The organism is Amycolatopsis umgeniensis, from assembly GCF_014205155.1.
Taxonomy (GTDB): domain Bacteria; phylum Actinomycetota; class Actinomycetes; order Mycobacteriales; family Pseudonocardiaceae; genus Amycolatopsis; species Amycolatopsis umgeniensis.
This window is the reverse complement of the sequence record NZ_JACHMX010000001.1, coordinates 7,787,084-7,844,754: the sequence shown is the minus strand read 5'-3', so window position 1 is coordinate 7,844,754 and position 57,671 is coordinate 7,787,084. Positions and strand designations below refer to the sequence as shown.

General features: G+C 68.4%; 40 protein-coding genes and 2 pseudogenes (2 of these 42 running past the window's edge). 14 read left to right on the top strand and 28 right to left on the bottom strand.

What is annotated here, in order from left to right; genetic code table 11:
* Window positions 1–2,400, top strand: the 3' portion of a protein-coding gene (locus HDA45_RS36525; protein WP_184903184.1) for a helix-turn-helix transcriptional regulator. 366 nt of this gene lie to the left of the window's left edge; only the last 2,400 of its 2,766 coding nucleotides appear in the window; its start codon lies beyond the left edge, outside the window; the stop codon is at window positions 2,398–2,400.
* A 6-nt stretch (window positions 2,401–2,406) separates the two neighbouring features.
* Here the strand turns inward: HDA45_RS36525 and HDA45_RS36520 are convergent, their stop codons facing one another.
* The 5 genes from HDA45_RS36520 to HDA45_RS36500 all read right to left on the bottom strand — a co-directional run bounded on the left by HDA45_RS36520 (window position 2,407) and on the right by HDA45_RS36500 (window position 12,585).
* Entirely contained in the window at window positions 2,407–5,133 is a 2,727-nt protein-coding gene (locus tag HDA45_RS36520; RefSeq protein WP_184903182.1) for an AAA family ATPase, read from the bottom strand.
* 9 nt (window positions 5,134–5,142) lie between these two features.
* Entirely contained in the window at window positions 5,143–7,893 is a 2,751-nt protein-coding gene (locus HDA45_RS36515; RefSeq protein WP_184903180.1) for an AAA family ATPase, read from the bottom strand.
* Window positions 7,890–10,595, bottom strand: a complete 2,706-nt coding sequence (locus HDA45_RS36510; RefSeq protein WP_184903178.1) for a helix-turn-helix transcriptional regulator — start codon at window positions 10,593–10,595, stop codon at window positions 7,890–7,892. Before HDA45_RS36510 ends, HDA45_RS36515 begins: the two co-directional genes overlap by 4 nt.
* A 491-nt stretch (window positions 10,596–11,086) precedes the next feature.
* On the bottom strand, window positions 11,087–11,752 hold the full coding sequence (locus HDA45_RS36505; RefSeq protein WP_184903176.1) for a helix-turn-helix transcriptional regulator: 666 nt from the start codon (window positions 11,750–11,752) through the stop codon (window positions 11,087–11,089).
* 497 nt (window positions 11,753–12,249) lie between these two features.
* Complete coding sequence (locus tag HDA45_RS36500; RefSeq protein ID WP_184903174.1) at window positions 12,250–12,585, bottom strand: hypothetical protein; 336 nt, start codon at window positions 12,583–12,585, stop codon at window positions 12,250–12,252.
* Between the two features lie 193 nt (window positions 12,586–12,778).
* On the opposite strand from HDA45_RS36500, the gene HDA45_RS36495 reads away from it, so the two are divergent.
* On the top strand, window positions 12,779–13,267 hold the full coding sequence (locus tag HDA45_RS36495) for a beta-class carbonic anhydrase (RefSeq protein WP_184903172.1): 489 nt from the start codon (window positions 12,779–12,781) through the stop codon (window positions 13,265–13,267).
* Between the two features lie 46 nt (window positions 13,268–13,313).
* Here the strand turns inward: HDA45_RS36495 and HDA45_RS36490 are convergent, their stop codons facing one another.
* A complete protein-coding gene (locus HDA45_RS36490; RefSeq protein WP_184903170.1) occupies window positions 13,314–14,099 on the bottom strand; it encodes an SDR family NAD(P)-dependent oxidoreductase in 786 nt (261 codons plus the stop codon).
* Complete coding sequence (locus HDA45_RS36485) at window positions 14,096–14,848, bottom strand: SDR family oxidoreductase (protein WP_101606854.1); 753 nt, start codon at window positions 14,846–14,848, stop codon at window positions 14,096–14,098. The genes HDA45_RS36490 and HDA45_RS36485 overlap by 4 nt, the downstream gene beginning before the upstream one ends.
* 124 nt (window positions 14,849–14,972) lie before the next feature.
* Here HDA45_RS36485 and HDA45_RS36480 point away from each other — a divergent pair, with 124 nt between their 5' ends.
* Complete coding sequence (locus HDA45_RS36480) at window positions 14,973–15,587, top strand: TetR/AcrR family transcriptional regulator (RefSeq protein ID WP_184903168.1); 615 nt, start codon at window positions 14,973–14,975, stop codon at window positions 15,585–15,587.
* A gap of 128 nt (window positions 15,588–15,715) precedes the next feature.
* A pseudogene (locus HDA45_RS43295) lies at window positions 15,716–16,051 on the top strand (hypothetical protein); the annotation flags it as partial.
* A gap of 60 nt (window positions 16,052–16,111) precedes the next feature.
* Here the strand turns inward: HDA45_RS43295 and HDA45_RS42610 are convergent.
* The 4 genes from HDA45_RS42610 to HDA45_RS36460 form a co-directional block, all read right to left on the bottom strand.
* Window positions 16,112–17,041 carry a hypothetical protein gene (locus tag HDA45_RS42610; RefSeq protein ID WP_246480907.1) on the bottom strand — a complete coding sequence of 310 codons (930 nt, stop codon included), beginning with the start codon at window positions 17,039–17,041 and terminating at the stop codon, window positions 16,112–16,114.
* Window positions 17,042–17,043: 2 nt separating this feature from the next.
* The gene (locus HDA45_RS36470; protein ID WP_184903164.1) at window positions 17,044–21,408 is read right to left on the bottom strand and encodes an AAA domain-containing protein; all 4,365 of its coding nucleotides are present in this window, start codon (window positions 21,406–21,408) and stop codon (window positions 17,044–17,046) included.
* 769 nt (window positions 21,409–22,177) lie between these two features.
* Window positions 22,178–22,678, bottom strand: coding sequence for a hypothetical protein (locus tag HDA45_RS36465; RefSeq protein WP_184903162.1), 501 nt, complete (start codon window positions 22,676–22,678; stop codon window positions 22,178–22,180).
* A 1-nt stretch (window position 22,679) separates the two neighbouring features.
* Complete coding sequence (locus tag HDA45_RS36460; protein WP_378317263.1) at window positions 22,680–28,871, bottom strand: PA14 domain-containing protein; 6,192 nt, start codon at window positions 28,869–28,871, stop codon at window positions 22,680–22,682.
* 551 nt (window positions 28,872–29,422) lie between these two features.
* Here HDA45_RS36460 and HDA45_RS36455 point away from each other — a divergent pair.
* Window positions 29,423–30,955 carry a DUF2079 domain-containing protein gene (locus HDA45_RS36455; protein ID WP_246480905.1) on the top strand — a complete coding sequence of 511 codons (1,533 nt, stop codon included), beginning with the start codon at window positions 29,423–29,425 and terminating at the stop codon, window positions 30,953–30,955.
* Between the two features lie 58 nt (window positions 30,956–31,013).
* Window positions 31,014–31,254 (top strand): annotated as a pseudogene (locus tag HDA45_RS43290) (IS256 family transposase); the annotation flags it as partial.
* A gap of 150 nt (window positions 31,255–31,404) precedes the next feature.
* Here the strand turns inward: HDA45_RS43290 and HDA45_RS36440 are convergent.
* Window positions 31,405–32,364, bottom strand: coding sequence for a helix-turn-helix transcriptional regulator (locus tag HDA45_RS36440; protein WP_184903157.1), 960 nt, complete (start codon window positions 32,362–32,364; stop codon window positions 31,405–31,407).
* Window positions 32,365–32,504: 140 nt separating this feature from the next.
* Between HDA45_RS36440 and HDA45_RS36435 the strand changes: the two genes are divergently transcribed.
* Window positions 32,505–32,969, top strand: a complete 465-nt coding sequence (locus tag HDA45_RS36435; protein WP_184903155.1) for a deaminase — start codon at window positions 32,505–32,507, stop codon at window positions 32,967–32,969.
* Here HDA45_RS36435 and HDA45_RS36430 read toward each other — a convergent pair.
* On the bottom strand, window positions 32,966–34,225 hold the full coding sequence (locus HDA45_RS36430) for a GGDEF domain-containing protein (RefSeq protein WP_246480903.1): 1,260 nt from the start codon (window positions 34,223–34,225) through the stop codon (window positions 32,966–32,968). The genes HDA45_RS36435 and HDA45_RS36430 overlap by 4 nt on opposite strands.
* Before the next feature lie 229 nt (window positions 34,226–34,454).
* On the opposite strand from HDA45_RS36430, the gene HDA45_RS36425 reads away from it, so the two are divergent.
* A complete protein-coding gene (locus HDA45_RS36425) occupies window positions 34,455–35,405 on the top strand; it encodes a chitinase (RefSeq protein WP_184903153.1) in 951 nt (316 codons plus the stop codon).
* 95 nt (window positions 35,406–35,500) lie between these two features.
* On the opposite strand, the gene HDA45_RS36420 is transcribed toward HDA45_RS36425, so the two are convergent.
* The 14 genes from HDA45_RS36420 to HDA45_RS36360 all read right to left on the bottom strand — a co-directional run bounded on the left by HDA45_RS36420 (window position 35,501) and on the right by HDA45_RS36360 (window position 51,953).
* A complete protein-coding gene (locus HDA45_RS36420; protein ID WP_343072224.1) occupies window positions 35,501–37,069 on the bottom strand; it encodes an ABC transporter substrate-binding protein in 1,569 nt (522 codons plus the stop codon).
* Window positions 37,070–37,089: 20 nt separating this feature from the next.
* Window positions 37,090–38,745 (bottom strand): hypothetical protein, encoded by a 1,656-nt coding sequence (locus HDA45_RS36415; protein ID WP_246480901.1) that lies wholly within the window; start codon window positions 38,743–38,745, stop codon window positions 37,090–37,092.
* 5 nt (window positions 38,746–38,750) lie between these two features.
* Entirely contained in the window at window positions 38,751–39,113 is a 363-nt protein-coding gene (locus HDA45_RS42600; RefSeq protein WP_246480900.1) for a hypothetical protein, read from the bottom strand.
* 178 nt (window positions 39,114–39,291) lie between these two features.
* Window positions 39,292–39,834: a hypothetical protein gene (locus HDA45_RS36410; protein ID WP_246480899.1), complete on the bottom strand. Its 543-nt coding sequence runs from the start codon at window positions 39,832–39,834 to the stop codon at window positions 39,292–39,294.
* 278 nt (window positions 39,835–40,112) lie between these two features.
* Window positions 40,113–40,382, bottom strand: a complete 270-nt coding sequence (locus HDA45_RS36405; RefSeq protein ID WP_101606846.1) for a hypothetical protein — start codon at window positions 40,380–40,382, stop codon at window positions 40,113–40,115.
* A gap of 85 nt (window positions 40,383–40,467) precedes the next feature.
* Window positions 40,468–41,109, bottom strand: a complete 642-nt coding sequence (locus HDA45_RS36400; protein WP_184903151.1) for a TetR/AcrR family transcriptional regulator — start codon at window positions 41,107–41,109, stop codon at window positions 40,468–40,470.
* Complete coding sequence (locus HDA45_RS36395; protein WP_184903149.1) at window positions 41,106–41,942, bottom strand: SDR family oxidoreductase; 837 nt, start codon at window positions 41,940–41,942, stop codon at window positions 41,106–41,108. The genes HDA45_RS36400 and HDA45_RS36395 overlap by 4 nt, the downstream gene beginning before the upstream one ends.
* 10 nt (window positions 41,943–41,952) lie before the next feature.
* Complete coding sequence (locus HDA45_RS36390; protein ID WP_184903147.1) at window positions 41,953–43,122, bottom strand: acyl-CoA dehydrogenase family protein; 1,170 nt, start codon at window positions 43,120–43,122, stop codon at window positions 41,953–41,955.
* Window positions 43,119–45,071: an ATP-binding protein gene (locus HDA45_RS36385; RefSeq protein WP_184903145.1), complete on the bottom strand. Its 1,953-nt coding sequence runs from the start codon at window positions 45,069–45,071 to the stop codon at window positions 43,119–43,121. The genes HDA45_RS36390 and HDA45_RS36385 overlap by 4 nt, the downstream gene beginning before the upstream one ends.
* A 9-nt stretch (window positions 45,072–45,080) precedes the next feature.
* The gene (locus HDA45_RS36380; protein ID WP_184903143.1) at window positions 45,081–46,679 is read right to left on the bottom strand and encodes an acyl-CoA carboxylase subunit beta; all 1,599 of its coding nucleotides are present in this window, start codon (window positions 46,677–46,679) and stop codon (window positions 45,081–45,083) included.
* Complete coding sequence (locus HDA45_RS36375; protein ID WP_184903141.1) at window positions 46,676–47,824, bottom strand: acyl-CoA dehydrogenase family protein; 1,149 nt, start codon at window positions 47,822–47,824, stop codon at window positions 46,676–46,678. The genes HDA45_RS36380 and HDA45_RS36375 overlap by 4 nt, the downstream gene beginning before the upstream one ends.
* On the bottom strand, window positions 47,821–49,515 hold the full coding sequence (locus HDA45_RS36370) for an acyclic terpene utilization AtuA family protein (protein ID WP_184903139.1): 1,695 nt from the start codon (window positions 49,513–49,515) through the stop codon (window positions 47,821–47,823). Before HDA45_RS36370 ends, HDA45_RS36375 begins: the two co-directional genes overlap by 4 nt.
* Window positions 49,512–50,306, bottom strand: coding sequence for a TIGR03084 family metal-binding protein (locus HDA45_RS36365; RefSeq protein ID WP_184903137.1), 795 nt, complete (start codon window positions 50,304–50,306; stop codon window positions 49,512–49,514). The genes HDA45_RS36370 and HDA45_RS36365 overlap by 4 nt, the downstream gene beginning before the upstream one ends.
* A 231-nt stretch (window positions 50,307–50,537) precedes the next feature.
* The gene (locus HDA45_RS36360; protein WP_184903135.1) at window positions 50,538–51,953 is read right to left on the bottom strand and encodes a hypothetical protein; all 1,416 of its coding nucleotides are present in this window, start codon (window positions 51,951–51,953) and stop codon (window positions 50,538–50,540) included.
* Window positions 51,954–52,022: 69 nt separating this feature from the next.
* On the opposite strand from HDA45_RS36360, the gene HDA45_RS42925 reads away from it, so the two are divergent.
* A complete protein-coding gene (locus tag HDA45_RS42925; protein WP_281400832.1) occupies window positions 52,023–52,148 on the top strand; it encodes a hypothetical protein in 126 nt (41 codons plus the stop codon).
* Window positions 52,149–52,160: 12 nt separating this feature from the next.
* Here the strand turns inward: HDA45_RS42925 and HDA45_RS36355 are convergent, their stop codons facing one another.
* Window positions 52,161–53,021, bottom strand: a complete 861-nt coding sequence (locus HDA45_RS36355; protein WP_184903133.1) for an NAD(P)-dependent oxidoreductase — start codon at window positions 53,019–53,021, stop codon at window positions 52,161–52,163.
* Window positions 53,022–53,070: 49 nt separating this feature from the next.
* On the opposite strand from HDA45_RS36355, the gene HDA45_RS36350 reads away from it, so the two are divergent.
* The 5 genes from HDA45_RS36350 to HDA45_RS36330 all read left to right on the top strand — a co-directional run.
* A complete protein-coding gene (locus HDA45_RS36350) occupies window positions 53,071–53,460 on the top strand; it encodes a MerR family transcriptional regulator (RefSeq protein ID WP_184903131.1) in 390 nt (129 codons plus the stop codon).
* Window positions 53,457–53,936: a tetratricopeptide repeat protein gene (locus HDA45_RS36345; RefSeq protein WP_343072223.1), complete on the top strand. Its 480-nt coding sequence runs from the start codon at window positions 53,457–53,459 to the stop codon at window positions 53,934–53,936. The genes HDA45_RS36350 and HDA45_RS36345 overlap by 4 nt, the downstream gene beginning before the upstream one ends.
* A gap of 43 nt (window positions 53,937–53,979) precedes the next feature.
* The gene (locus HDA45_RS36340; protein WP_184903129.1) at window positions 53,980–54,819 is read left to right on the top strand and encodes an enoyl-CoA hydratase-related protein; all 840 of its coding nucleotides are present in this window, start codon (window positions 53,980–53,982) and stop codon (window positions 54,817–54,819) included.
* Window positions 54,816–55,424, top strand: coding sequence for an acetoacetate decarboxylase family protein (locus HDA45_RS36335; protein ID WP_184903127.1), 609 nt, complete (start codon window positions 54,816–54,818; stop codon window positions 55,422–55,424). The genes HDA45_RS36340 and HDA45_RS36335 overlap by 4 nt, the downstream gene beginning before the upstream one ends.
* Window positions 55,425–55,645: 221 nt before the next feature.
* Window positions 55,646–57,671: the 5' portion of a ribonucleoside-diphosphate reductase subunit alpha gene (locus HDA45_RS36330; protein WP_184903125.1), read on the top strand. Its footprint extends 953 nt past the window's final position; 2,026 of the gene's 2,979 nt are visible here — the first part of the coding sequence; its start codon is at window positions 55,646–55,648; its stop codon lies beyond the right edge, outside the window.

The window sequence follows — 57,671 nt, the reverse complement described above, 5'->3', positions numbered from 1 at the left end:
TCCACCCTCGCCCCACGCAGCCGGATCGTGCTGCAGTTCGACGACTTCGACCTGCTGCCGCCGGAACTCGCCACCGTGCTCACCCTGGTCGCCGAGGGTGCCCGCGCCGTCGGGACGGTCACCGTCGCGACCACGACCGGACGAGGCCCCGCGGGCGGACCGGTCGGCAAACTGCTCGCGATCGCCGACGGCACGGTCGGCCTCCGTCCGCTGACCGCGGCGGAGACGACGGCGTTGCTGCCCGGCTGGACCACCCGGGCCGGCCGGATCGCGAGCGATCCCGCGCTCGTCAGCGCGGTGCGCACCGCGCTCGGTCCGCTGTTCGGCAATCCCGGCACGGTCGGCGCGACGATCGCGGGCCTGCGCGCCAGCGGAAGGCTGTCGGTCGTCGACGAGCACGTCTGCCTGACCGGCGCGGGAACCCCGATCGTGCTGCCCGCCGGACAGGCGGAGACGCTCAGGCGGCTCGAGCCTCGGGTCCGGCGGCTGGCCGCCATCATCGCGGTGCTGAGCGAACAAGGCGCCCTCACGCTGGAGAGGCTGCCCTGGTTGGCTTCCGCGGCGGCGCTGGCGCCGTCCACCACGGGGCAGGCCCTCGACGAGCTGGTCCGGGCCGGGATCCTTCGCGGCGGGACGGACGGCGCGGTGGAGTTCGCCGTCCCCGCACTGGCCGACAGGCTCCGGCTCGAACACGGCTCGCGCTGGCGCGCCGTGTTGCACCGGCGGATCGTCCGCGACCTCCTCGACAGGCAGCCGGTCGATCCCGCCGAGGTCGCCCCGCATCTCGCCGAACTCCCGCCGTCGCCGCCCGACCCCGGGACGGCGGGACTGCTGCTCGCCGCGGCCGCGGCCGGGAAGACCGACCTGCCGACCGCCCGCCGCTACCGGATGGTGGCGCTCCGGCTGCTCGCCTCATCCGACGGCCGGTTCTCCGAAGTGCTCCGCGCTGTGCTCAAGGACAGTCTCGCGGCCGGTGGCTACGGCGCGCTGGCCGACGACCTCGCCACCGTCATCGCGCCGCGGCTCGCCGACCCCGGGCCGTCCGCCCGGCTGTCCGCCACCGTCCTGATGTGCTGGCTGGGCGCCCTCGCCCACGAGCAACGGCTCGCCGAACTCGACGTCGTCCGACCGCTGGCCGCCGAAGTCGGCCGGGTCCTCGACAAGGCTCCCGAATGCGGTCGGCTGCTCGACGCGGTCAACCGGGCCGACCGGCCGGTGGCCGCCGAGGCGGTGCGGGCGCTCGCGCGTGCGTGCGGCGCGGAGGACGACCACCTGTTCGCCCTCGGCGCCGGGATCCTGCTGGGCGCGTTGCCCGGCGACGGCGGCAGACCCGCCGAGGAGTGGTTGGTACTGACGGAAATGCCACCGCACGAGGACGTCGCCGAAGCCGCCGAGGTCCTCGACACGGTCAGTGTCCTGAATGTCCTGCTGCGCGGCCGCTACCAGCCGCCGACGTCCGGGTTCTCGGTCGATTGGCATACGGTCCGGCAGGCTTACCGCGAGGGCGAGTGGGACGCGGCGCTGTCGCTCGCGCGCCAGCTCGAAGGCGATCGCCTGTGGTGGGATCCGCCCCGCCGCCACCGGTTCGCGAGTGTGTTCGCGGCGGAGATCCGCGCGCAGCGCGACCAGCCGGACCGAGCGGCGGATTGGTTGCGCCGCTTGCCTTTCCAGACTTCCGCCGACGCGTACGTCGCGTGGGTCCGCTGCGGGCTGCGCCAGTCGGCAGGACAGCACGACGAGGCCTTGGAACGGGGCTGGCGGGAGTACACCGACTGCCGCGAACGCGGGGTGCGCGCGGGGATGGAACGCCTGCTCACCCGGCTCCTGCACGGGGCAAGGCAGCAGGGGGACACCGAGACCCTGACCCGCCTGCTGGCCGAACTGGAGGGTCTCGCCACCCGCAGCCCGACGGCCTCGGTCCAGGAAGCGGCCCTGGTGTGCGGCGGCCTCGTGCGCGGGGACATGGAATCGGTGCGCGCGGGGGTCAAACTGGCCCGGCAGTCCGGCGACGTGTTCCGGATCGCGGAGGCGTGCACGGCGTTCGGCGAGGTGAGCCCGGTCCCCGGGCCGTCACTGCTGGAGGCGCATCGGACGTTGAAGCGGCTGGACGCCGTCGTGGCGCTCGCGTCCGTTTCGGCCCTGCTCGATCGGCACCGGATCGCCTACTCGCCGGACAGGACCGACAGGACCGACAAGGCGGGGCTGGATCCCTTGGAGCGCCACATCGTCGGCCTGATCGCGAGCGGCCGCACGAACCGGCAGATCGCGGCGGCGCTGCAGGTCAGCGAGAAGCGCATCGAAGCCAGGCTGACGTCGCTGTTCGAACGCACCGGCAGCCAGTCCCGGGTCGAGTTGGCGGCGGCGTGGCTGCAGGGACGTCTCGGTCCCGCCGGATCCTGACCGGGCTCAACCCGCCCGGTGGCCGCGCATCGCCGCGGCGAGCTGGGCACGTCCGCTGATGCCCAGCTTGCGGTACGAGCTGGTGAGGTGCTTCTCCACCGCGCGCACGGTGACCTCCAGCAGTTCCGCGATGTCGCGGTTGCGTCGGCCGGACACCGCCAGCTCCACCACGCGCTGTTCGGTCGCGGTCAGCAGTCCGCCGTCCGGCTGGTCCGAAGGCTCCGCGGACCCGGTCAGCCAGCTCGCCCCGCATCCGGCCGCCAGGCTGCGCCCCTCCAGCAGCCGTTCGCGGGCGTCGGGTCCGGTGTCGCGTTCCCCGAGCAGGACCAGCGTGCGGGCGAGTTCGAGCCGATCTCCGGAGCGCGCCAACGTTTCCGCGGCCTCGCGCAGCACCGGGACGGCGTCCTCGTCGCGGTCGAGCAGCGTCGCGCGGATCCGCAGGGCGCGGCCCACCGACGACGGCGCGCCCCACGACAACGCCCGCTCGACCTCGCCCTGCGCGACCGCTTCCGCCCGCTTCGGATCGTCGGTCGCCGCGAGCAACAGGGCGATCTGGCCGCGCAGCGGCAAAAGCACACGGTTCCCGAACCGCTCCAGCTGATGCACGCAGTCGAGGAAGTACTCGGCGGCCGCGGTGTGATTGGCCTCGGTGAGGGCCAAGGTGCCGTAGGCCAGCGACCGCAGCCACGGGTCGTGCTCGACCTCCAGATGGTCGACGATCAGCCGCGCGAGCGCCGGATCCCGTTGCTCCATCGCGATTTCGGCCAGCACCCGCATGGCCGTCATGGTGATCCCGACCCGGCTCGGGCCCGCCGAGGCCAGCACCGCCTGCGCCCGGTCGCGGGCCACGCCGAGCAGGCCGGTGGCCGAGGCCACGAGCGACTGCCCCGCCCAGGCGACCAGCGTCGGGAGGTCCGGATCGGCGGCGGGGCCGCAAGCCGCGGCGAGCCAGGAGTCGACGCCGTCGAGCGAATCCGCCGCGGCCAGCACCAGCACCGTGAGCGGCAGCGTGGTGTACATCTGGTCCGGAGAACCGGGTTCCCGCTCCAGCACCTGCCTTGCGAGGTCCACAATGGACTCCCGGGGCGCGACGCCCGCGACGGTCATCAGGTACAGCAGGACGGCGACCAGCTCCCGCTGCGCCGAAGAATCCTGTGCGGGCGCGGGACCGAGTTCGGCCAGCCGGTCCGCCGCCGCGTTGCCGGCGCCGGGTACACCGCGTTCGAGATAGCGCAGGCGGGCCTCCATGCGCAACGCCGCGTCGGCCGCGTCCGGGCCGGGGACCTCCCGCAGTTCCGCGAGCACCTGCCGTAGCCGGCGGACGTCCGCGGCGAACCGGAGCCCGGTCACCACCGGGAGCAGGCCGAGCGCGAAGGCGCGGTCCACCGGATCCCGCATCAGGCCCAGCGCCTGGTGCAGATGCCGGTGGGCGGCGGGCAGATCGTACCCGCGTTCGACGGCGGCGAGATCGACGAGCAGTTCCGCGCGATCGGCCCCCGGATGCGCCAGCGCGTGCTGCAGATACTGGGCGGCCGTCTGCGGCGACGAGTTCGCCAGCGCGGCACTGGCCGCGGTCCGCAGCACCTCCGCGGCCCACGGTTCGGGTTCGGCGACCGTGGCCAGCAACTGCCGTCCGATCTGCTCGACCGGCCTTCCGTTGCGGTAGAGGACATTCGCGGCGCGCAGATGCAGGCGGTCCTGTTCCTCCGCGCTCAGCTGGTCGGCGACGAGATCGCCCGCCATCTCCCCCGCGAACCGCAGCAGCCCGTCGGCGGGGGCCGCGACGAGCCCCAGCCTCCGCAACGCGCGCAGCGCCGCGTCGAAATCCGGTGAGTCGAGATCCGCGAGGTCGGCGAGGACGCCGGGCTCGGTCGGCTCGCCGAGCGCGGCCATCGCCTTCGCCACCGCGCCGACGTCGTCCGGCTGGGCGCGCAGGCACCGGGTCAGCCGGGCCGCCGCGGGCGAGGGCCGCAGCGCGGCGAGATCGGCCGCCGCCGGGGCGATCGGCCGCAGGCCGTGCCCGAGCATCGCGTTGACCAGCGCGTCCAGCAGCATCGGCGAACCGCCGGTGCGGGCGTAGCAGGCGTCCGCGAACTCGTCCGCGGGTTCGGCTCCGCACCGGGCGGTGAGATAGGCGCGGACACCCGCGGCCGAGAGCGGGGCGGCGTGCACCGTACGCGCCGCGGTGCGGGCGATGTCCTTGACCACGATGTCGTCCGCGGAATCGTCGCCTTCCAGCAGGGTCGCCACGACGAGGACCCGCAGACGGCCCATCCGCTTGGCCAGATACGCGAGCCACCGCGCGGAAGCCGCGTCGGCCCACTGCAGATCGTCCACGAGCAGCGCCACCGGACCGGTGTCGCGCACCATCTCGGTGAACAGTTCCAGCAGTTCGTGCAGCACGAGATGGGCTCGGCGGGCGTCGGGCGGGTCGGCGGAGAACTCACTGTCGGCCCGGACAGCGGTGAGCAGTTCGCCTCGGCGACCGGCCTCCAGCAAGGGTTCCAGCAGCAACCAGACCACGCCGTGGGCGACACCTCGCTCCAGCGGCGTCGCGGCCGCCCGGACCACGCGCACGCCTCGCGCGGCGGCCTCCTCTCCCGCCGCGTGCAACAGCGCGGACCGGCCGGCGCCCAGCCCGCCGCGGACGACGACGAACTCCCCCGCCCCGGCACGGGCCTCGGCCACGGCTCCGGCGATCGTGGCCAGCTGGTCGACTCGCTCGATCATCATGACGACGGATCAGAGCTCCTTGTCCAGCGCGTCGAACAGCTCCCGCAGCTCGGCCCGCCCGGTCACCTCGAGCTGCCGGTAGATCGCGGTGAGCCGGAGCTCGACGGCGCGTTTGCTCACGCCCAGTTCCTCCGCGAGCTCCGCGTTGGAGGCGTTCGCGAGCACGCGGCGGACGAGGTCGGTCGCGGCGGGCGAGAGCGCCCGCCATCGCCGGGACGCCGTGCGATAGGACCGCCGAGGCCGGTCGGACAGCCGTTTCCCGAGGTCGGCGATGCGGGAAGTCGCCCACGCGAGCTGATACGCGGTGGCCAGCCGTTCGGCCTCGCGCAGCAGGCGCGGCACGCCGCTGGTCTGACCCCGGTTGATCTGCGCGGCCGCGAGCAGCAGCACCGCCTCGACGTAGAGCACCCTGGCCGGGGACTGCTGGAGCGCGTTGACAGCCTGCGTCAGCCGGAACACCGCGTCCTCGGACCGGACCGCGACACCCGCGCCGAGATGGGTCCGCCCGATCGCGGTGCGCGTGCCCCATTCCTGCGCCAGCCGCCATTCCTCGCTGATCATCGCGGCCGCGGTGTGCTCGTCTCCGAGCGCCTGCGCCGCGATGGCGACATGCGAACGCCACGGCACCAAGCCGGGATTCAGCCAGCCGATCGCGTTCATCCGCCTGCCGCATTCCTGGAACAGGCCCAGTGCCCGCCGGTGGCGTTTCAGATCCAGTTCCAGCAACCCGCGCATGAAGAGCAGATACGGCGTGGAGTACAGCGGCCCGCCGTCGACCGCCGCGTCGACGGCGCGCTGGGCGGCCTCGAAATCGCCGCGGGTGAGCGCCGCCGCGATCGCGATCGTGCTCAGCGACGCGGTGACCGTGGGCGGCCAGCCGTCCGGCGGACCGGACGCGGTGGCCTTGGCGAGCGCGTCCTCCGCGGCCTGCACGCGACCGCGTTGCAGGTGGATCCAGGCCTGGCCGGTGAGGCCGAGCGCCACCGGCACGCCCGCCCCGGCGGCGCTCGCGTCCGCGATCACTTCCTCGTAGACGGAAAGCGCTTCCAGGACGTCGTCGGTCTGGGTGAAGGTGATGGCCAGCGCCAGCCGCGGCGAGTAGAGGGTCATGGGCTCGTTCGACGGATCCGCCGCGCGCCGGGCCAGTCTGCGTGCCGCCCGCCCGTCGCGGCAGGCGGTCGTCGTCAGCCAGGACGCGGCCGCCGTCTGCGCGGGGGTGAGCGCGGCCGGATCGAGGTCCGGCAGGGCGGGGATGCCGAGGAGTACGGAACCCGCGCCGGTCCCCTCTGCCAGCCAGTGCAACGCCGTCAGGTCCGCGCGATCCCGGTCGTCGACGGCGGCCTCACTCAAGACGGCCAGCTCGCGCAACGCGTCGTCCCTTGCCCCTCGCTGCATCATCAAGTCCACAGCGGACAGTCGCGTTCGGACGGTGTCGTCGCCGCTGGAGACCCGGGTCGCCCTGGCCAGCCGCAAACCACCGGTGAAGGGGCAAGACGAAGCCTCTACCGTCTCGAGCTCCAGACGCAGCCGCGCCGACGTCCCGGGCGGCGCCGGTTCGGCGAGCGCCCGCCGGTAGTACCGGGCCGCTTCGGTGTGGTCCCCAGCTTCGCGACGGCGCAACGCGGCCGCGTGCAGGGTCTCCAGCGCCCACGCCTCGCCGACCGGTTGGGAACCGAGCAGCAGCCCGGCGACGTCCTCCTCCGGCGCGGCCCGGCGATGCCCGAGCTCGGCGGCCCGCCGTCGCGTCCCCGCCCGCTCCTCCGCGCCGGTCGCGGCCAGTACCCAGGTGGCCACCTGAGGGTTCATCGGCTCGGCGGGGTCGGTCCCGATCAGGCCGGAGTCCGCCAGCACCCGCAGGGCCCGGCTCAGCGGCATCCCGAGCGGGGCGGCGAGCGGCCGGAGGTAAGCCTCGTCGAGGGTGCCGATCGCGGCGATCGTCCGCACCAGCGCGGCGAGATCCGACGGCAGCCTGGCGAGCAGGTCGAGCACCGTGTCGCGGCGCGCGTCCGCGGTGATGGCGGTGATCTCCGCGCCGGGACCGGCGGACGACCGGGCGAGCACCTCCGCGAGCAAGGCGGGATTCCCGCGTGTGGCCGCGTAGACCTCTTCCACGGGCGGCCGCGGCGCCGGGACCGCGTGCACCAGCCGCCGGACCGCCGCCTCGCTCAGCGGCCGCAGCCGCACGACATGCCGGTTCTCGCCCGGAAGATTGCCGAGGCACAGGCGCGTGTCTTCGCCGTCCTCCTCCGACGGGCCGGAATGCGCGGCGACGAGCAGTACGGGGGCGTCCACCCGGCGTCGCCGCAGAGCGGCCAGCCACATCTCGGACTGCTCGTCGGCCAGGATCAGATCGTCGACGACGAGCAGGACCGGACAGCGCCGGGCCGACTCCAGCAGCCGCTGGCAGAGCAGTTCGTGCAGGACCTGCACGTCGGTGCCGTCCGAAAGCGCGGCGTGCAGCCACGGGACGTCCGCGAGCTCCGGGATCGAGGCGAGCAGCTGGGAAAGGAGCCCGTACGGCAGCTGTGCCTCGGTGGCCGATCCCCGCGCGGTGAACACCTGCAGGCCCCGCTCGGCGGCCAGGGCCGCCGCCTGGACCAGCAGCGCCGTCCGCCCGCTGCCCGCCGGGCCGAGCACGAGCGCGGAGCCGCCGTGGCCGTGTTCGAGATCCTCGACCAGTCGGGTGAGCAGGCGCAGTTCGGTCTCGCGCTCGACGAGTTCGTCCGCGCCGTCGGCTTCGAGCCGCCGGACGGCGCTCATCGGGCACCTTCGAGCAGAACGGGACGGTCATCGACGTGGCCGAGCAGCACGGCCAGCTCGGCCCGCCCGGTGATCCGCAATTTGCGGTACACGCTCGTCAGATGCGTTTCGATCGTCCGAACGGTGACGAAGAGGCGTTCCGCGATGACCCGGTTGCTGACCCCGCGCCCGGCGAGCCGGGCGATATGCCGTTCGGCGGGGCTCAGCGAATCCAGCGGGGAAACCTCGCTCGGGATGCCGGCCTCGGCGGCGGTCCGCTGGGCCCGGCGGAGCAGAAAGCGGTCCCCTGTACGCAAACTCAGCTCGACGCAGCGCCGCAGGCGGATACGCGCGGCGGCGCTGTCCCCCGTTTCGACGAGCGCGCGGCCGAGGTGGAACTCCGCCAGCGCCTCCTCGAGCCGGGCGGGAGACCCGGCCAGAATGCCCGCCGCCTCGTCGATCAACGCGATCCGATCGGGACCGCGGGTGGCGACCGCGGTCGCGAGCCGGGCCATCCCGATCGCGCGCGGGGTGCCCCATCGCTCGGCCGGTTCGCCCCCTTCGGCCGCGAGGTCCGCCGCGGCCTCGAATTCTCCCTCACCCGCCAGCAGGCAGGCGGCTTCGAACCACCACGGCGCCAGCAGCGGGTTGGCGATGCCGACGTCGGCGAGGCTCTCCCCGCAGCGGTGGAACAGCTTCAGCGCCGCCTCGCGGTCCCCCGCCGCCCAATGCACCCGCGCGTCGACGAGCTGGAACCACGGGCGCATCACCGTGTGGTCCCACAACTGCGGGGAATCCGCTTCCCGCAACAACTTCATCGCCTTCGCGGTCTCGCCCTGCTGGGCCGCGACGGTCGCGAGCGCGATACGCGGGACCACGCCGCCGGTGCGCCCTTCGGCGCGGCGGCTGAGCGCGTACGCCTGTCCGGCGTCGGCGGCCGCGGTGGCGAGGTCCCCGCACCAGTGGCCGAGCAGGCCGCGGAAGGCGAGGTACTCGCTGCGCTGGGCCGGGACGAGCTCGATGGCCCTGGTCAGTTCGTCTTTGGCGACGTCGACCTCGTCGGCCAGCAGCAGCGCCAGCACGGCGGAACTGACGGCCGAATCGTCGGTGGTCGGGGTGTACCCGCGGATCGCGCGCATCGCCCATTCGGCGGCCTCGCGCGGCCGGGTTCCGTCGAGTGCGGCGACGACGGCGCAAACGGCCAGATGCCTGGCGTCGACGACGGCTTCCGGGCCGTCCTCGTCCCGGGGCTGGATCCGGGCGTCGAGCTTCGCCAGGCTGTCGCGATCTTCGATGCCCACCAGGCACAGCAGCCCTTCGAGGTGGCCCCGCAGTTGCTGGTCCATCTCGCCGCCGAGCACGGTGAGCACCCTGTCCAGCACGGTGACGGCGGTTCCGCAGCGACGGGCGACGAGCGCCGCGCGGCCCAGTTTCACCGCGGCCCGCGCCCGGTCGACCGGATCCTGCTGCAGTTCGAGCGCGCGGCGCAGGAGGTCGAAGCCGCTGTCCGGTTCCAGCATCGCGACCGTCTCGGCGAGTTGGACGGCCAAGGCCCCGTCGGAGGGCCTCGCCGCGGCCGCGGGCCGGAGGTAGCGCAGCGCGTCCCAGGGCGCGCCCCGGTCGCAGGCGCAGCTCGCGGCGTCGCGCAGCAGGTCGACCATCCACGAGTCGAGCTCGCCGAGTTCGAGCAGGTGCTCGGCCACCTCTTCCGGCGACCCGGCCGCGTCGCTCAGCAGGATCGCCGCGGTACGCCGCCACCGGCCGAGTTCGGCGGGTTCGAGAGCGTCGAGCAGCCCTTCCCGCACCGGATCGTGACGGAAGGAGAACCCTTCCGGCGCAAGGATGTGCTGACTCCGCAACAGGTCGACGGCGGTTCCGGCGGTGCGGGCGGGCACCTTGGCCAGCCGGGCGACCAAGGACAGGTCCTGACCGCCGAGTACCGCGATGGCGGTGGCCACGGACCGGGCGTAGTCCGGGACGCCGGCGAACAGGGAGTGGATCAGCGCGGATCCCGCCGCGGATCCGGCCACCGGCGCGACCCCGGCCGCGACCTTGCCCAGTTCGTCGAGCATCTCCCGCAGCAGCAAGGGATTGCCGCCGGACTGCTCGACGCAGTGCCGCACGAAAGCTTCCCCCGGTTCCGATCCGACGGCCTCGCGCGCCAGCGAGGCGACGGCCTCCGCGGGCAGCGGGCCGAGGTCGAGCACTTCGGTGCCGTACCAGGATTCGAGATCCGCCAGCCGTTCCGCCGCGCCGTCCGGTCCGTCGGCGGCCGACCGGACCAGGACCATCCGCAGCGGCAGTCTGGTCGCGTGACGGGCGAGGAGACTCAGCCAGCGCAAGGTCGGTTCATCACACCATTGCACGTCGTCGACGGCGAGCACGATCGCGCGCCGCCCGCCCGCCCAGGCGGCGAAATCCTCGTACCAGGCGGCGAAATCGTCCGGACCCGAGACCCGCGCACCGGCCCGGCGCAGTCCCGCGAGCAGTTCCCGCGAGACCGCCGTCCCGTCCCCCGGCACACCGGTACCCCGGCAGACGACAGTGTCCGTGAGCGCGGCCAGCGCGGTGTCCAGCAGGCTGGACTTGCCGATGCCCGCTTGTCCTCGTACGACGATGACGGAGCCTTCACCAGGCGCACCAGTGCTCAGCCGTGCGGCGAGCCGGCGCAGCTCGTCGTCGCGTCCGGCCAGCGTGCGCCCGGGTCTGTTGGCGTCCACCATCTCCGCCTCCTGTCGTCCCATCGGGTCGCTGCCGTCACACAGAGCGAACAAACGCTTACGTGCTTCCATCTCATCGTGTGATCGTCTTACCGAATAGACCGGCCAACCCCGGCGAGGGTTATCCCTCGCTACGGGGATGCCTGCCGCTCAAATGAGCACAAGTGCCACGAACGCACGACTCCGCGGGCAGGCAGGCCCCGCTCGGCGCGACACCTCACGCGAGCACGGCACGACGAAGTGTGACAGAAGATCGCGCTACAGGGAATGGATTGTGAACGGCCCACGACATCCAGGTTTACCCCAGACGGCCACCCGGCGTCCGCTCCGGCCGACCTGCCCGCTCAGATGAGCGAAGATGCCTCGAAGGTCATTACGAATTCTTCCGAAATACGACCGCGACCGGCGACGATGCCCGGACCGTTCACTGGGACCGCACCGTAATCGCACGCCTCCGTCACGTGGCGGCCACCCGCACGTCAAGTCCGGGGCGATCAGCTCGCGCGCCGGGACTCCGGTACCCGCGGCGGCCAGGCGGTCGAGTCGAGCAGACCGGTGGCGAAGGCCCGCGAAACCAGTTCGACCCGGTTGCGCGCCTTGAACTTCCGCTGCAACCGGGCGACGTGGTAGTCGATCCCCTGGCGGCTCAGGTAGTACTTGTCGGCCATCTCCAGGCTGGACAAGCCGCTGGCGATGCCCTGGAGGATCTTCGCCTCGATGTCGTTGACCGAGCTCAGCTGCTCGGCGCGGGCCGCGGCGGGCCCCGCCTCCGGGAGCACGGTCAGCAGGATCGCCGTACCCGGCGCCCGCATCCGGCCGGCCACGATGGTCAGCCTCTCGGCACCGCCGGATCCGAGCCCGGTGACGCTGCCGCGAAACCGCTGCTCCCAGCCTTCGGCGACCCGGTTCAGCCGGTCGCGCAGGTGATCGGGACCGGTGGTGACGAGTTCGGGGAACGATTCGCCGAGCACGTCGGCGGGACGGCGGCCGAGCAGCCGGAAGAAGGCGGCGTTGCCCCCGCCGAGCCGCAGTCCGGCACTGAGCGCCGCCAGTGGCATGTCGGCGACTTCCACGAATTCGCTGATGATTCCGGGCCGCGCGGTACGACCCGCGTCGAAAGCCCACTTGCCGATCGGGGAAATCGTTCGGATGCCGGCCATGGAAAGCCCCCTTCTGCCTGAGCCATTCGTGTCCACCAAAGCCGTCCCTGCCCAAGACTCGGCAAACACTACGAACCGGCTCTCCATGGGGTCAACGAATTCCGCAGCAGTTCGTGGCCACCGAACCCACCGTGCGGACAGCCCGTACCGAAGGTTCGGTATCGGCGTCCCAGCAGGAGAATCCTCAGCTCAGCGGCAGATTCGGTAACCGAACCTCCGCGGCGGGCCCGCACCACGAGGGATGAGGGGCGAATTCCGCGTGAAGAACTTCTCGCGTTTCGCTCAGTCAAGATAGCACCGAATCCGCCGATGCTTAACATTGATTTAAGGTAGATCTCGGCGCCTGTGCCTACGGATTCACGAGGCGGGTGACCGGTCATCGGCACACCACATCGGCGAAGCGATCGCTTGACCGAAAACAGGCCGTCCACTGTGGACATCCAGAATAGTGACAGGGCCGCCCCGGATGTTTCACACCGGGGGCGGCCCTGCACGGATCAGACGGTTTCGCGCGTGGTCACCGCGTCCTTCTCGGCGGCCAGCGCGGTGCAGGTGCGCACCCACAGCTCCCAGCCCGCCAGCGCCTTGTTGCAGTTCCAGCCGGTCCAGCGCATCGCCTGCGCGCCCTCGTTGCCGGCGCGGTTACAGGAGGTTTTGCTGCTCCAGCCCTCACTCTGCTTGCGGTACGGCGTGCAGGAAGCCGCCGCGACGTCACCGGACGCCCCGGCGGCGCACGGTTCCGCGGTGCTCGCCATCGCCGTTCCCCCGGTGAGCACCGAGCCCGCGAGGGTCGCGGCGAGAACGGCCCCACGGACCACGAAGCGCTTGTTCATTGAGTTTTCCTTACCGCGAGCAAGACCCCACGACCACAGTGGCCGATCCCCCGGCGAAGATCAACCGCCTTACGCCTGGCGAGTCGCCTTGACAGCAGTCCCCTTCAGCTCCCGGTCCCAGCTCATGGGCATGGTTGCGCATGCGTGCATCCCAACGGTCCACTCGTTCCTACGCCGATCGGAAGGGATCACCATGTCGGTCACCGACGAACTCCTGGCCAACAACGCCGACTACGCCGCACGCTTTTCCGGGCCGCTTCCCTTGCCGCCCGCCAAGCACGTCGCCGTACTCGCCTGTATGGACGCCCGTATCAACGTTTACGGCGTCCTCGGCCTCAAGGAAGGCGAAGCGCACGTCATCCGCAACGCGGGCGGCGTCGTCACCGAGGACGAAATCCGTTCCCTCGCGATCAGCCAGCGACTGCTCGGCACGACGGAAATCATCCTCATCCACCACACCGACTGCGGAATGCTGACCTTCACCGACGACGGATTCAAGAAATCCATCCAGGAAGACGTCGGCGTCAAACCGTCCTGGGCCGCCGAAGCCTTCGGCGACCTCGACGACGACGTCCGCCAGTCGATCGCGCGCATCAAGAACAGCCCGTTCATCCCCGAGAAGGATTCCGTCCGCGGGTTCGTGTTCGACGTGGCCACCGGAAAACTGAACGAGGTCGCCTGAACGGGACGCGGGCCGCGACCGCGCGCACGGTCGCGGCCCGTTCCGGTCATTCGCCGACGACCTGCTCCACCTTGCGCTGCAGTTTGTTCATCCCGCCGAGCCAGCGGTCGGTCTGCGTGGCCCGCGCGGCGTAGTACTCCGCGACCTCGGGATGCGGCAGCACCAGGAAGCGTTCCGCCTCGATGGCCTCGAACAACGCGTCCGCGACCTGCTCCGGCTGGATCGCCGAGGCGCCCATGAGCAGTTCGCCCGCCGGACCCGTGTTCTCCAGCATCGCCGTCCGCACGCCTTGCGGGCAGATCGCCTGCACGGTGAGCCCGCGATGCCGGTACGTCGCCGAAAGCCATTCGGCGAAGGCGAGCGCGCCGTGTTTGGTCACCGAGTACGACGCCGAACCGAGGCTGGTCAGCAGTCCCGCCGCCGACACCGTCGAGATGAAATGCCCTCGGCCGCGCTCGAGCCACACCGGCAGCAACAGCCGGGCCGCGCGCACGTGCGCCATCACGTTGACGTCCCAGATCCGCGCCCAGTCCTCCTCCGGCGCCTCCACGCCGCCCATCGGCGCGATCCCGGCGTTGGCACAGAAGACATCGATCTCGCCGAGGGTTTCGCGCGCCGTCTCGATCAGCGACGCGACGCCCGCTTCGCTCGCGGCGTCCCCGGCCACGGCGGTTCCGCCGATCTCCTTCGCGACCTCGGCCGCGGCGTCCCCGTTCAGGTCGCCGACGACGACCCGGGCACCCTCGGCGGCGAACCGGCGGGCGAGTACGGCACCGATGCCCCCGCCTCCACCGGTGACGACGACACCGGCTCCGGCGAACGACGCGGTCACAGGCCACCCGCCAGGGTCACGCCGCCGTCGAGGACGACGGTCTGCCCGGTGATCCAGCCCGCCTCTTCCGAGAGCAGGAACGACACCGCGCTCGCGATGTCGGCGGGCACCCCGAGCCGCTTCATCGGATACGACTCGGAGACCTCTTCTTCCCGGCCTTCGTACAGCGCCGTCGCGAACTTGGTCTTGACCACGGCCGGCGCGACGGCGTTCACCCGGATCTTCGGCCCCAGCTCGAAGCCGAGTTCCTTGGTGAGCCGGATCAGCGCGGCCTTGCTGACGCCGTACATGCCGATCCCGGGCGACGCGCCGAGCCCGGCGACGGACGCGACGTTCACCACCGCGCCGCCGTGCTCCCCCATCCACGCGTCGCGCGCCCGGCGCGTCCACGAGAGCGGCGCGAGCACGTTGACCGCGAAGATCTTCGCGGCGGCTTCCGGTTCGATGTCCAGGGTGGGCCCGAACACGGGGTTGATGCCGGTGTTGTTGACCAGCATGTCCAGCCGCCCGAAGGCCTCGATCGTCTTGGCGACGGCCTCGTCCTGGTGCGCGGTGTCGTCGGCCTTGCCGGGGACGGCGATCGCGACGGCCTCACCGCCCAGTTCGGCGACCGCTTCGGCCAGCGGCTCCGGCTTGCGCGCGGTGATGCACACCTTCGCGCCGCGCTCGACCAGGTCCTTGGCGATCCCGAGGCCGATACCCCGGCTTGCGCCGGTGACGATCGCGACGCGATCCTTGAACGAGTTCACTCTTCGATCTCCTCTGTGTTCACCGGCGAGCGCAACCGCTAAGCGAGCGCTCACTTACAATGGAAAGGACCGGAGGTGGTGTCAAGCCCACCGTCGGAGTACGAGCGTCTGGGAGGATCCGCGGATGACCATGTCGCTGTCGGCCGAACTGTGGCCCGATGTCCAGCCGGAGACGGCACGGCGGCTCATGCTGGCCGGGGTCGAATCCTTCGCGCGGCGCGGCTATCACGCGACCACCACCCGGGACATCGCTTCGGCGGCGGGCATGAGCCCCGCGGCGCTGTACGTGCACTTCCCGTCCAAGGCCGCGCTGCTGTTCGCGATCTCCAAATACGGCCACGAGCAGACACTCTCGCTGGTCGAGAGTGTCGTCGCACGCGAGACCGACCCCGTCGAACGGATCCGCCTGCTGGTCGAGGACTTCGTGGCCTGGCACGCGCGGCGGCACACCGTGGCGCGCGTCGTGCAGTACGAACTGCACGCGCTGCCGGACGAGGAGTTCGAGATCGTCGCGAAACTGCGCCGCCGGATCGAGCAGGTCGTGCGCGAGGTCATCTCCGAAGGCGTGCGGACGGGCGTGTTCACCGTCGGCGACCCGCATACCGCCGCCCGCGCCGTGCTCTCGCTCGGCGTCGACGTCTCCCGCTGGTACAGCGACCGCGCCCGCCAGACACCGAAGAAGCTGGGCCAGGAGTACAGCGAGCTGGTGCTCCGCATGCTCGGCACGAAACTCTCCTGACCGGTACTGATCGACCTCCGTCGGCGATACCGCCACCAGAGTGACATACCAACCGGTCGGTATCGAGAAATACCCGCTGAGACGTTGACCACATACTAAGCGGTTGTTAACTCGCCCGGACCTGGCTCGGTTCAGGGCACCTCCGCGCCCTCGTGCTCGAGGTCTACGACGCCGCCAAGCCTAAGAACTCCGACCTCGTGGAGCGGTTCGACTTCACGATCGACTACGGCTACCAGTCCGATGGCGACGGCGAACTCTGGCTCGACCCCGACACCGTCGCCTACACGGTGCGCAAGAACGGCAGCTACCCCTCGAATTGCGACTACCGCCTCGTCGCCGACACCTCCTCCGGCCACGAACCGGTCGCGGGCTGGAACGGCGCGAACTTCCGTTCCACCGACGGGTTCACCCGCCACTCTGCAGGGACCGCGCTCGGCGGGGGAAGCCTCGGAGCCACCCTCTCCTATAACCGCAGGACCCTTGGCGAGAAGGACGTTTGCCGTGGTTCTGTGCGCCGCAGGGGCCTAGCGGCGACGACGTCCCCATGGCCCGGCCGGGTCAGTCGACGGCCCGCCACCCTCGGCACCCGGTCCTCCCGGGCGGGATCGCCCGAGGTCATTGAAGGTACCGATAAACACCGGCCAGTACATGTCTACCGTATCCTCGTCCGGTGGCCGGCCGGTCAATTTGCGCTCTAGATTCGGATGGACGAGGTTGCGGAATTCACGCAAAACGCTGGCGATGCGATATGCGTCCGTGTCGATCCATTTGAGTCGATGTGCCACATAGATCAGCGAGTGCAGTGACAGTTTGTCCGCCGTTTTGGCGGGGCGGACCCTCTCGGCTTTCGCCTCGGATTCGTTCCAGATCTCATCGGGGATCGGGCGGTTTTCCGCGGCGTCGAGGAGCAGAAGTTCCACCAGGCTCCCTAGCAGGATCATGGCCGCGAGGTAGCAACCCGTAGCTCTGCATTTGTCGATTTCGGCGATACGTTGGTCGAGGATGGGCACCAATTTCTGGTCTGTCACGACCTCGTCGACCGAATACTGCAACTTCTGCCTGCTGATGTCGAGGGGCGCTGGGTCCGTGGCCATACGACCTGGTCGTATGGCCGGGCGAAGGTTCGCGTCCAGTTCGACGTGGAGGTTCTCGACTTGCAGAAGGAGGTTGAGCTGTCGAAAAACCTCTTCGGCGGACTCGCGGTCCTGCTGGTATTCGCGAGGGTCGACCAGACGTTTCAACACTTGCTCGATCGCGTCGGGCTCGGTGCGGCGGCATAGCAGGTGTGCGACAGTCCAGGATTTGCGACTGTCGCCGTCGTACTCGCCCACCTCGTTCCAGCCCGCGCGACGGAAGAAGGTGACCAGATCTGCCGCTCGCCGGTAGTAGACCGTGCCATCGCCGCAGATCAGATCCGCGACGGCGACAAGGGTCTGCTCATCGATGATGTCCACGATCAAGCCTCCACCGGTTCGACACCGTGTTCGCTCAAGGTCTGCCATACGACTTCCAACGCCGTCACCGGGTCGAGGATGAAATGGCTATGGGCGACGCGGCAGAACGGCCATCCCGCCCGCCGCAGCTCACGCAGCGACTCGTCGTTTTTGCGGCGGTGTTCCGCGCTGAGCCCGGTATGTTCGTCGCACATGATCGCAGCGGATCGGTCGCGGCCGCGTACGACGATGTCGAGCCGTCGGCCACCTATGTCCCACTGCGGGTCAGCGTCGTAGCCACGGCCGCGGATCGCCAGATAGACCTGCTGGACGAACAAGGACCTGAACGGCTCACAACGCCGGGTCTGCGAGATATCACCGAGGTTCTGGTTCTTCGGTTCGGCTTCCTCGTTTTCGCTGTAGTACGTCAGCATGCGGTGACGGATGTCTTCGGAGTCGAGGTCAGGGCTCAGTGATGTGATCAGCCACAGTTGGTCTCGTGCGCGACTGACGGCGACATTGAGCCGTTGCTCGTAAGAAGTGTGGTTACGCAAAATCTGTGGCCGGCCGGCCGCGACAGTCGACACCAGCATGACATCGCGCTCGTCGCCCTGGAAGTTCTGCGCGTTACCAACACGGATATCGCGCCGTTCGATCTCTGATGCCGGGATTCTCCTGAGGAGTAACCCGTCGAGCATATTCACCTGACGCCGACTCTGCATGGCGATGATGCCGAACGTCTTACCGTCATAGGCTGGATCCTCCAGGCAACTGGCCAGGAGCTCGATGACGTGTTCGGCTTCAGGACGGTTGGTCAGGGTGTCCGAGGACCCAGTGGTTTGCCCGTTGGCCACGTGGCGGATAAGAACCGGCTCCAATCGGTTGATGCCGTGCTGCCGCAAGGGCACCAGGTCATTATCGTAGAACTGGCGTGACGGCCAGGAGATGATCTCCGGCATGCAGCGAAAATGTTCCCGAAGTCGGACTACGGCAGGGAACGCGCCGCTCAGGATGCTGTACAGATTTCCGTTCGGCAGAAGAACCTCCCGGGCGTGAGCGGGGACGTCAGGGAAGTCCACCCGCAGTCGGTCTGACACCGCATCCAGGCCGCGAGGGCTGGTGAACGGCGTGCACTGCTTGTCGTCACCGACCACGATGACCCTTGCGGCGAGCCAGAGCAGGAAGAGGGCCGTCGGCTCGGCTTGGCTGCCTTCGTCGACGATGACGACGTCAAAGCTGTTCTGCACGGCAGGGAACAACTCCGCGACCTTGTCGATGGTCATGACCCAGGCCGGCACGGCTGGCTTGGCGTCCTCAATCGCCGATCGAGCCGAAATCTGATGTTGAGCGGTATGCCCTCCCCTGCCGCGCTGCTTCTTCGCGAAGTTTTCGTAGTTCTTCAGGCCGCGGCGTGCTTTCGGGTCCATGGTCTGCAGGCAAATCGCCCAAGCCTTTGCCGTCGCGAGTTCTGCGGTCGCTTTCAGCAGGTCTGCCTTGGCTTCCGCTAGGTCGGACTCTTGCCGTGCGTCCAGACCCGGCTGATGCCGCGCTCGCACAAATCGCTCAGCGACGGCCCAGTTCCAGGCCTCGTCGATCACGCAGAAGCGAGCTTCCCAAGTGTCGTCGTGGAGGGATCTCGTCAGCGCGGTGACAAGTTCATCGTGGCAGCCGACGGCGCGGTCGTACAAGTCGCGCAGTCTGCGGTGGCTCTCGATCGTGTACCGAGCGTCGTTGACCTCCGCGGCCGCGATCCGGAACGCCTGTATGTCGCGGCGCTCCAGTGCTCTCGCGAGCTCATACAGTTCCGGGGCGGCGTTCGGTGAGTCGATGACGGTGGCCCACCACGCGATCAGGCCCGCGTGGTATTCCTCATGCGGTGCCACGTCGATGCGATGTCGGGCGAGTTCGATGCCATCACGAAGTGTCAGCCACAGGTTATGGGTCGTGAGCACCACTAGAATGCCATTCCTGGCAAGTACTTCTCGCAATCCGGAGGTGATCTGCCGCATGTCCTGCAAGACGGGCAACGCGCCTTCAGCCTCCACAAGCCAGCGAAGCCGATCGCTCGCGCGGGCCGTCACGGCCGGCAGGGCAACCACGAAACTCCAAGCATGTTCGGCCTCGGACAGGCTGAGTACGATGTCCAACACGTCGTACACGGCGGCCGCGGCCTCTTCGGTTCGCGGCTCGCGGCCGCGATACCTGCATCGTTCCCGGACCGACTGTGTATCCCTGCCGAGGTTGGTCGGCCTGCGCAAGAACATCGTCCGCACCGGTTTACGATTCGCCAGACCTTGCCACAACTTCCACGCTTGATCGCGCAGATCTCGTAAGGCGGTGTGATCGTGTTCCGGGTATTCGACGTCCCGTAGCAGCGGATTTCGTGATCTTGCCGAAAGCGTCTCGGCCACCGGCGAGCGCGACATGACATCCTGCCACGCGCTGTTGTTGTGACCGGCGAGCAGATCGTCCACCGCCGCTGTGAGCCATTGACTTGTGTCGTTCACGGCTGCGCGATGCTGAAGGTGCCGGACGATCTTGTTCAGTCGGTCGAGGCCGGTCTGCCACCGGTCCAGTTCTGCGACCTCAACGAGCCCGCTCAGGTCGGCGATTTCCTCGGCACCGTCACGAACTCGAGGTGGCTTGAGCACGTCGAAAAGCTTCTTCGCCTGCTCGGGGATGTGGACTTGTTCTGCCGGCGGCATGTATTCGAGGGCGCGCCTCGGTCCACCAGGATGTTCGATCAGCAGGGCACGCAGTTCGGTGAGTTCCTCAGGTGAAAGAGAGCTTCGCAGCGGCGCGTCCGGGGGAAGGGGCGGAAACCAATCGAACCGATGGCGCTTTTCCTCGACCTGTGCGGCGATGTGAGCGAGTCGCCCCTGATAGCCGTCGCTGACCAGCGGGTGGTCGACATGCTCGGCTTCACGGGAGTTCGCGAGATCTTGTTGGATATCGGCTACCCGGCGACCAGCAACGAGCCAGCGGTCATGGCCGGCCACGACCCGTTCCCTTGCCTGCACGTCTGTTGTGCTCGCGAGGTACTCGGCCATCGCGCGCACACTTGACTCGAGGTCGCTGGTCCTTCCGTCCCTGCTACCGACAAGCGAGACGCATAGCTTCCGCATGTCCGGCGGCAGCATTCCCCGCAGCACACGAAGAGGCTGCTCCCGCTGGCTGACCACCAGCACACGCATCCCCTCCGCCAGCATCGCCACCAGGAGATTGGCAATGGTGTGTGTCTTGCCGGTTCCTGGCGGCCCTTGCACGACCGCGCCGTTGTCCTGTCGCACTCTCTCCAGGACCAGCCGTTGCTGCAGGTTGTGCTCCCGAGAGAAGAGTGGATTCGCGCCGAGGGTCTTGGAGGTGCCGGCCATCTCGACCAGCCATGCCTCTTGCTCGTCGGGTGTCAGATCGCGGAGGATCTGCACGAGCGCCTGGGGGACGATCACACCTGGGTCTCGCAACTGTTCCAGCACCAGGTCGAGAAAACCGGCCACACTTGAGCGATCACGGCGCCGGAGGATCATCGCGGGCGAAGCAGACACCGCGAGTCGCCCGACTCGCTCGATCGGCGGCGGTATCACCGCATCGCTGAACCGCGGAGCGTCCGGGAGCAGTCGCCCGCTCCAGTCGGCGAGCCACTTGCCGGCTCCTTCATCGGTCGGCAGCAAGTCGGACTGTTCCACTTCGGCCCGGATGTCCTCAGCGCGTCCCAATCCCTCGCCCAGCACGGGGATGAGAAATCTCCGATCCTCCATCAGCATGCTCGCGTCGACATCTGGACCAATCGTCACGCCGGAGTAGCGATCATCGATCTTGGCGAACAGCCGTTTGGCCAGCAAGTGCCGCCGCACCACCCGGCCATTCTCGTCCCGACCTGCCACGAGTCCGGCACACAGCACGAGTTCGAATTCGTCGTCCTGGCTCGTCAACTGCCCAGCGACCTGCCGAAGATCCTCATAGAGCTTGCGCCGCGGACGCACCGATTCGATATCGGCCAGCCAGGAATCCCGGTCGACGACCGCGGCGCGGTAGGCGATGACCAGTTCGTTGCCGTCGTCCGCATTCTCGACCCGCCCGGCCAGATCATCGGAGAGGTCGAGTTCCCCAGCGTCATGATCCTGCCACTGGCCCGCATCGATATGCCCGTTGAGTTGCGGTGGCAGATCAGGAGGCAACGGCAACGGTAGCTGATCAACGGTAAGGAAACCGCCGTCCGAGCCTATCCGGTTTCGCAGATCCACACCTTCAGGTACGTCCGACAACCACCAGCACTGTTCGAAGTCGGCGACGTCGCAAGTATCCGCTTTCGTCGACGCGGCCATATCGCGGAGATACTGCACCAACTTGATCGCCTCACGGCGAACGTTAGGGTCATTCGGACGCATCCAGTCCCCATCGCCACACCCACCACCTCTCGATGGGCAGTAGAACAGAATCGGTGCCACGGGCCGTCGAATCAACCCACGATCACCGAGGATGCCGGAACGTACTACTGACCTGTGACGTGCAGTAGCGACGACTGGAGCCAAATCACCTCACCGGACGACTTGCGCTGTCGTGAAGTTGTCAGCTGTGTCGGCCGACATATATTGCCCCGAAAGGGTCGCCGACTCACTGGCAACGCCGAGCACGACCATCGTCTCCCAAACACGTCGTGAGTCAAGACAAGACGTGAATCCAGTCCGGAGACCGCTCCACGGCTGTGAAATCAGCAGTGACGTACCGCGAGACCTGCCCTGACCGCCAAATAGCCTCCAGCGCCTGCGACTCGACGCTGCGTCCGGACGGTCCAGCACTCGGCGCAAGCAGACACTGGCTGGCTTGCTTGCCGGGTTGTCCGCAGTGGCGAGGTCGTGGTCAAGCTCCTGCGGTACGAGCCCCGGGCGAGTGGCTTCGCGCAGGAGGTCTCACGTGGGCATAAAGCAGGATGAAATGTCATTCCACCAACACTGGCGGGGCCGCAAATATCGTCTAGATCCTTCGGCTGCGTGCGTTAGCCCAGCACCTCTCGGGTAGGAGTTCGACCTCGACTCGAGCAGGGCGACGATTTCACCCCTCGTCCCTCGTACCGAAGATCGATCGCTGCTCGGCACGTGATCTTCCTCCGCGCCTATGACCGGATCCTCTACACAGAAGCCCTCGACTGAACCGGAACTACGGCCTCCACTTTCGCGCGAGCACCAAGGGCCAAGAAAGATCGAAAGTGACCCAGCTCAACGCGACACCCGAGTTGCCCCTGAAGATCTTGAGTCGCTCGAACAACGGAAACCTGACGAGTGAGAATCCGAATCTCGCGAAAGCGTCGACGTGATCGACCAAGTCCATTTCACTCAGAGCGTGGGCCCCGTCACGCTCACGGCATTCGACTCCTTTCTCCAGGCCGGCCGGCGATCCCTCGAACTCATAGGCCACGGAAACTCCCGGCGCGGAGTCGATCGACAAGAACGCCTGCACCTCTTCGACGAGGATCGTCAGGGACGGATCGCCTCGACGCGCAGAGCTGACCCGAACAGTCTGCGGAAGATCCGAGGACCCACTCTTGAGGACCGCTTCGAACGGCACATCAGCGTCACCCACCCGGACGTTCACTGCCCGGGTCAGCGCCTCGGCCCACAAATGCGCCTGCTCGGCCAAGGTCAGCTCTTCGTCGTTCATTTCAGTAACGCCTCGGCCCCTTCATGATGTGATAGTGCCGGAACCTTTTCGGTAGCTTCGAGTACGAGATACGGAACGTCGCGTTCTTCGACTTCTTGGCGACGCTCCAGCCGATCTTCAGCGTACGGCTCTTGTTGTTCCACTTTCCACCGGGAAGTAACTTGTGCAGTCGCTCACGGGTACGGTTCGGCATGGCGCTGCTGTTGCCGAACCGCTTGCTCATGAACCCGAGCCTTCGAGAGCGTGACACCACATTGCCGACGATGCGAGTGTAACGGGAGACGCCTTGGGTAAGTGCGACGGCGGCGAAGCTGGCGGCCCGGGCCCAGTTGCCTTGGATCGCGTTCCCCGCGGCAGCGATCCCCGCGGCAACGGTTCCGATCGGGCCTGGCACCCAGGAAACCCATTCGGCGATGGGGGTCACGACCCGGGCAACCGCCTTGACACCATTCCAGAGCGAGCCCCAGAACCCGTGGCCGTCGAGGTCGACACTGTTGATGGGGTCGCCGGCGACGTAGTCGTAGTCGTTGGCGGAGCCACCCTCTTCGGGATCGACGGAAAGGAACCGCCCGAGCAGCGGGCTGTACGGGCGTGCGCCCATCTGCACGAGCGACAGTGCGCCCGTGTGTTCATAGGGTCGCTGGTGTTGGCCAAGCCACCCGTAGTCCATCGAACCCGGTGAGTTGTCAGGGACGTTCTGCGGATCGACAGCACCCGTGGCGGTCAGCGGCTGGCCGTATGGGTCGTACGAGCGCAGGTCGCCGACCTGGTGCCCGGCTGTGTCGGTGGACAAGACCAGGTCGCCCCGGACTGACGGGTGGTCGTACGACGCAGTGAACGCGCCGTCGTTACCGGCTTTGCTGGTGTAGAGGACTCCGCCCGGAAGGGTCAGCGACAGCGAGGTGAGGCGGTTCTCTGCGTTGAGGGTCAGGTCCGCGGAGTCGCCGTCGCCGGTGAAGCCGTAGCGGACGACGGTGTTGTTGTCGCAGTCACGTGGGTCGCGGCGGACAATGCGGTCGGTGGCGTCGCGGGTGTAGGCGATGTCGGCGTTCAGTGCCGGGGTGGGGCCGGTGGTGCGAGCGCCGGTGTTGCGGTTGGAGCCGTCCCAGGTCAGCGTGGTGGTGCTGCCGTCTGCGGACTTCCAGCCGGTGGTGTTGCCGTCGGAGTCGTAGGCGAACCCGGTGAGGGTGGTGACGCCTTCGGTGGCCAGGATCCGGTCTGCGGCGTCGTAGCAGTAGCGGGTTTCCGCGGTTCCGGCCGCGGTTTGGTCGAGCAGCCGCATCCGGTTGGTGTTGAGTCCCGCGTTTGCCTGGGTGCCGACGGGGCAAGTCACGGACGCCGTGGAGGTGTAGTCGTAGGTGTAGTGATGACCGGTGACGTAGGCCTCGGTCAGGCGGCCGGCGCCGTCGTAGAGGTAGTTCGGGGCGTTCGGGCGGGCGTCGGTCCCGGCGAGGGACTCGTCGATGATCGTGCCCGCAGTGGTTCGGCCGACCTGGGAGACGATGTCCTTGCCGTCGCTGGTCTTCCAGCCTAGGGACAGCGCGCGAGCGGCGTTGTCCTTGGTCACCGATGCCAGCGAAGTGCCGTTGGCGTAGGTGACGGTGGCGAGTTCCCCGGCGTTGTCGTAGCCGACCGTGGCCAGGGTCGTGCCGTCGAGCTTCTGCGTCTGCACGCGTCCGGCGTCGTCGTAGGTGAACGAGACGGTCCGCGGCGCGTCGGCGGCGTCGGGCGGGGTGACGGTGGTCGAGGTGACGCGTCCGGCCTGGTCATAGAGGGTGCCCGTGCGGACACCGTTGACGTCGGTGTAGCTGGTGACCCGGCCTAGCAGGTCGGACGTGGTGGTGATGGTGCCTTTGTCGTCGGAGACCGAACGGGTGAGCGGATCCCCGCCAACCGCGTAGTCGTGCTTCACCGTCACTGCGGGCGAGGTGGCCGACGCCGGGACACCTATCTCGACGGGACGGTCGCGATTGTCGTAGGTGGTGCAGGTCCAGCCACCGCCGGTGGCCTCGGCCAGCACCCGGCCGGTCGCGTCATAAACCTGCTCGTCGACCCGCGCAGGTCCGGCGGCGGGTGCGGTGGAGGTGACCAGTTTGGCCATCCCGCCCTGGTTCACCGCGGCACTGCCGGGAACGCACGGGTTCGCGCGCGTCTCGGTATCGCCGTAGTAGGCGTAACCGGTCTTGGCACCGGTGGCCATGGTTTTGCCGGTCTTGCGCAGGTACCCGCTGCCTGGTGGCTCGTAGCCGACCGAGCCGTTGATCTTCAGCCCACCTGGGTTGCCTTGGCCGGAGGTGGCCAGGCCATAGACCGGGTCGAGCCCGTTCTCGTCGAATCGGGTGGTGCCGACCTTGTCCGCTACCCCGTCAGACTCGGCCGCGGTGGTGGAGGTGGTCAGTCCGTACCGTGGTTTGAGCTGCGCGCCGGGGACGGGTTCCTGTGTGCCGGAGGGAGTGGTCCAGTGCAGTTCGAGCTGGGCGGTCTGGTCGAACTCGTAGTAGTCGATCCGGATCCGCTTCGCAGCCCCAGAGGTCGTGTTGTTCACGACCCCGGTGCGCCACTTCGGGGTGGTGTTGATCCAGTCGTCGATGACGATCTGGTCGTCAACCCACACGCGGACCCCGTCGTCGGCCAGCACTCGCAGGGTGTAGTTCCCGGCTGCCGGGAACACGATGTCACCAGTGGCGCGCAGGGAGAAGTGGTCCGCGGGGATACCGTCGGCGGGCGCGGCGGTGTTCCAGTTCTTCACTAGCTGCCCGCCGGGGCCGCCGATGCCGGTGGTGTAGGTCTTCGGGGCGCCGGAAAGGCTGTCGTTGTCGTGATAGACGACGGACAGGCCGTTGACGCCCTCGTCGTAGCCGGTGTGTCCATGCGACATCCCGCACGTGCCGTTCGGCTGCTGGCCGTTGAAACACGACGCCGGTGCAGGGCCGTAGGAGTCGGTGGCGCGGTCGGCGTAGTCGTAGACCGTGGTCGCCTTGCGGCCAGCCGCGTCGGTGGTGGACAACGATTGGTCCTTCGCGCCCCATTCCTGTGTCGAGGTCTTGCCCGCGGCGTCTGTGGTGGACAGTGTGCGGTCGGCCTCGTCGTAGGTGACCTTGCTGGCGAACCCAGTGGCCGGGTTAAGGCCGGCTGTGTCGGTGAAGGAGGTGCGGTTGGCCGGGTCGTAGCGGTAGGTCGTTTTCGCCCTCGGCTGGCCCGGTGCCGGAGCCGGTTCGGTGACGTTGGCGACCTGGGTTTTGCCGTTCTGGTCGGCGTAACCGATGGTCGTGTAGTAGTCGATCAGGTTGCGGCTCGCCGGGTCTGCGGCGACCCAGTCGGTGACCAGCGGGCTACGGACGGCGGTGACACGACCGCCGCCGTCGTAGAGATAGTCGTTGTTCTCCGAACCCGGGTCCTCGATCCGGGCGAGACGGCCTTGGGCGTACCACAGGAACGTCTGGGATCCGTCCCAATAGGACACCCGGCAGAGCATCTGCGACGGCGCGAGTGTGTCGGTCCCGGTGGGCGCGCTGGTGCCGCCGTAGCAGTCGTCGCCGGCGCGGTTGTAGTGCAGGGTGTGCGCCCGGCCGGAGACCGGGTCCTTGATCTGCGTCAGCCGCGACGGGGTACCGGTGTAGATGTTCTGCAGGGCCGCCGGCTTGCGCGAGTCCGTGACAGAGGCTTGGGTGTCGAGCTTGCCGTCGGCGCGGAAGGTGAATACGTCTCCGCCGTCGCGCAGGGTGACGCGGCCGGTGGTGTCGAGGGCGAGGATGCCGTTCTCGTCCTGCGGCGGGGTATATCCGCCGGTGGACTTCTTGGTCCAAGTGTGCTTGGCGCCGGTGGCGTCAGTGAGCACGATGTTCTGGTCGGTGACCTTGGCTTCGGTGTAGCTGGTGCCGTCACCGTCGAGGTCGGCCGAGAGGGTCCAGCCCTGCGGCAGCGTGGGCAGATCGTTGGAGAACAGCCAGTCCGCTGGGACGATCTGCGGGGCGACGGTGGTGTTGTCGCTGGTCCGGACGAACAGCCTCATCTTCGCCGCGCCCGTGGCCTCGGCGTTCTCGACCTTGATCGGGACACGCTGGCCTGCGGTCAAGGTGACGTTGGTGGACTGGGTCCAGTTCACGTCACTCGGGGTGCCGATGTCGTAGACCTTGTTCCCGTTGATCCATACCACCGCGCCGTCGTCGTGCACCCCGGCGAACTGGTAGGTCCCGGCGACCGGGGCCTGGAAAAAGCCCTCCCAGCGGGCGACGAACCAGTCCGCGGGCAGCGCCGGCGCGAACGGTGAGTCAGTGCCCCAGTCGACGTTCACCTGCGGCTCGGTTCGGGTCAGGACCGGCTGCTGAGCGTCACTGATCAACCCGTTGTGCGACAGGTCGACGAAATACGAGGCTTTGAGGCCCTTGTTCTCCCGCTGCTGGGAGTTGAAGGTGAAGTTCAGCCCGGCGTTGCCGCCGACCGTGGTGAACGACGGCGTCTGCTGCGACAGCGAGGCGTTGCCGTTCGCCAGGTTCACCGTGACCGGGCCGGCGTCGTCGGTCGGGGACGGGCCGTGGTCTCCGATGCGCTGGTCGACCTTCAGGTGCGCGACCCACGTCGGGGTGATGGTGGTGGTGCCGCTATAGGTCATCGCCTGCCAGGTGTAGGCGACACCGTCCTGCAGGATCCCGGCCGGGACCGTCCACGTCGGTGTGGGCAGGCAGCCGGACTCGACCACGACCCCGGACTTGCCGTCCGCGCCGGTGGCGACGCGGAAGCAGTACTTGACCGCGTCACCGTCGGGATCGGTCACCGGCTTCACCGACAACGTCGGGGTCAACGTGGTCGACACCGAGTTGTCCGCGGGACCGACGAGCGTGGTCGCCGGGGCGGGGCTGCCAGTGTCGACGGTGAGGGTGGCGTTGAGGTTCTTGTAGGTCCAGGTTCCGGCGTTTTCGGCGCCGATCAGCATGAAGAACACCGAGCCGTCGCGGGCGTTGACCCGGTCGCGGATGAACCCGGTCAGCCCCTCTCCGACGAAGCTGCCGACATCACCGACCAGCGCGCTGGTCATGTAGCCGCCGACGCCGTTGAAGTTGAAGGCGGACGCGTGGTGCAGGTTTGCGTTCCAGGTCTTCAGCGAGCCGACGACGCTGGTGTTGCGGGTCAGGTCCATGCGGGCGCCGACGACGGTCTTGCCGAACAGCGGCGTGTAGTCCACGTTGAAGACGCTGCGGTTGTAGGTGTCGCCCTTGGCCTGACTGTTGCCGATCCGCAAGCCGCACGCGTCACAGTTCGTGCCGTCCGAACGGTACGAGTGCGATTCCTTGACCCCGTAGGTGAAGGTCGGGTCCACATAGACCGGGAAGACACGCTTGGGGTCGCGCAGCCAGTTCGCGTCGACGGCGACGGTGAGCCACCAGTCCGCCCCGGCCTGCTCGAGAGTGTAGGTGCCGCCGGTCATCGCCGGTGCGGTCTCGCCGTTGCCCGCGGAGTCCCAGGTCTCGATCGGCGGCATCACGATCTTCGCCGCACCCGCCTGATCGGCGAGGACGACGGTGCCGTTCTTGTCCAGTTTCGGTGTCAGGCCACCGGTGTTGAGCTTGAACTTCCACGACGACCGGCCATCGGCGGGCAGGCGCTTGAGCTTGATGGTCTCCTTGACCGCGCCCGGCGTGACCTCGTACTCCAAGTCCGTCCCGGCAGCGACCTCCGGATACGTAACAGAATCACCCTTCACCGCGGCGGTCGAGCCCGCTGCCTTGTCCATCGCGAGGCTGGCGGTGTGCCCGCCGGACTCGACCTGGAGCACGGCGGTGTCGTCGGCCTTCGTCGCCAGCGACGGGCTCAGCGGATGCTGATCCGCGTCGACGCGCTTCGTCGCGGGGTCGGTCGCCAGTGTGGTCTGGACCGGCTGCCAGTTCCCGGCCGCGTCCTGCACGTTCAGCGGCTGGTTCGACTGCTGCACCGACCGGGTGCCATCGGGGTTCTCATATTCGGTGACGAACGTCGACCGCGTTACCGGTTTCGACCGCTGTGGATCGAAATGACTGCCCGCGCCGCCGTCAAGCCGGGTACTGGCTCCGAAATCCGCCGTGGACGGTGCCTGCGGCGTGTCAGTGGCCGCGGCGGGCGAACCCAGCACTGGGACATTGCGTGGGTCGATGGGTGCGGGAGCCGCAGTGGCCTGGGGCGGCGCCGAAACCGCTTCAGTGCCGCTGATGACCAGCACGGCGATCAGCAGGAAGATGACGACTCTGATCCACCGGGTTCTTTCGACAGCGCGACGCAGCAGAAACACGAGCAGCCCCTCCCTCGCAGCGGGCAAGCCCGCTGCACCCATCCGGCCGCGTAGGCAGCGAGGCGTCGGGAATTCCACGCACCACGTCGCGATCCGGTTGGCCAGCAACTCCCAGCCGAACCGTGCATCGCTGCAACCACACACAGTCGTTACATCGCTTCATGAGGTGAAGCTCACAGTTGTCAACCCAGCGCCTGATCCAGTAAAAGCACAGGTCACAGCATTGCCCGCGTCGAGGCTCAGGCACGCTGCGCTCGCTCGATCAACCGCCATTGGGTGGATGAGGCCGAACCCGTTTCACCAGGAGATCCGTGAACCAGCACTCCCCCACCGCGTCCCGGTCCGACGAGCGATATGTGGTACGAAAGTCGGCACCCCGTGTTGCTCCACGCATCTGGAGCCGGTTCGGCCTCGTCGCACTGTGGCTGTTCACGATGGCGCCGTTCGGCCTAGCCCTGCTGGCGGCAGTGCGAGCCCCTCGGATGCATGTGCTACTCGACTACTGGCATGTACTGGCGAAGATCACGAATGATAACGGCAGCCTCTTGGCAGACCAGGTCTTCACCTACCACCTCGAGCAGCCCTTTGTGTTGCCATCATTGCTGTTCTGGGCGGACGCGGCGTGGTTCGGCGGAGACAACCGGGTCCTCACCGTCCTGACCGTCATCTTGATGGCAGGTGTCGTGCTGCTTCTGCGGTCGATGCTGCCCCCAGCAATGTCGCCAGCCTTAAAAGCCGTCTTGACCGGCGGATTCTCCTGGCTCTTTTTCAGTTCGCATGCCATGGAGTTGTGGCTTCAGGCAACGAATGGCATCAGCTGGGTACCCGCGGTGTTCTTCTGCGTGCTCGCCATCGCCTGCGCACACCGCGGGCTTCTCTGGGCAGCCATCGCCGCCGCTGCGCTGGGGTGTCTCAGTTTTGGTGCCGCGCTGCCGATCTGGTTTGCCCTGGCCCTGGTCTTCCTGTTACGCGGGGAATCTCGGGCACGCGTCCTGATCCCCGCCGCGATCGGTGTCGTCGTCATCGGAGCTTGGTTTCTCACCAAACCGTCGGATCGGCAATCCCTGGCCAGCGCAGCCTTCGATCCCGACGGCAGGATCTCCGTACTAGCCGCCGCTATCGGCGGCCTGTGGTCTGCCAACCTCGCCATCATCGCCGTGATCGCTGGTGGGGCAACGCTCGCCATGCTCTTCTTGCTCATCGGCAGATCGTTCATCAACCGGATCGAGGATGCCGATCGATCCACTATGGACGCTAGCTGGGCCGGTGTCGCGGTCTACTCTTTCGCGCTCGCAGGCATGCTCGCCCTCGGCCGCACCACCGGCCAAATACCTGGCGGCAACGTCGGCCTCATCAGCCGTTACGTCCTCATCGCCGCGCTCGCCACTAGCGCATTGCTCGCTTTAGCCGTCATGCATCGTCCACACTGGCCACTACGACATGTCGCCACCATCATCATTACCGTCAGCCTTGTCACGCATGCCATCGGCGGCGGCAAGGCCGACAACGTCCGGCGCGACTACGCACCATTGAACCTCGCCGCCATAGCCTTACGCGTCGACTCACCTACCGTGCTCGACACCCTCCACATACAACGCGGAGCATCCCAGGCAGCCCGCGCACTCGGTGCGTATCCGTTCAACGACTCCTTCACTCTCGCCTGCCACGGCCCCGAACTGGGTGACCAGCTCGACACCCGCGCCGCCATCGAGCTGTCCAGCACACACCCGACAGGCGGTGCCGTCGGCGCGGTCGACAGCCCAACCCTGACCGGAGACACGCTCATCACCGGATGGGCCGCAATCGACGGAGCACCACCTGACTGCATCCTCATCACTGACCCCAACGACACGGTCATCGGCGGTGGACTCACTGGCCTTCCCAACGGCACCGCGACAACCATGACCAGGCCAGACGGCACCGCCTGGCAAGCAGTCGCGCCACCTGGCGCCACCATCAGTGCTGTATTAGCGGCGCACGCCGGCAGGCTCTACAAGCTCCAACCCACGCGCTGAAACAGGCGCCAGGGACTGTAAAGGAGCGGTGTAAATCCCGATCATGGAAGTGTGCCTGATGACCGACATGATGTCTGGCGTGGAGAACGCTGAGGACTCGAAGCCCCTTGACCGGTCTGGATGGCTTGGACGAGCAGCTCATCGCGCAGTTGCTGAGCAGCGCCAAGGCCAGCGGGCTGAAGCTGACTGGTGAGGGCGGGGTGCTGCAGCAGCTGACCAAGCGGTTGCTGGAGTCCGCGCTCGAGGGCGAGATCACCGATCACCTCGGCTATCAGATCAGCGCGGTCGTCGGCGGCGGGCTCGCGCCGTTCATCATGGTGCTGCTGCTGGAATCCACCGGGACCTCGATGTCGGTTTCGCTCTACATCATCGTGCTGGCCCTGATCTCGCTCGGTTCGATCGGCCTGCTGGCCAAACGCGCCAAACGAGCCGCACAGTCCACTTCGGACTCAGACGACCGCGCGCGCGAAGCGGTCGGCGACCAGTCGTAGCCGCTCCTTGACCTCGTCCGGCGCCTCCTCCACGACGAAATCGACGTCCCAGTGGGCGAGGTAGTAGGGCATCACGGAAAGGTCGTTGGATCCGACCCTGACCCGGCAGGTGTGCTCGTCGATGGCTTCGATCGTCCCGACGGTCGGTGACACGTGCTCGGCGAGCGCTTCCGCCGAGGCGTGCACCCTCAGCACCATCTGGTACGGATACGGCGATGACGTGATCTTGCGGGAGACGTAGGCCGCGAGGTCCTCGGCGGGCGGTTCCCTGGGCGTGAAGCGGAAACTCGTGTCCGGGACGCCGTCGATGCGGTCGACACGGAAGGTCCGCCAGTCGTCACGGTCGAGGTCGAAAGCGACCAGGTACCAGCGGCGTCCGGTGTGCACCAGGCGCAGCGGCTCGATGTAGCGCTCGCTGACGTCGCCCTTGTGACTGCTGTACCCGAACCGGAGCCGCTGATGGTCACGGCACGCGGACGCGATGACCGTCAGCGCCTCCGCGTCGATGACCGGGACGACGCCGCCGAGCGGCATCATCGCGGTGTTCAGCGCGGTCACCCGGTGGCGCAGGCGGGCGGGCAGCACCTGCTCGAGTTTCGCGAGCGCGCGCACCGAGGTCTCCTCGATACCGGACACCGTCCCGTTCGCGGCCGTGCGGAGCCCGACGGCGACCGCGACGGCCTCGTCGTCGTCCAGCAGCAACGGCGGCAGCGCGGCCCCGGCGCCGAGCCGGTACCCGCCCGCGACCCCCGGTGTGGCATGCACCGGGTAGCCCAGCTCCCGCAGCCGCTCGACGTCACGCCGGACCGTGCGGACGTCCACCCGCAGCCGATCGGCCAGATCGGCACCCGGCCAGTCCCGCCGCGCCTGCAGCAGGGACAGCAGTCGCAGCAGCCGTGCCGACGTGCCCGTGGTCATCGGTTCGCTCGCTTCATGGGGAGGAGTGTGGCAGACATCGAGGACAGTTCCGGTCCGCATTGGCCTCGTGAGCGGTGGATGGTTACTGTAAGTCCGCCCCACGTGCACCAGCAGCCACAGCGGCCGCGCGAGTCCGTAAGGTGAGCCCCGTGATCGATCCCGCGCAACTCCTGTCCGTCGCCCGCGAGGAAGCCGAACTCGGCAAGGCCGAGGGCGGGGTCCCGATCGGCGCCGCGTTGTTCGACACCGACGGCGTCCTCCTCGGCCGCGGGCACAACCGCCGGGTCCAGGACGGCGACCCGTCGATGCACGCCGAGACCTCCGCGTTCCGGAACGCGGGCAGGCGGCCGCACTACCGGGACACGATCATGGTCACCACCCTCTCCCCCTGCTGGTATTGCAGCGGGCTGGTGCGCCAGTTCGGCATCGGCCGGGTGATCATCGGCGAGGCCACCACGTTCGAGGGCGGGCACGGCTGGCTCGAGGAGAACGGCGTCGAGATCACCCTGCTCGACGACCCGGCGTGCACCGCGTTGATGACCGAGTTCATCCAGGACCATCCGGAGCTGTGGTTCGAGGACATCGGCGTCCCGACGGAGAGCTAGTCCTCGGTCTCGAAGACGACCGTCCTGTTGCGCCCGGCGGCCTTCGCCGCGCGCAGCGCCTGATCCGCCGCGCCGACGAGCCTGTCGAGCGTGTCGCCGTCGGCGGGATGCGACGAGACCCCGATCGAGACGGTGGCCCCGGCGAACGTCCCACCCAGTGAGACGAACGTCGATGAGATCCGCAGCCGGATCCGTTCGGCGATCGCGTGCGCGTCGAACCGGCTCGTCCCGGGCAGCAGGACGACGAACTCTTCGCCGCCGAACCGGCCGACCAGATCCGCCGCGCGGACCTCCGCGCGCAAGGTGTCCGCCACGGCACGAAGGACGTCGTCTCCGACGTGCCTGCCGTGCCTGTCGTTGAGCCGGGCGAAATGGTCGAGGTCGAGCATCAGCAGCGAAAGATCGGCGCCACTGGCCCGAAGCAGGTCGAATTGGGTGCGGGCACCGTCCAACCAGGACGACGCCGTGAGCAGTCCGGTCCCGGCGTCCGTACTCGCGTGACCGCGCAGGGCGCGCATCGTCCCCGCCCGGTGCAGCACCACGAGCGCACCGGCGAGTACCACGGTGACGAACGGCCAGTCCACCGCCGACCACGCGAGCAGCAATCCGAACGCGACCATCGCCGCGTCGAAGGCGAATCCCGACGGTTCCGCCCCGAATTCGGCCGCCGGCGCGGCCAAAGCCGCGTCGACGGACAGGAACACCAGGCCGGTCGCGAAAACCAGGGCGAAACTTTCGAAATCCCTTGTCGCGTCGATGAACGGAGGCGCCCCCAGCAGCACCGGGATGATCGAGGCGCCGAGCGCCGAAAGCATGGTGGCGGAAGCCGCGAACACCTGGCGGTGCGGGATTCCTCGCCGGATCCGACACCAGCGGTAGCCCGCCGAGACGACGACGAGCACGGCGGCCAGCGCGGGCGGCAACAGCAGCGCGCCCGCGAAGATCCAGGCCGCGTCCAGTCCGGCGCCGAGGCGGGTGTCGGCGCGGGACCGCTCGACCGGACGCGAAACCTCCGAACTGAGGATCATTCCGCCCAGCAGTGCGAAAAACGGCAGCAGCGACGACGACGCGGGCGGCCGCAGCACGAAGAGGTAGGTGGTGGCGGCCAAAGCGGCCACATCAACGAGGAGCAGGTACCCGATCAGGCCCCGCCTGGGTAGTTCCCACAGGCTCCAGGTCCCCAGCATCCGCCGCGGCACGGCGAGCCGGTCTCTTCGGCCGCGGCTTCCGGTCGCCATCAGGGAGTCCCCCACCATTTCGGCAAACTAGCCGGTAATCGCGGTGGTGTCGATCCGCTTTCCGGGTCATGACCCCCCTACTAAGGTCGGTCGTTCCGGCCGGGAAATCCGGTGAATTCTTGACAGTCCTCAATGGTCTAGTCCACTGTGAGGGAGCACACAGTGACCTCCCGGTTGATACGCCGCGTCAAGACGGAGGTGCTCCACACCTGCGCGCATCGCTGCGCGCGTACCAGTTGGAGGACCGATGAATTCCTTACGACGCTGGGCAACACTGGTCACCACCGTCGGCGCCGCTCTCGCCACGGCCGTCGGCCTCGCCCCCGTCGCTTCGGCGGCCCCGGACGCGGTGCTGGCCTCGCCTTATCTGTACCAGTGGTCGGGACAGACGGACCCGATCGCCGCGATGAACGCCACCGGGGTCAAGGCCTTCACCCTCGCGTTCATCCTCTCCGACGGCGGCTGCAACCCGAAATGGGACGGCAGCCGTTCGCTCACCGGCTCCGACGCCACGATGATCAACAACATCCGGGCCAAGGGCGGCGACGTCATCCCGTCGTTCGGCGGCTGGTCCGGTACGAAGCTCGGCACGAAGTGCGGCACACCCGCGGCACTCGCCGGCGCGTACCAGAAGGTCATCGACGCCTACAAACTCAAGGCGATCGACCTCGACATCGAGAACACCGACGAGTTCGAGAACTACACCGTCCAGGACCGGATCCTGAACGCCATCAAGATCACGAAGCAGAAGAACCCCGGCCTGCGCGTGGTCATCACCATCCCGACCGAGGTCGGCGGCCCCAACGCGACCGGAAAGCGGCTGATCAACCAGTCGAAGGTGCTCGGCGCGGGTGTCGACGCGTGGTCGGTCATGCCGTTCGACTTCTCCAGCGGCGGTGACATGGCGGGCAAGACCCGCAGCGCCGTGGACGGGCTGAAGAACGTCGTGAAGTCCACCTTCGGCCTGAGCGACGACGCGGCCTACCGGCGCAGCGGACTCTCGTCGATGAACGGGAAGACCGACGTGGCGGGCGAGACCGTCAGCGTCGCCGACTTCCGGGCGATCCGCGACTACGCGGCGAGCAAACATCTCGCGCGGCTGTCGTTCTGGGCGGTGAACCGCGATTGCAACAACTGCGCGGGAATCGCACAGGGCAAGTACGACTACACGAAGATCGTGGCGGGTTACACCGGCTGACTTCCGTTCCCCACCGGTGTCAGTACGTGAAGGCCTCCTTCCCTACGCTCAAAGTAGGGAAGGAGGCCTTCACGGCGCTTCGCCGACGGTCCCGATCAGCGGCCGCAGTCCGGCTCGGTGTTCAGCGGACGCCCCCGCGACCACACGAGGTCGACCGGATGCACCGAACCGTCCGGGTCGATGGACAGGATCGGCAACGCCTTGTCGAGCTGGTTCCCCGTCGTCTGGTCGAACGCCACGAATCCGGTGGCGCCGGGCACCGGCGAGTTGCAGTCGATGCTGCGCAACACATTCGCCACCGAAACCGGATCCGCCGACACGTTCTGCACGGCCGCCTCGACAGCCGCGGCGACGGCGTCGTGCTCGATCATCGCGGCACCGTCCCACAGTTCACTCTTCGGAAAACCGTGGGTGCCGGTGAATTCGGCGACGAAGTTGTCGTGGTTCTTCTTGTACGTCGGATACGCCGCGTCCGAGGTGAACATATCCCACTGGTCGGGATAGGCGAGCGCCGTGTAGCGGAGCCGGACGCTGATGTCCTTGTTCAGCGCCAAAGGGTTCCCGGCGAGTGTGCTCGCGTCGTCCCCGGTCATCACGGTCACCGAATCGAGTCCTTCGCAGGCGCCGTCCCCGGCCAGCGCCGCCACGAGCGCGCCGAGATCGAGCCCGCGGCCCGCGAAGTAGATCAGATCGGGTTTCGCGCCGCAGATGTCGTTGTGCCATCTGCTGAACAGGCCCCGCAGATACGCCTCGCGCGAGGTGTCGGCGAGCGGTTTGACGTCGTAGGTCTTCGTGAAGACGACCGGGATCTTCGACGTGTTCTGGAAGGCCTCCGCGAGCGTTGTCGCGTAGGTGTCCTCCTTGCTGACTCCCTGGATCATCATCACGCGACGGAAACCGTGCGCGGCGATGTACCCGGCCGCGGCACGGGCTTCGTCGGTGTTCGTCGGGCCCACACGGAAGAAGTTGTCGATCCGCGCGCCCTTCAAATCCGTGTTCATGTTGTCGGCGGTGGGGGTCGCGCCGATCGTGGCGATCCCGTGCTGGGACAACTCGGCCACCAGGGCCCGGCTGTTCTCCGAACTGTTGCCGACGGCGGTGACGGCCACGATGCGCTGGGCGGCGGCCGCGGCGACGATCTCCTCGGCGGCGGCACGCCAGTGGTCGGCGTTGCTCCCGTAGTTGGCCAGCAGCAGTTTGATCCCCGGTGGCCCGTTCTTCGGCCAGGCGGCGGTGATCGCGCCCTGGACCTCACGCCGGATGAAGGGGAACGGCTGGCTGTCGACCTTCGGGTCGGGGGACAGATTCTCCAGCACCACGATGGTCTTGAAGTTCTCGCCCACCGCCTCGTTGCGGCTCTTGATGAGCTTTTCCAGCGGTTCGAGCGGATCGTCGTCCCGCATCGGGCCGGAGTCGAGGTTCAACCCGACGCACACGTACGACGAGCCTGTCGACTCCTCGTCCGCGTACACCGAGCGCAGCCCGGCACCACACGACTCCCACGGCCTGAGTATCACCAGCGTGGCACCCACCAGCACGAGCACGACGGCGATCAGCAGCGCTCGATGACGGCGTGCCCAGCCGCGGGGCCGCACCGGCGGTCCCGTCGCCGCGCGTTCGCGGGCCTCGGGCATATGGGTTTTCAACGAATCGAGCCAAGACACAACGGGGTTCCGTTCGGGGTTCAGGGGAATTCGCCGCGACGGGCGGCTTCCTTGGCCGACACGAGCGCGCCGACATCGGGCTGATGCGAGGTGGTGGCCAGCGCGGCGAAGGCGTTCGCGATCACCCGGTGCTGTTCCTGCCCGCGGACCGCGAACGGGTTGGCGGTCAGCCATCCCGCCGCGATGAGCCGGGCGACGTTGTTGCGGATCTCGGACCGGTCGGCGGGACGGCGCGCGATGTCCAGGTTGACCAGTTCCTCGTACAGCTCCCCGTGATCCCGCTCGGGCGGCAGATCGTCCGGCGCGTTCAGGACGAGCTCGAGCTTCGCGACCCATTCCGCGTGCGGGATCCGGTTGAACTCGCGCTCGAAGAACGTGACCACCTCGCCGATGTCGCCCAGCGCGAGGTTGCAGTAGGCGAGGCGCACCGGATCCTGCGCGGTGTCCGGATCGTCGCGCAGGGCCATGAACTGCTCGGTGTAGGTCGGCCCGGCGCCGCGCCGGGCCAGCGCGGACACCAGGTTCGCGGCGATCCACGGATGCAGGGCCGCCTGGTCGTCGGTCGTGCCCTTCGAGTTCTTCGCCGTCACCCACAGCGCGGTGCGCAGCTCGGTCAGGATCCGCCCGACATGCGGCTGGTCGATCCGGCTCTGCGCGGCGTCCGGGATCAGCCAGGGCGCGGTCGCGAACGGGGCCGCGGTCACGAAGTCGTCGATGTGGACGCCGTCGAGGTGCTCGGTCAGATCGAGCTCGGTCAGCCTGCGGTAGCAGGGATCCTGCTCACCGAGGGGATCGGTGATGAGCAGGTCGCGGTCGCCTTCCCGCGCGTCGCTGGCCCGCAACCGTTTCGCGAGCTGCTCGACCGCCGCGGGCAGCCCGCCGGTCGCCCGGTGCGCGAGCGCGACCTTCGGGGTCAGCGCGCCGGAATCGAGGACACGCGCGATCCGCCCGATCGGCTGCGGCGAGATCCGGACGGGGTAGTAGGGCGAGTCGAGCGCGCCGTGGGCCGGGTGCGCCCAGTCTTCGTACGAGGCCTCCTCGCAGTCCGCCATCGGCCGGACGGCGGCCGGGGCGCCGGACGCGGGTTTCCACGGCGCCAGCCACGCGGTGCCCCAGTCGTCATGCCACCGGCCGCTGGTGGCGACGACCAGCAGCGCGTCGTGGGCCTCGCGGTCGTTCGGATGCTGGACGGCATGCCGTTCCCGTGCGGCGATCAGATCGGCGAGGAACTCGGTCCCGCCGGGATGGTCGACGTCGTCGAGGGCCACGACCCAGTTGTGCCAGTGCTTGCGCTGCTGCGAGATGTCGCAGTCGCAAGGGCTCTTCTCCTCCGGTCTGGCCATCCGCGGATGGTTCTCCCGGACGTCGCCGAGGAACGCCGCCATCAGCCACTCGGTGACGGCCTTGGCGTCACGGGCGCTGCCGTGCGCGAGGCGGTTGAGTTCGAGCAGCGCGTCGAACGGGGACCGTCCCTCGGCGTTGGGGAAGTCGGCCAGCGAGCGCAGTGCCTTGCCGAGCCTCGGCCGGATGTTCCGGACCAGATGCGGGAACGTCTGGCGGAACAACTCCGCGTACGGGGGTTCGACGAGGCCGGTCGCCTTCGCCGTTTCCGTCAGCGTGTCGAGCGCTTTGTCGAGCGCCGGCGTCCAGATGATCCCGTGGAAACTGGTGATCAACGACTTCAGTTGCGCCAGGTCTTCGTCACGTTTTCGCCCGGAAGTTCCGCCTGAACTGCGATCAACGCAATGGTGAAACGAACGAACTGCGGTTTCGGCCGATTTCGCCATTTCCTCGACAACGAGTACGCCAGTTTCGTGAGCACGTCGATCGTGCCCGCTCTGCCGCCCTGCCCGAAATCGAATCCGGCGTGGACGACACCCCAGCCCAGGTCACGGCGGATCGCTTCCAATGCCGTGGTCTTTCCCGAACCGACCGGTCCGAGCAGCAGCGTCACCGGCTGCTGGCGGGACGGGTTCCCCGTCTCGCGGTTGATGAGCATTCTCCGGGCGAGCTGCACCGCGGGAGAATGTCGGTCCACACTCATTTTTCCTGTTCAGCCCCTAGCTGTGCTCCGACGGGGAATGGAGAGTGCGGACCATCGTAGGTACCCGGGGGAAGCCGGAACACAGGAACAATCACACCAGACACGAAAGGACGAAATCCGGCGGGAATCGTAATTCTTTTTCGACGGTGAGCGATACCGCCTCTTCACCCGATCGGCGCTAGCCGCCCCATTGCGGCCGACGGCCGCCGCCTTGGTAACCGCCGGGATATCCGCCGTAGTACCAGTCGTAGTACCAATCGTGGTCGCGATGCCCGGCGCGCGGATCCCGCCTTTCTTCGGGGGCGGGGACGGGCGTCGGCGTGGGAGACGGCGTCTCCGAACCGTTCATCGACGCGGTCAGTGGCGGCGGGGGCGCGACGCTGCCGCCCGCCGGCCCCGACGGGACGGGTGAAGGCACCGCGTCGTCCGGGACCTCGACGGCCTGCGGGGCGATGGTCAGCGACGGCGGCGGGAGCGGCATTCCCGGGATGACCTCGGCCGAGTCGGCCGGGGTGAGCAGCACGGCCAAGAGGCCACCGACGACGACGCCACCCGCAGAAAGCGCCGAAATCCGCCGGAGCTTCCCGCTTCCGGGACCGGTGACGAGCGGGGCCCGGTGCTTCGGCCCGCGCGGTCCCCGGCGACGGGGTGCCGCGCCGGCCTTCCGCATCAGCTCGCTCAGGGCGTCCCCACCGTTGTCGCGGCGAGCCGTGCGTGCCATCGGCACCTCCAAACCCCGGTCCGTCGCTCAGCGCGACGGCCTCATCCCGGGGTGGATCCTAGGAACGCGGGAGCCGGTTGTAAACGGTTGCCCGTCCACAGCGGACAGACGTGCGGTGAAGGGTCAGGCAGCCGCGGTGACCGCGATCGCGTGTCGTCCATTCCATCACGCGTGTCGTCCGTCCGACCCCAGGTGTTCTCTCCAGCGCGCATGTGCTCGGACGGCACACGTGATCAGGTGGACGACACGCGTGACTGGGCGGACGACTCGCCGGTGGATCAGGCAGCCGCGGTGACCGCGATCGCGGCCTCGCCCGCTTCGGTCAGCTCGGCGGGCACGCGACCGGTGACGGCGGAGAGACCGGTGGACTCGGCGGGGCGGATGTAACCGCCGTGGGCGAGGGCGTGCGCGGTCATCTGGTCACAACAGGCGAACCCGTCGATGAAGAGGTCCGGCTCGCAGCTGCACGACATCTGGGCTCGGCGGGCCGCGACCGCTCGCAGCATCGCCATGGCTCGATGGGACAACTCGACCTCTGAACCGGACACCGGATTACCTCTCTCGATCAGCCACCCGAATCAGCAGCACTTACACCGTGTTATCGGTCGCTGCTCCATCAGTGTTAACAAGATCTCAGACGTTCCCGGGATTCTCTACGTTCCGTTCGATCTTCTTGCTTTTTGCCAGCACCAAGGTGGGCTCCAGAACCCTGGCCCACTGGGCGACGATCTGCTTGCGGCGCTTCGTGTCGTCGGTCAGCAGATTCGCCAGCCCGAGGCCCCGGGCAAGATCGAGAGTGGCCTGGACCAGCTCACGGACACCCTCGTGGGACTCGTCGACGCCGAGAAGTTCGACGGTCACCCGGTGTGCTTCCCTGCCGACCCGCGCCTCCAGCGGCACCAGGGTCGCGCGCAGCCCTTCGTCGGTCGACGCCGCGACCCACAGGTGGAGCGCGGCGCGGAACATCGGCCCGCTGTAGAGGTTGAGCACCATGTCGACGGCCCGTTCGATCCGCGACCGCCCCGACGGCAGTTCCGCCGCGCGGGCGCGCAGTTCCACGATCTGGATCTCGCCGACGTGCTCGACCGCGGCCGCGACCAGGTCTTCCCTGGTCGGGAAGTGGTGCTGGGCGGCACCGCGCGAGACCCCGGCACGTTCGGCGATGACCGCCACCGTGGTCCCGTTCCAGCCCAGCTCCCCGATCGTCTCGACGGCGGCCTCGACCAGCCGCCGCCGAGTCGTCCGGCTGCGTTCCTGTTGCGGTTCGCGGATCATCGCCGCTCTTCGACCCAGAAATCGAGCTGCAGGTCTTCCTCGGACCCGCCGACGCGGTACTTCGAGAAGTCCGTGACCCCCTCGGCGGCGAGCACCTCGTCGTCGAGATAGAAATTTCCCGACGCCTCACGGCTCGGTTTGGTGAGGATCGCGTGCGCCGCGTCCGCCATGATCTCCGGCGTCCGCGACTTCGCCGCCAGTTCGGCGCCGACGACGTTCCGGATCGCGGCCGTGTCGATCGTGGTGCGCGGCCACAACGAGTTCGCCGCGATCCCGAACTGCCGCAGTTCCGCCGCCAGCCCGACGGTCACCAGGCTCATCGAGTACTTCGCGATGCTGTACGCGAGATGCCCGGCCTGGAACCATTTCTCGTCGAGGCTGATCGGCGGCGACAGCGTCAGGATGTGGGCGTTGTCCGCCAGTTTCAGATACGGGATGGCGAGTTTCGACAGCAGGAACGATCCGCGCGCGTTGATGTCCTGCATCAGGTCGTAGCGCTTCATGCTGACCGACTCGGTCGGCGTCAGATCGATCGCGCTGGCGTTGTTCAGCACGATGTCGATGCCGCCGAACTGCTCCGCGGTCCGCGCGATCGCAGCCTCGACCGAGGTGTCGTCGCGGACGTCGCCGACGATCGGCAACGCCTGCCCGCCCGCGTCCTCGATCGCCTTGGCCGCGGTGTAGACGGTGCCCGGCAGTTTCGGGTGCGGCTCAGCGGTTTTGGCCAGCAGGGCGATGTTCGCCCCGTCGCGGGCGGCGCGGACCGCGATGGCCTCGCCGATCCCGCGGCTGCCACCGGAAATGATGATCGTTTTGCCATTGAGCGTGCTCATGGACGCCTCCTCAGTAGGAGCGGGGCAGGCCGAGGCTGTGCTGGCCGACGAAGTTGAGCACCATCTCGCGGCTCACCGGCGCGATCCGGCCGAGCCGGACGGCCGCGACCAGCGTGCCCAGCCCGTACTCGCTGGCGAGACCGTTGCCGCCGTGGGTCTGCACGGCCTGGTCGACGGCGCGGATCGCGACCTCGGCGGCCGCGTACTTCGCCATGTTCGCCGACTCGCCCGCGCCGAAGTCGTCGCCGGAGTCGTAGAGCGACGCCGCCTTCTGCGTCATGAGCTTGGCCAGTTCCAGCTCGATCTTGATCTCGGCCAGCGGATGCGCGAGACCCTGGTGGGTGCCGATCGGCTCGCCCCGCCACACCTTGCGCTCGTTGGCGTAGGCGACGGCCTTGCCCAGCGCGTACCGCGCGATGCCGAGCGAGAACGACGCGCCCATGATGCGTTCGGGGTTGAGCCCGGCGAACAGCTGCGCGATCGCCGCGTCCTCCTCGCCGACCAGCGCGTCGGCGGGCAGGTGGACGTCGTCGAGGAACAGGCCGAACTGCTTCTCCGGCGAGACGATGTCCATCTCGATCTGCTTGTACTCGAAGCCGGGCGAGTCGGTCGGGACGATGAACAGCGCGGGCTTGAGCTTGCCGGTCTTCGAGTCCTCGGTGCGGCCGACGACCAGGACGGCGTCCGCCTCGTCGACACCGGAGATGTAGACCTTCCGTCCACTGAGGACCCAATCGCCGCCGTCGCGTTTCGCGGTGGTGGTGATCTTGTGGGAGTTCGACCCGGCGTCCGGTTCGGTGATCGCGAAGACCATCCGCCTGCTGCCGTCGGCGATCCCGGGCAGCCAGCGCTTCTTCTGCTCGTCGGTGCCGAACCTCGAGATGACCGTCCCGCAGATCGCCGGCGACACGACCATGAGCAGCAGCGGGCAGCCCGCCGCGGCGAGTTCCTCCAGCACCGCGGCCAGATCCGCGATCCCCGCTCCCCCTCCGCCGTACTCCTCGGGCAGGTTCACGCCGAGGTAGCCCAACCGTCCGGCCTCGGCCCACAGTTCCTCGGTCTTGAGCCCGGCGCGGGCCTGCTTCGAGTAGTACTCGTGCCCGTACTTCTTGCCGAGTTCGGCGACCGCCGCCCGCAGCGCGGCGCGCTCCTCGGGCTCGGTGAAGTTCATCGCGTTCATTCGTTCTCTCCTACCACCGCGAGGATCGTGCCCACTTCGACCTGTTGTCCGACGACCACCGGGAGTTCGGTCACGACGCCGTCGGCGGGCGCCGCGATCCGGTGTTCCATCTTCATCGCTTCCAGCCACAGCAACGGATCGCCGGTCTTGACGGTGTCACCGGCCTCGACAGCGAGCCGGACGACCGTGCCCGGCATCGGCGCCACGAGCGAACCGGCGGCGAGCGCCGCGTCCGGATCCGCGTACCTCGGCACCACGGTCAGTTCCACGGTGCCTTCCGGCGAATCGACGTACACGGCGCCGTCGTAGCGCGCGACGGTGAACTTCCGCCGTACCCCGGCGACCTCCAGGACGACACTGCCGCCATCGGCCGAAACCAGTTCGACGCCTGCGAAACCGTCGGCGCGCAGGCCGTCACGGCCGAGGGTGTAGACAACCTCGATTTCGTCTTCGCCCTGGAGGAAGCGTTTGCGCTGCCCTTGCGAGCGGACATTGCGCCAACCGCTCGGCAGCCGTCCCTGAACCCGGGCGCCCGAGCGGTTCACCGCGGCGCCCGCCAAAGCGGCCGCCAGCGCGGAAATCCGTACGGTGTCCACAGTGGCCAGTGGCTTCGCCAGCGTGTCCAGGCCGTGCCGATCGAAAAACGCCGTGTCGGTCTCGCCCGCGAGGAAGGCCTCGTGCCGCAGCACGTTCACCAGCAGATCGCGGTTGGTCACCACGCCGTGGATCTCCGCACCGGCCAGCGCTCCGGCCAAGGCCCGCGCCGCACTCCGGCGATCCGGGGCGAAGGCGATGACCTTGGCGAGCATCGGGTCGTAGTGCACACCGACGGTCTGGCCGCTGACGAACCCGGAGTCGAGCCGGACACCCGGTCCCACTTCGAATTCCCGCTGCGCGGCGGGAAGCTCGAAGCGATGCAAAGTGCCGCTCTGCGGCTGCCAGCCCGCGGCCGGGTCTTCGGCGTAGAGCCGGACCTCGATCGCGTGGCCCCGGGTCTCCGGCTCCTCGATCGGCAGGTGCTCGCCCTCGGCGATCCGCAACTGCAGCGCGACGAGGTCGAGCCCTGTCGTGACCTCGGTGACCGGGTGCTCCACCTGGAGCCGGGTGTTCATCTCGAGGAAGTAGAACCGCCCGTCCGGTCCGGCGAGGAACTCGACCGTTCCTGCGCCGACGTAGTCGATCGCCTGCGCGGCCTTGCGCGCGGCGTCGAACAAGGCCTCCCGCATGGCTTCGTCGACGAACGGCGACGGCGCCTCTTCCACGACCTTCTGGTGACGGCGCTGGATCGAGCACTCCCGCTCCCCCACCGCCCACACCGTGCCGTGGGTGTCGGCGAGCACCTGGACCTCGATGTGGCGCCCGGTCTCCAGGTACCGCTCGCAGAACACGGTCGGGTCCCCGAAGGCCGAAGCGGCCTCCGCGCTCGCTCCTTCGACAGCCTCGGCGAGCTCGCCCAGCGAGCGCACGACGCGCATCCCGCGTCCGCCACCACCGGCGGATGCCTTGACCAGCAAGGGAAGATCGGCTTCGGTGACCTCGGCCGGGTCCAATTCGGACAGGATCGGGACACCGGCGTCGGCCATCATCCGCTTGGACTCGACCTTGGAGCCCATGCTCTCGATGGCCTCCGGCGGCGGGCCGACCCAGGTGAGCCCGGCGTCGAGGACGGCGCGGGCGAACGCGGCGTTCTCGGAAAGGAAGCCGTAGCCGGGGTGGATCGCGTCGGCGCCGGTCTCGACGGCCGCCTTGATCAGCAGCTCGGCCCGCAAGTAGGTGTCGGACGGCGCGTTGCCCGGCAACCGGACGGCGACATCCGCCTCGGCGGTGTGCGGCGCGTCGGCGTCCGCGTCGGAGAACACCGCGACCGTGCCGATCCCGGCGTCACGGCAGGTGCGGAACACGCGGCGGGCGATCTCCCCGCGGTTGGCGACCAGGAGTTTCTCGATCACTTGAGGCCCCTACATCCGGAAGACGCCGAAGCCTTCGGCGCCCTTCACTGGTCCATTGTGGATCACGGACAGGCTGAGCCCGAGCACCGTGCGGGTGTCGCGGGGATCGATGATCCCGTCGTCGTAGAGCATCCCGGAGAGGAACATCGGCATCGACTCCAGCTCGATCTGCCCCTCCACCATGGCTCGCATGGCGGCGTCGTGCTCCTCGTTGTAGTCCTGGCCTCGCGACGCGGCGGCCGCACGGGCCACGATGGACAGCACCCCGGCCAACTGCTGCGGTCCCATGACCGCGGATTTCGCGCTGGGCCAGGCGAACAGGAAGCGGGGATCGTAGGCACGGCCGCACATGCCGTAATGCCCGGCGCCATACGAGGCACCCATGAGCACCGACAGATGCGGCACCTTCGAGTTCGACACGGCGTTGATCATCATCGCGCCGTGTTTGATGATGCCGCTCTGCTCGTATTCCTTGCCGACCATGTAGCCGGTGGTGTTGTGCAGGAAGACCAGCGGTGTGTCGATCTGGTTGGCCAGCTGGATGAACTGGGCCGCCTTCTGCGATTCCTCGCCGAAAAGCACGCCTTGGGCGTTGGCGAGGACGCCGACCGGGTAGCCGTGGATGCTCGCCCAGCCGGTGGCGAGACTGCTGCCGTACAAGGGTTTGAACTCGTCGAAGTCCGAACCGTCGGCGACCCTGGCGATCACCTCGCGCGGATCGAACGGCACCTTGAGATCGGTGGGCACGATGCCGAGCAGGTCTTCGGCGGAGTACAGCGGCTCGGCGTAGTCCGGTTTCGGCGTCGGGCCCTGCTTGCTCCAGTTGAGCCGCTTGACGATGCTGCGGCCGAGCCGGATCGCGTCCTCCTCGTCGGCCGCGAGGTAGTCGGCGAGGCCCGACGTGCGGGCGTGCATTTCGGCGCCGCCGAGCGATTCGTCGTCGGACTCCTCACCGGTGGCCATCTTGACCAGCGGCGGCCCGCCGAGGAACACCTTCGCCCGTTCCTTGACCATCACGACGTAGTCCGACATGCCGGGCAGGTACGCGCCGCCGGCGGTCGAGTTGCCGAACACCAGCGCGATCGTGGGCACTTTGGCCGCCGAAGACCGCGTGATGTCGCGGAAGATCCGGCCGCCGGGGATGAAGATCTCCTTCTGCGTCGGCAGATCGGCCCCGCCGGACTCGACGAGGTTGATCACCGGCAGCCGGTTCTGTGCGGCGATGTCCGCGGCGCGGTAGCTCTTCTTGGCCGTCCACGGGTTGCTGGCCCCGCCTTTGACCGTGGGGTCGCTCGCCGAGATCATGCACTCGACGCCTTCGACGACGCCGATTCCGGTGATCACGCTGGCGCCGACCTGATAGTCCGAACCCCAGGCCGCCAGCGGAGACAGCTCCAGGAACGGCGAGTCCTCGTCGAGGAGGAGCTCGATCCGCTCCCGGGCCAGCAGCTTGCCGCGTTTGCGGTGCCGGGTGACGTACTTCTCGCCGCCGCCCGCGATCGCCTTGGCGTGCTCGCCGTCGATCTCGGCCAGTTTGCCGAGCATGGACTCGCGATTGGCGGCGAACTCCTCGCTTCGTTCGTCCACAGTGGACCTGATGGTGCTCATGCGGTGTATCCCAATCGCTTCGCGGCCAAGCCGGTGAGGATCTCGTTCGTCCCGCCGCCGATGCCGAGGATGCGCACGTCACGGTAGTGACGCTCCACTTCGGACTCCCGCATGTAGCCGAGTCCGCCGTGCAGCTGCACGGCCTCGTTGACCACCCATTCGGCGGTCTCGACGGCGGTGTTCTTCGCGAAACAGGCTTCGGCGATGACCTCTTCGCCCGCGACGTGCCGCTGCGCGACCTGCCGGGTGTACGTCCGCGCGACGTCGATCTTGCGGGCCATCTCGGTGAGCTTGTGCTGCACCAGCTGCCGGGAGATCAGCGGACGGCCGAAGGTCTCGCGCAGGCGGCACCAGTCGAGCGTCAGGTCGAGCGCTCGTTGCGCGTGCGCGTAACCCTGCACCGCCAGCGAAACCCGCTCGGTGACGAACTGCGTGGCGACCTGGGCGAATCCGCTGTTCTCCGCGCCGATCAGGTTCTCCGCGGGCACCCGGACGTCCACATAGGACAGCTCGGCGGTGTCCGAGCAGAGCCAGCCCATCTTCTCCAGCTTGCGGGACACGGTGAAACCCGGCGTGCCGCGTTCGACGACGACGAGCGAGATCCCGTGGGCGCCGGATTCCCCGGTGCGGACCACGGTGGTCACGAAGTCGGCACGGCAGCCCGAGGTGATGAAGGTCTTGGCGCCGTTGATGACGTACTCGTCGCCCTCGCGCACCGCCGTGGTGCGGATCCCGGCGACGTCGGAGCCGCCATCGGGTTCGGTGACCGCGAGCGAGCCGATCTTGGCGCCTTCCAGCGCCGGCCGGACCCAGCGTTCGATCTGCACCGGATCGCCCGCCGCCGCGATGTGCGGGACGGCGATACCGCAGGTGAACAGCGAGGCGAACAGTCCGCCGGAACCGCCCGCGTAGTGCAGTTCCTCGGCGATGACCACCGCGTCGAGGTAGTCACCGCCCCCACCGCCGACCTCCTCGGGGAAGCCGACGCCGAGCAGCCCGAGTTCGCCTGCCTTGCGGTGCAGGTCGCGGGGCAGTTCGCCCTCGCGCTCCCAGCCGTCGAGGTACGGCAGGATCTCGGTTTCGGCGAACCGCCGGACGGTCTTGCGCAGTTCGACGCGTTCCGGCGTGAAGAAGGGGTCGGTCACAGGAGAGCCTCCGGGATGTCGATCTCGCGGGAGCGCAGCCATTCCCCGAGCGCCTTCGCCTGCGGGTCGAACCGCGCCTGCGACGCGACGCCCTCGCCGAGGATGCCTTCGACGACGAAGTTGATCGCCCGCAGGTTCGGCAGGAGATGCCGCTGGACCTCGAGGCCCGCGGTCTCCGGGAGCAGCAGTTTGAACTCGGTGACGGTCAGCCGGTGCGCGAGCCAGCGCCACGTCTCGTCGGAGCGCGCCCAGACGCCGACGTTCGCATTGCCGCCCTTGTCCCCGCTGCGGGCGCCGATCACCTCGCCCAGCGGAGCCCGCCGGACCTGCGCCTGGGTGAAGGGAGCGGGCAGCCCGTATTCGTCCACATCGGACAGGTCCAGCGTCTCGGCGGCTTGCGCGATGTCGCGGCGCGTTCCGTCCGGCAGGACGGCGACGTGCGGAACCTTTCCAGCGTCGACGAAAGCGGCTCGGTAAACGCCGTAGGGCGAGGCGGCCGCGGGCGGCGCGGTGACGTGGAAGCCGGGGTAGCTCGCCAGCGCGAGCTCGATCGCCGCGCCGCTGAACGCGCGTCCGACCACTTCCGGATCGGCGTCCTTCACCGCGACGTGCAGCAACGCACTCGCCTGCTGCTCGGTTTCGGCGTCAGGCCGATCCGTGCGGGCCAGTGTCCATCGGACGTCGGCGGGCGGCCGTGCTTTGAGCGCGCCCTCCAGTTGTTCCTTGACCAGCGCGGCTTTCGCTTCGACGTCCAGTCCGGTGAGGACGAACGTCGTCTCGTTGCGGAAGCCGCCGAGCCCGTTCAGGCAGACCTTGAGCGTCGGCGGCGGGGGTTCACCGGTGACGCCGCTGATCCGGACGCGGTCCGGACCGTCCTCGGTCAGGGACAGCGTGTCGAACCGTGTCGTGACGTCGGGTCCGGCATAGCGGGCGCCGGTGATCTCGTAGAGCAGTTGCGCGGTGACGGTTCCGGCGTTCACGATCCCGCCGGTGCCGGGATGTTTGGTGATCACACTGGAGCCGTCGGCGGAGATCTCGGCGATCGGGAATCCCGGGACACCGATCTCGTGCTCGGTGAAGAACGCGTAGTTGCCGCCGGTGGCCTGCGTGCCGCATTCGATCACGTGCCCGGCCACGACAGCACCCGCCAGTGCGTCGTAGTCGTCGCGATTCCAGCCGAAGTGCGCGGCAGCAGGGCCGACGATCACCGAAGCGTCGGTGACGCGTCCGGTCACGACGATGTCGGCGCCCGCGTTCAGGCATTCCGCGATCCCCCACGCGCCGAGGTACGCGTTGGCGGTCAGCGTCTTGCCGAAGCCGAGTTCTTCCGCGCGCTGGATGAGGTCGTCACCCTCGACGTGCGCGATGGCGACGTCGACGTCGAGTTTCGCGGCGAGCTCACGGAGCGCGCCGGCGAGTCCGGCGGGGTTGAGCCCACCGGCGTTCGCGACGATCTTGACGCCCTTTTCCTTGGCCAGCGCGAGGTTTTCCTCCATCTGACGGAGGAAGGTCTTGGCGTAGCCGCGGTTCGGATCCTTCATCCGGTCTCGGCCGAGGATGAGCATGGTCAACTCGGCCAGGTAGTCGCCGGTCAGCACGTCGAGCGGGCCGCCGGTGAGCATCTCGCGGACCGCGGAGAACCGGTCGCCGTAGAACCCGGACGCGTTGCCGATCCTGAGGGGGCCGGTCATGCGAACTGCCCCGGTTGCCGTCCCGCTCCGGGAGGCCCGGCGAAGGCCTGCGCGAGCCCGAGCCATTCCTCGACGTCCGCGCCTGTCGCGACCAGGCCGGTGTCGTCGGGATGGCGCCGCTGGGTCACCACGAGGCAGAAGTCGACGACGCTCCCAGTGAGCCGCTGCTCGGCGTCCTCGGGCCCGAAGGCCCAGGTGGAGCCGTCGGGCGCGGTGAGCTCGACCCGGAACTCGTCGGCGGGCGGGGCGAGCGAGTTGAGCTTGTACGCGAAGTCGCGAGTGCGGGTGCCGAAGCGGGCGATGTGCCAGAGCCTGCCGGTGTTCTCGCGCGCGACGCCGAGCGCGTCGAAGATGTCCTGACCGTGCGCCCAGGTCTCCATGAGCCGCGCGGTCACCATGGACGCGGCGCTCATCGGCGGCCCGTACCAGGGGATCTTCTGCCCGTCGGGCACCGCGGCGAGCGCCTCCGCGAGTTCCGCCCGCCCGGCGCGCCACTCGGCCAGCAACTCACGGGGCGGCGTCTTCGCACCCTCGGCCGCACCGTCGTCGACGTAGGTCTCCCCCGTCGCGAGCAGTCCTTCGATCTCGGCCTGCCATTCGGCCTCGGACCCGCGCGCCGCGATCAGCGCCTTTCGGTCCGTCCAGGCCAGATGGGCGATCTGATGGGCGATCGTCCAGCCTTCGGCCGGGGTTTGCCGCGCCCAATCCGACGCGGGCAGCTCCGCCACCACGTCGTCGATGGCCTGCGTTTCCGCCGCGAGATCCCCAAGGATCACGCCAAGGTCAGCCATGCCCGCCTCCTCGCGTCCTCCTCAGGCTGGCACCCTCCGCCGGAAAAATCAAGCACGCCTGATTGTTTTGGTGACGTGACGTGACGGGCGGGCGGGCTGAAGGGCCCCTTCAGCCACCCGCGCCCGCGTGACCGGCCCTCAGCTGGTCTTGAAAAGTCCGTGAAGGCCTCCTTCCCTACTCTCAAGGTAGGCAAGGAGGCCTTCACGGTGAGGCCACCGACCCTCGTCCCCTCAGCCGCCGTAAAGCGCACCGACCGCGGCATGGACCGAAGTCGAGTACACCGCGTCGTAGGTGTGACGCCCGGCCAGGACGTCACCGCCCTTCCGGCTGTACGTCCACCCGCCGTCAGCCTCGAAACCGGGGTTCGCGACGTGACACCCGGTCAGACTGATGTCGTCCATCCGCGCGGTGACCGAGTAGTTCGTGACGGCCTTCTTCTCGTACAGGCGCAGGGTGAGCGTCGCCGACCCGCCGCTCAGGCGCGGGGTGAGATCGACCGGCGAGGAGGTGTACCAGTCACTCCCCTCGCTGGCGACGTCGCGCTCCCATACCTGCGTCCCGCCGACGATCGCCTGTTTCGCGTGGTACCCGAGCGGGCTCGTGGCGGGACGGTCGTCGGTGTGCCACACGACCATCCGGCACGACGTCGACCCCGCGTCGAGGCGGATGGTCGTGCTCGCGGCCGCGTAGTCCCCCGCCGTCGTGGCGTTGTCCGGGTGCACGGTGAACACCAGCGCGCTGTTCCCGGCGTGCGCGACGCGTTCATCGCTGGACTGCGGCCGCCCCGGCGTCAGCGGCAAGGCGTACTGGATGACGCCGTCGAGCTTCCCCGCCGCCGCGTACTCCAGGCCGACAGCGGTCACGGTGCGGACGTACTCGACGTCGGGGGTGATCGTGGTGCGCGACAACGTCGAGGCGTACACCATCAGGATGGCCTTGCGGCTCTTGCTCGCGAGCCGCGCGACGATCTGGTCCAGCTGCGGGCGGAGACTCCCGGTCCACAGCGTGTTGCGGTACGGGTCGTCACGGAAGGGCAAGATGAGGCTGTCGATACTCGCGGCGTAGGCGTCCACAAAGGACTGCGTGACCGCGTTGGCGTACACCACGGGATAGAAGTCCAGCCCCGGCTGGATCGTCCTGGCGGCGTTACGCATCTTGGCGGTGTATTCCTTGGTGAAGGTGGACGTGTTGGCGTTGAAGTCGTCCATCGCCCAAGCCTTCAGCACCGGATAACGCACCGAGAGCCTGGCGATCGCCTGACCCCACGCCACGTAGTCCTTCTTGTAGGGCAGGTACTCCGCACACGAAGTCCCGCCGGGGCACTCGGTCGGCGGGACCAGGTAGACCCAGACCGCGAGGCCGCTCGCCTGCGCGGCGGGCAGGAACCCCTGTTCCAGATCGCCCCAGTCGGTGGACTTGTTGACCAGGAACGCGTACGTGTCCGCGTTCATCGCCCGGAGCCGGTCGACGGTCGCCTGGGCGTCGACGTGCCCGTCCGCCTTCCGAACGGGGTTGGCGTAGCTGGCGCGGATCCCCGGCGCGGGCGCCGCCTCGGCGGGCCCGGCGAGCAGCGAACCGACGAACGCGAGCAGTAACGCGACCGCGGACCATCTCGCGGCCTGTCGTGAGGACAAGGGTGTCGTCATGGTCCCCGAGCCTGCCGTGGACGCGCACAAGTTCCGTACACGGCCACGACAGGCTTGCTACCTTGAAGGATGCGCAAACGGGACGGATTCGGCGGTCTCGCGGCACTGCTCGTCCTGATCGCGATGATCGTGCCGGTGACGGCCCTCCTGGTCTTCGGCGTCATGGCCGCGACGGACTACCTGCCGCGCCACTGACCAGCTCCGCCGTTACTCCCCCGCCCGCTCGAACTCCCGGATCAGCACCGGGTACTGCTCTCCACCGTGCCCGGCGGCGATGGCACGGTCGGCCATCGCCTTGATGAGCTTCGGCAGTCCGGCGTCGACCCCCAGCGCCTCGCTCTCCTCGACCAGATGCGCCATGGCCCGCGCGTCGGTCTCCAGAGCCGACACCTCCGCGGGGAAGGAGCCCCTGTCGACCTGCTCCGCGTAGCCGGGCAGCCAGCCGGCCACCCCGACGGCGATCTGCCGTGCGAACACCGCGTACGTCGCGGCGTCGACACCGGCCGTCTTGAGCATCGCGGTGCCCTGGAGCCACGCGTTCAGGATGCTCCACATCATCGCCAAACCGGCGACGTCGTACAGCGACGCGAGTCCCGGATCCTCGCCGAGATGGCTGACGGCGCCGAGCGCGCCGAGGTCGAAGTCCGGCCGCGGGCCGCTGAGCAGGATCGCCGCCTCGTCGGTCCCGATCGACGACGGGATGGCCATGATCGCGCCGTCCAGGTAACGAGCGCCCCGTTTTTCGGCCCAGACGGCGGTTTCCCGCGCTTGGGCGGAGTCGCCCGAGGTCAGGTTGACCAGTGTCGTGCCCTCGAGCCCGGCGTCGCCGAGGAGCTCGCGCACGGCCGGGTAGTCGGTGAGGCAGACGATCGTCACGCCGCCTGCTTCGAGCGCGTCGCCGAGTGTGGGAGCGAGCCGCGCCCCCTCGGCCACCAAGGGTCCGGCCTTGGTGGCCGTCCGGTTCCATACGGTCGTGGGATGCCCGGCCTTCAGGAACGCGCGGGCGAGCGCGGTGCCCATCAGGCCGAGTCCGAGAACTGTCACAGGTGCGGGGGTTTCGTTGTTCATGGCAGCATCGTCAACGTTGAGATCGGTATGAAGGTCAAGTGGGGAAGCGATGAAAATCGGGGAACTGAGCCATCGGACGGGCGTCAACGCCCATCAGCTGCGCTATTACGAGGCCCAAGGTCTCCTGGAGGCGGACCGCGCCACCAACGGCTACCGCGAGTACGACGAGACGGCGTTGCTGCGGGTGAAACAGATCCGGCATCTGCTCGCCGCGGGCCTGTCGTCCGAGGACATCGCGTACCTGCTGCCCTGCGCGATCGGCGAGGAGCCGGAGCTGATAGGCTGCCCCGAACTGCTGGCCGCGATGCGCGAGCGCCTCGGACGGCTGGACGAGCAGCTGGCCAAGATCACCCGCTCCCGGGACGCCCTCGCCGGCTACATCGACGCCGCCGAACGGACCGGCGCGAAGTCCTATCCCCCGTTCGAAGGTGCCGCGTGAGCGCGACGCAGGAAGCGATCCGGCTGCGGGAACAGGGCACCGACGAAGCCCGCCTGCGGCTGATCGAACTGGCCGGGCAGCACCCGAAGGACGCCGTGATCGCGTACCAGACAGCCTGGTCGCACGACTCCCTCGGCTTCGAAGCCGAAGCCGCCCCCTACTACGAGCGCGCGCTCGCGACCGAGGGTCTGTCCACAGAGGACAGGCATGGGGTGTTCGTCGGGCTCGGCAGCACGTATCGCGTCCTCGGCCGGTACGAGGAATCGCTCCGGACCTTGCGCCGCGGCCTCGACGAGTTCCCGGACGACGCGGCGCTCAGGACGTTCCTCGCGATGGCCCTCTACAACGTCGGCGAGGCACGCGAAGCGGCGGGAACGCTGCTGAAGGTGCTCGCCGCGACCAGCGCCGACGCCGGGGTCCAGCGGTACCGGCGAGCGGTCGAGTACTACGCGGATCACCTGGACGACATCGAATGACCCCCTTATTGACACCTTGTCAACATAGTCTTACTTTCACGTCATGAGCGCGTACGCCGAAATCACCTACGAGGTCGCCGACCGCATCGCGACGGTCACGCTCAACCGGCCCGAGGCCCGCAACGGCTACACCATCCGCATGGCCGACGAACTCGGCGACGCGATGGACAGGGCCGACGGCGACGAGGACGTCCGGGTGGTGATCCTGACCGGCAACGGCAAGGACTTCTCCGTGGGCGCGGACCTCTCGCAGGGCGGATTCGACTTCGACCCGGCGACCGGTCCGGACGCGGCCTGGCAGGAGCCGGCGGGACGCTGCTCGAAACGGATCTTCACGATGAACAAACCGGTGATCGCGGCCTTGCGGGGCGCGGCCGTCGGCGGCGGCGTCACGATCACGCTGTCGTGTGACTACCGGCTGGCGTCGACGGACTCCCGGTTCGGCTTCGTGTTCGTCCGCCGCGGGATCTACCCCGAGGGCGCGTCCGCGTGGTTCCTCCCCCGGCTCGTCGGCATGGGAACGGCACTCGACTGGATGATCAGCGGCCGTGTCTTCGGCGTCGAGGAGGCGAAAAGCGCCGGACTGGTCCACAGTGTCCACGAACCCGAAGAAGTGCTCGGCAAGGCCCGCGAGCTGGCTCTCGAGATCGTCAAGACCACATCGGCCGTGTCGGTCGCGGTGACCCGGCAGCTGCTGTACCGGATGGCGAGCGCCGAATCGCCGTTCCCCGTGCACGAACTGGACTCCCGGCTGATCGGCGGCCTGGGCTCCAGCCCGGACGCGGTCGAAGGGGTCGTGTCCTTCCTGCAGAAACGACCACCGGAGTTCTCCATGCGCGTCGACACCGATCAGCCCGCCTACCTGCCGTGGCGGAACGCGTGACCGCCTATCCCCCGGAGCCGTGGAACCTGGCGGGTCAGGCGTACCTGTCGCTGTGGCGTGTCCCGGTGAGCGAACTGCCCGAACTACCCGAAGGTGTCGAACCGGTCGTGGCGGGCGGCCGCGCCCAGGTGTTCACCGCCTGGATCGACTACCAGGAGCCCGGACAGCTCCAGTACCACGAGCTGCTGGCCACGGTCGCCGTCCGCGGCAAACGCCTCTCCAGCTCCATCACCGACATCTGGGTGGACAGCGAGGTCTCGCTCGCCGGCGGCCGGGCGCTGTGGGGCATCCCCAAGGACCTCGCCGCGCTCGACTTCACCCACGGCCGGACCTTCACCGCCTCGGCGGCCACCCAGGACGACTGGATCGCGACGGCCGCCTTCACCGCCCGCCCGAGCCTTCCGGTGAAGATGCCCGCCGCCTTCGACGTCGTACAAATGTTGGACGGCCGTCTCAAAAGAAGCCCCGTCCGGGCGAAGGCCCGCCCCCGTCCGGCGGCCGCGGATTGGCGGCTCAACGAGTCCGGTCCGTTCGGCTTCCTGGCCGGTCAGCGGCCCGTCCTGAGCGCCCACCTGCGCGATTTCACCCTCGTTTTCGGCGGCTGACCAGCCGCTCAGCGTGATCGTCTAACCCGCCAGGGTGAGACCACGACACGCCACCCATTGGGGCACGTGCAGGCTCCGACCCCTACATGTAGTCTCTGGGAACCGGCACCGCCCAGCGACGGGGAGACCGCTCGGGAGCGGTTGTCGGCCAGCTTTGTGAACGTGCAGCGCACGGCCTTGTGAGGCCTTGCGGTGCTTCAACGCGCCCATTGGAGACACGCATGTCAGTGGAAACCGGTCAGCGGCCACCTTCGTCTTCGGACACCACGCCCGCGACCGTGCGAGTCATCCGGCGGGACGGCAGCGTGTCCCCCTTCGACGCGAACAAGATCTCGGTCGCCGTGACCAAGGCCTTCCTCGCCGTCGAGGGCGGTGACGCGGCCGCCTCGTCGCGGATCCACCACCTGGTCAAGGAACTGACCGAGCAGATCGAGACCACCCTGCTCCGCCACGCCGGTCCCGAGACCGCGCTGCACATCGAGCAGATCCAGGACATCGTCGAGCTCGCGCTGATGCGCGGCGAGCACCACAAGGTCGCCCGCGCGTATGTCCTCTACCGTGACGAGCGCGCGAAGGCCCGCGAGTCCGAGAAGCCGGCTTCGTCCGACGTCGCGATCAGCGTCAAGTCCGCCGACGGCTCGGTCCGCCCGCTCGACTGGGCCCGCGTCTCGCACGTGGTCGGCGAGGCCGTCGCCGGGCTCGAAGACGTCTCGGCCGAGCCGGTGCTGGCCGAGGCCAAGCGCAACCTCTACGACGGCATCAGCGCCGACGAACTCGCCCTCGCCCAGATCATGGCCGCGCGCGTGCTCGTCGAGCAGGAGCCGAACTACTCCTACGTCAGCGCCCGGCTGCTGGCGGACAAGCTCCGCGGCGAGGCGCTCAGCTACCTCGCGGGCGCGCCGCAGCAGGCCAGCCAGGACGAGATGACCGCCCGGTACCCGCAGTACTTCCGGGACTACCTCAAGCGCGCCATCGAGCTGGAGCTCGTCAACGCCGAGCTCCAGACGTTCGACCTCGACAAGATCACCGCGGCCATCCACGCCGAGCGTGACCTCGACTTCGGCTTCCTCGGCCTGCAGACGCTGTACGACCGGTACTTCCAGCACCACAACGGCGTCCGCTTCGAGCTGCCGCAGGCGTTCTTCATGCGCGTCGCGATGGGTCTCGCGATCCGCGAGGACGACCGCGAGGCCCGCGCCATCGAGTTCTACGAGCTGCTCTCGTCGTTCCACTTCATGGCGTCCACCCCGACGCTGTTCAACTCGGGCACCACGCGCCCGCAGCTGTCGTCCTGCTTCCTGACCACCGTGGACGACGACCTGGACTCGATCTTCCAGGCGTACAAGAACAACGCGCTGCTGGCGAAGTACTCGGGCGGTCTCGGCAACGACTGGACCCCGGTCCGCGGCCTCGGCGCGCACATCAAGGGCACCAACGGCCAGTCGCAGGGTGTCGTGCCGTTCCTCAAGATCGCCAACGACACCGCGGTCGCGGTGAACCAGGGCGGCAAGCGCAAGGGCGCGGCCTGCGCGTACCTCGAGACCTGGCACGTGGACATCGAGGAATTCCTCGACCTGCGCAAGAACACCGGTGACGACCGTCGTCGTACGCACGACATGAACACCGCGAACTGGGTGCCGGACGAGTTCCTCCGCCGTGTCGAGGCCGACGCGCAGTGGACGCTGTTCTCGCCGAACGAGACCCCGGACCTGCACGACCTCTACGGCACCGCGTTCGCCGAGCGCTACCGCGAGTACGAGGCCGCCGCCGAACGCGGTGAGCTGAAGGTGTTCCGCAAGATCCGCGCTGTCGACCTGTGGCGCCGCATGCTGACCATGCTGTTCGAAACCGGTCACCCGTGGATCACCTTCAAGGACCCGTGCAACCTGCGCTCGCCGCAGCAGCACGTGGGTGTCGTGCACTCGTCCAACCTGTGCACCGAGATCACCCTGAACACCACCACCGACGAGGTCGCGGTCTGCAACCTCGGCTCGGTGAACCTGCTCAAGCACGTCACGCCCGAGGGCATCGACGCGAAGCGCCTCGAGAAGACCGTGCGCACCGCCGTCCGCATGCTCGACAACGTGATCGACATCAACTTCTACACGATCCCGGAGGCGCGCCGCTCCAACCTGCGCCACCGCCCGATCGGGCTCGGCCTGATGGGCTTCCAGGACGCGCTGTTCGAGATCGGTGTCCCGCTGTCCTCGGAAGAGGCCGTCCAGTTCGCGGACACCAGCATGGAGC

Bases quoted from the DNA above. Each gene is read 5' to 3' on its own strand.
- HDA45_RS36505 (WP_184903176.1), bottom strand. From the start codon at position 11,752: ATGGCCGGCATCCGAACGATTTCCCCGATCGGCAAGTGGGCTTTCGAC.
- HDA45_RS36510 (WP_184903178.1), bottom strand. From the start codon at position 10,595: ATGGTGGACGCCAACAGACCCGGGCGCACGCTGGCCGGACGCGACGAC.
- HDA45_RS36360 (WP_184903135.1), bottom strand. From the start codon at position 51,953: ATGACGACACCCTTGTCCTCACGACAGGCCGCGAGATGGTCCGCGGTC.
- HDA45_RS36495 (WP_184903172.1), top strand. From the start codon at position 12,779: ATGTCGGTCACCGACGAACTCCTGGCCAACAACGCCGACTACGCCGCA.
- HDA45_RS36480 (WP_184903168.1), top strand. From the start codon at position 14,973: ATGACCATGTCGCTGTCGGCCGAACTGTGGCCCGATGTCCAGCCGGAG.
- HDA45_RS36350 (WP_184903131.1), top strand. From the start codon at position 53,071: ATGAAAATCGGGGAACTGAGCCATCGGACGGGCGTCAACGCCCATCAG.
- HDA45_RS36400 (WP_184903151.1), bottom strand. From the start codon at position 41,109: ATGATCCGCGAACCGCAACAGGAACGCAGCCGGACGACTCGGCGGCGG.
- HDA45_RS36395 (WP_184903149.1), bottom strand. From the start codon at position 41,942: ATGAGCACGCTCAATGGCAAAACGATCATCATTTCCGGTGGCAGCCGC.
- HDA45_RS36425 (WP_184903153.1), top strand. From the start codon at position 34,455: ATGAATTCCTTACGACGCTGGGCAACACTGGTCACCACCGTCGGCGCC.
- HDA45_RS36455 (WP_246480905.1), top strand. From the start codon at position 29,423: ATGCATGTGCTACTCGACTACTGGCATGTACTGGCGAAGATCACGAAT.
- HDA45_RS36515 (WP_184903180.1), bottom strand. From the start codon at position 7,893: ATGAGCGCCGTCCGGCGGCTCGAAGCCGACGGCGCGGACGAACTCGTC.
- HDA45_RS36440 (WP_184903157.1), bottom strand. From the start codon at position 32,364: ATGACCACGGGCACGTCGGCACGGCTGCTGCGACTGCTGTCCCTGCTG.
- HDA45_RS42925 (WP_281400832.1), top strand. From the start codon at position 52,023: ATGCGCAAACGGGACGGATTCGGCGGTCTCGCGGCACTGCTCGTCCTG.
- HDA45_RS36365 (WP_184903137.1), bottom strand. From the start codon at position 50,306: ATGGCTGACCTTGGCGTGATCCTTGGGGATCTCGCGGCGGAAACGCAG.
- HDA45_RS36500 (WP_184903174.1), bottom strand. From the start codon at position 12,585: ATGAACAAGCGCTTCGTGGTCCGTGGGGCCGTTCTCGCCGCGACCCTC.
- HDA45_RS36410 (WP_246480899.1), bottom strand. From the start codon at position 39,834: ATGGCACGCACGGCTCGCCGCGACAACGGTGGGGACGCCCTGAGCGAG.
- HDA45_RS36390 (WP_184903147.1), bottom strand. From the start codon at position 43,122: ATGAACGCGATGAACTTCACCGAGCCCGAGGAGCGCGCCGCGCTGCGG.
- HDA45_RS36470 (WP_184903164.1), bottom strand. From the start codon at position 21,408: ATGCGTCCGAATGACCCTAACGTTCGCCGTGAGGCGATCAAGTTGGTG.
- HDA45_RS36370 (WP_184903139.1), bottom strand. From the start codon at position 49,515: ATGACCGGCCCCCTCAGGATCGGCAACGCGTCCGGGTTCTACGGCGAC.
- HDA45_RS36520 (WP_184903182.1), bottom strand. From the start codon at position 5,133: ATGATGATCGAGCGAGTCGACCAGCTGGCCACGATCGCCGGAGCCGTG.
- HDA45_RS36340 (WP_184903129.1), top strand. From the start codon at position 53,980: ATGAGCGCGTACGCCGAAATCACCTACGAGGTCGCCGACCGCATCGCG.
- HDA45_RS36430 (WP_246480903.1), bottom strand. From the start codon at position 34,225: ATGGTGGGGGACTCCCTGATGGCGACCGGAAGCCGCGGCCGAAGAGAC.
- HDA45_RS42600 (WP_246480900.1), bottom strand. From the start codon at position 39,113: ATGAGTGTGGACCGACATTCTCCCGCGGTGCAGCTCGCCCGGAGAATG.
- HDA45_RS36355 (WP_184903133.1), bottom strand. From the start codon at position 53,021: ATGAACAACGAAACCCCCGCACCTGTGACAGTTCTCGGACTCGGCCTG.
- HDA45_RS36380 (WP_184903143.1), bottom strand. From the start codon at position 46,679: ATGAGCACCATCAGGTCCACTGTGGACGAACGAAGCGAGGAGTTCGCC.
- HDA45_RS36465 (WP_184903162.1), bottom strand. From the start codon at position 22,678: ATGAACGACGAAGAGCTGACCTTGGCCGAGCAGGCGCATTTGTGGGCC.